Below are 57,671 nucleotides of genomic sequence, written 5' to 3' on the forward strand. Positions count from 1 at the left end.
CCCACAGATGCTCAATCACCTGCCGATGACCCGCTGTCAACACATGCGCCCGCGCCATCCCCACTCCTTCGACCGATCCATACCGTGATCAACGATCACTTGCACAGACCGGTCGAACCCGCCCGACCGGCGTGACGCGAACCTCTTGATCACCGAGCCGGAGTGGCGGGTGGTGGGGCGGTGGGTGGGTGGGGGAGGGGGGCGGTGAGGTAGCGGTGGATGGTGGGGCCGAGGGTTGCGGCCAGGGTGTCGGGGGTGGCGGAGGCGACCGGTTCGAGGCGGATGACGTAGCGCATCATGGCCAGCCCGATCATCTGGGTGGCCACCAGGGCGCCGCGCAGCGGCCGTTCCGCCGGGTCGAGGTCGAGCTGGTCGAGCACCCGGCGCAGCACCTGGGTGGTCAGGAACTCGCGCATCAGCCGGGCCGTCCACTCGCTGTTGGCCGCCGAACGCAGCAGCGCCGCCGCCGCCCCACCGGCCGGCGAGTCCCACACCCCGAGGAACGTGCGGACGAGCCGCTCGCCGATCCCGTCCGGGTCGCCGGCCAGCACGGCGGGCAGCAGCGCGGCCGGGTCGACGGGGATGTCGACGGTGGCCCGGAACAGCTCCTCCTTGCTGCCGAAGTAGTGGTGCACCAGGGCCGGATCGACCCCGGCGGCGGTGGCGATCTGCCGGATCGGGGCCGCGTCGAAGCCGCGTTCGGCGAACGCCGACCGGGCGGCGGCGAGGATCGCCTCCCGGGTGTCCTGGTTGCCGGGGCGGCGGCCGGTGCGTCGGGCCACCGGGCTCACCCGCTGCGCCGGCGCAGGGTCGCCGCCGCCAGCACCAGGGCCAGCACCGCCGCGCCGGCCACGATCGACACGTCCCGCCACATCAGGCCGGTCGGTGCGGAGTGCGCGCCGACCTCCTGGAGGGCCTCCACCGCGTACGACAGGGGCAGCGCGTCGCTGACCGCCTGGAGCCAGCCGGCCATCTGGTCGCGGGGCACGAACAACCCGCACAGCAGCAGTTGCGGGGCGACCACGACCGGCATGAACTGCACCGCCTGGAACTCGGTGCGGGCGAAGGCGCTGCAGAACAGCCCCAGCGCGACGGCCAGCACCGCGTTGACCGCGGCGATCAGCACGACCAGCCCGGCGGACCCGGCGGTGGTCAACCCGAGCAGCCGGTACGCCGCCGCGGCGGCGACGGTCGACTGCACCACCCCGGCCAGCCCGAACGCGATGCCGTAGCCGAACAGCAGGTCGAGCTTGCCCAGCGGGGTGGTGAGCAGCCGCTCCAGCGTCCCGCTGGTGCGTTCCCGCAGCATCGCGATGCTCGTCACCAGGAACATGATGATGAACGGGAAGAAGCCCAGCATCACCAGGGCCACCCGGTCGAAGGGGGACGGCGCACCGGGCGGGGCCGGCTGGTCGGCGTACATGAAGTAGACCAGGGTGAGCAGCACCGTCGGCACCACCACCAGCAGCGCCACCGTACGCCGGTCGTGCCGTAGCTGACGCAGGATGCGCCCGGTGGTGGCGGCCAGGATCGTCGGGTTCACGCCGCCTCCCCGGTGCCCGTCGGCTCCGCCCCGGCGGCCCGGATCAGCCGCAGGAACGCCTCCTCCAGGTCGTCCACCCCGGTGGCGGCGCGGACCGCGTCGGGGGTGTCGTCGGCGATCAGCCGGCCGTGGCGGATCAGCAGCAGCCGGTCGCAGCGGGCCGCCTCGTCCATCACGTGGCTGGACACCAGCAGGGTGGTGCCGGCGGCGGCCAGGGCGTGGAACCGGGCCCACAGGTCGGCCCGCAGCACCGGGTCCTGCCCGACGGTGGGTTCGTCGAGGACGACCAGTTCCGGCTCGCCGACCAGCGCGCAGGCCAGCGAGGCCCGGCTGCGTTGCCCGCCGGAGAGGGTGCCGACCAGTTGGCCGGCGGCGGCGGACAGGCCGACGTCGGTGACCGCCGCGTCGGCGTCGGCGGCGCTGCGCCCCTGGAGGGTGGCGAAGTAGCGGGCGTTCTCCCGGACGGTCAGGTCGGCGTAGACGCTGGGCGCCTGGGTCAGGTAGCCGACCCGGTGGCGCAGCTCGGCCGCGCCGGCCGGATGGCCGAGCACGGTGACCGTGCCGGAGCTGATCGTCTGCACCCCGACGACGGCCCGCATCAGGGTGGTCTTGCCGCTGCCGCTCGGGCCGAGCAGCCCGGTGACCGTGCCGCGCGGCACCGTGCAACCGATGCCGTCCAGCACCCGTCGTCGACCCCGGTCGACGACGAGGTCGCGGACGGCGATGGCGTCGTCCATCGCACCTCCCAAAAACTCATCGCTTGTTGAAATCAACGCTAGTTGAATTACCCGGTGGTGCGCAACGGTTGACTTCGAGCGCGCTCGAACTGAGAACCTGGGGCACGTGGACATCAGCACGCGGGAGAGAGGCCTGTCGGTCGGCGAGGCGGCGGCCCGGGTCGGCCTGACCACCTACACGCTGCGCTGGTACGAACAGGAGGGGCTGGTCGCTCCGGTCGGCCGCGACTCGGCCGGCCGCCGCCGCTACACCGAGGCCGACCTGAACTGGCTGGTGCTGATCACCCGGCTGCGCCGCACCGGGATGCCGGTGCGCGACATGCGCCGGTACGCCGAACTGGCCCGCCAGGGCGACCGGACGCGGGCCGCCCGACGGGCGCTGTTCGAGGCCCACCGGGTCCGGGTACTGACCCGGATGGCCGAACTGGAGGAGGACCTCAAGGTGCTCAACTACAAGATCGAAACCTACGGCTGCACGGAGGAGGGACGATGATCCGTCGACGGATCGGGGTGGACGGTCCGGAGGTCTCCGCCATCGGACTGGGCTGCATGGGCATGAGCTTCGCCTACGGCGGGCAGGACGACGCCGAGTCGACGCGTACCCTGCACCGCGCCCTCGACCTGGGCGTCAACCACCTCGACACCGCCGACATGTACGGCTTCGGCGCCAACGAGCGGCTGCTCGCCCCGGTGGTACGGGCCCGCCGCGACGAGGTCTTCCTGGCCACCAAGTTCGGCAACCGGCCCCACGCCGACGGCTCCGGGGCGTACGTCGACAGCAGCGCCGCCTGGGCCCGCGAGGCCTGCGACGCCTCCCTCGGCCGGCTCGGCGTGGACACCGTCGACCTGTACTACCTGCACCGCCGCGACCCGGGCACCCCGATCGAGGAGACCGTCACGGCGATGGCCGACCTGGTCGCGGCGGGCAAGGTACGCCTGCTCGGCCTGTCGGAGGTCAGCCCGGCGACACTGCGCGCGGCCCACGCGGTGCACCCGATCGCGGCCGTCCAGATGGAGTACTCCCTGTTCACCCGGGACGTCGAGGGGGAGATGCTGGACACCTGCCGGGAGCTTCAGGTGGCGCTGGTGGCGTACTCGCCGGTCGGGCGGGGGTTGCTCACCGGGGCGATCACCGGCCGGGACCAGCTCACCGAGGGTGACTGGCGGGCGGCGGCACCCCGCTTCGCGGCGGACAGCCTCGACGCCAACCTGCGGCTGGTGGCCGCCGTGCGGGCGGTGGCCGAGGAGATCGGCTGCACGCCGGCCCAGGCCGCCCTGGCCTGGCTGCTCGCCCAGGGCGAGGACGTGCTGCCGATCCCCGGCACCAAGCGGGTCCGCTACCTGGAGGAGAACGCCGCCGCCGCCGACCTGCGGCTCACCGCCGACCAGCAGGCCCGGCTGCGGGAGGCGGTCCCCGTCGACGCGGTGGCCGGCGAACGGTATCCGGCGGCCGGGATGCGGACGGTCGGGCACTAGCCGATCGATCGACATCTTCGGACACTTGGCTTCGGACCGGGCGCTAGCCTTCGGACCGGACAGGAAGTCCGCCTTCGGGCATTGCGCCCCGATCGGACCTACGGCACGATGGCGCGGTGGATCACGCTCCGTTGCCGGAGGCCGCTTTCCTGGCCGACTGGACCGACCGGCTGCGCGCGTCCGCCGAGCACCCGGTGGTCGGGATCCTGCTGCGTGGCAGCCACGCCCGGCGGGCCGCCACCGCGTACAGCGACGTCGACCTCGACGTCCTGGTGAGCACGACCGGGCCCACCCCGGCGACACCGCCGGACGGGCCCGGTCCGGGCTGCACGTCGACCGCGCCCGTCGCACCCGGGCAGCCCGGTGCGGCGGGCCGGTCCGCGCCGGCCGACCCACCGGGCCGGGCGGGTGGCACGCGGCGCGGCGCGGCGACCGACCCGGTCGACCCACCGGGCGGGTCCGCGCGTGGCCGGTGGCCAACCGGGAAGCCGTACGACGCCCGCCGGGCCTACCTCGCCGAGGTCGACGGGCGGATCGTGCACGTGTCGGTGGCCGCCCGGGACGTCCGCACCTGGGTCGACCGGCTCGGCGAACCCGCCGACTGGGCGTTCGGGCTGCCGGTGACCACCCCCACCCGGCTGCTCTGGGCCGACCCCACCTGGCGTCGCCGCATCGACCTGCCGGTGCTCTGCCAGCCCGCCGACCAGCCCCGCCTGGAGGAGCTGGTGGCCACCCTCGGCAAGGTGGCGGGGGCGCTGGCTGCCGACGACCCGCCCGGCGTCCGGCTGGCCGCCGCCGACCTGGCCCGGCTCTGCCCGTCCGTGCTGCGCCCGGCCAACCCGGGGGTTCGGGTTGCGTCCCGCCGGGCCGCCTTCGCCGCCGCCCTGGACCTGCCGGTCGCACCGCCCGGCTACCGCGACGACATGCTGCTCTGCCTGGGGGTACGCCCCGCCGGCACCGTCGAGGTCGGTGTCGCCGCCGCCCGCCTGGTCAGCGGGGTGCTCCCGCTGGTGCGCCCGTACGCGGAACGGGTCGCCGAGACCGCCGGCCCGGACCTCGCCCGCGCCCTGTGCGACGGCCGGCTGGAGCGGTACGTCGCCCAGCTGTCCCGGGCGGTCGGGGACGGCCCGCAGGTGCCCGCACCGCGTGCGGGACAATCGGTAACTGTGCCCGTACCTGACTCTTCCCCCCGCGACGGCGGACCCGGTGGCGCGGTCCGCCCCTCCCGTCTCGACCCGGCCGTCGCCGCCCGGCTGCGCCGCACCCCGGACGGCCTGGTCGCCGCGGTCGTGCGCCAGCACGACACCGGCGAGGTGCTGATGGTCGCCTGGATGGACGACGAGGCGCTGCACCGCACCCTCACCACCGGCCGGGCCACCTACTGGTCGCGCAGCCGGCAGGAGTACTGGGTCAAGGGCGCCACCTCCGGCCACCACCAGTACGTCCGCTCGGTGGCGCTGGACTGCGACGGCGACGCGCTGCTGGTCGGCGTGGACCAGGTCGGCGCGGCCTGCCACACCGGTGAGCGCACCTGCTTCTTCACCGAACTCCCGGTCACCTCCGAGCGGGGAGCGTCCTGATGACCGACGGCGCGCTCAGCCCCGACCTGGCGGGCTTCGTCGAGGCGGCGGCCCGGTGGCGGGTGGTGCCGGTGACCCGTCGGCTGCTGGCCGACGCGGAGACCCCGGTGGGGGTCTACCGCAAGCTGGCCGGCGGGCCGGGCACCTTCCTGCTGGAGTCCGCCGAGCAGGGCGTCGGCTCGGCCGGCATGGCCTGGTCGCGCTACTCGTTCATCGGGGTGCGCAGCAGCGCCACCCTGGTCGAACGGGACGGCGTCGCGCAGTGGACCGGCACCCCGCCGCCCGGCGTGCCGGTCTCCGGCGACCCGGTGCACGTGCTGCGGGAGACCGTCGCGGCGCTCGCCGGTGGGACCCCGGACCCGGCCGCCGGTCTGCCGCCGCTGACCGGCGGCATGGTGGGCTACCTGGGGTACGACCTGATCCGCCGGTTCGAGCGGCTGCCCGAGCTGACCGAGGACGACCTCGGCCTGCCGGAGCTGGGCATGATGCTCGCCACCGATCTGGTGGTGCTGGACCACTACGACGGGTCGGCGATCCTGGTCGCCAACGCGGTGCTGCCGCCGCTGGATGACCCGGACCGGGTCGAGCGGGTCACCGCCGCCTACCACCACGCGGTGGGACGGCTCGACGCGATGACCACCGCGCTGTCCCGACCGATTCCGCCCATGATCTCGACGGTGGGCCGGCCGCCGGCCGGTGACGTGGTCAGCCGGACCCCGGACGGCGGGTACCCGAAGGCGGTCGAGGCGGCGAAGGAGGCGATCCGGGCCGGCGAGTGCTTCCAGATCGTGCTGGCCCAGCGCTTCGAGCGGGCCACCGACGCCGACCCGCTGGACGTCTACCGGGTGCTGCGGACCACCAACCCGAGCCCGTACATGTACCTGCTGCGCTTCGACGGGTTCGACATCGTCGGCTCGTCCCCGGAGGCGCACCTCAAGGTCAACGCCGACACCGACGGGCAGCGCCGGGCGATGCTGCACCCGATCGCCGGGACCCGGCCGCGCGGGGCCACCCCGGTGGCCGACGCCCGGCTGGCCACCGAGCTGCTGGCCGACCCGAAGGAACGCGCCGAGCACGTGATGCTGGTCGACCTGGGCCGCAACGACCTGGGTCGAGTGTGCCGGCCGGGCACCGTGCAGGTGCCGGAGTTCGCCACCATCGAGCGGTACAGCCACGTGATGCACATCGTCTCGACGGTGGTGGGCACCCTGCGCGAGGACCGGACGGCGTTCGACGCGCTGGCCGCCACCTTCCCCGCCGGCACCCTGTCCGGGGCGCCGAAGGTGCGGGCCATGGAGATCATCGAAGGGTTGGAGCCGGTGCGCCGGGGCCTCTACGGCGGCACCGTGGGCTACTTCGGGTTCGGTGGCGACCTCGACATGGCGATCGCGATCCGGACCGCGCTGATCCGCGACGGCCGGGCGTACGTGCAGGCCGGGGCGGGGGTGGTGGCCGATTCCGATCCGGCCGCCGAGGACCAGGAGACCCGGAACAAGGCCGCCGCCGTGCTGGCCGCCATCGCCGCCGCCGAGACCCTGCGACCGGCGCGGTGAACGGCACCGGGGCCACCGCGACGACGACGGCCGACGGCCCGTCGACCGGCCGGCGTGAGCTGACGTACGCGGTGCTGCTCTGTCTGGCCGGCGCCGGTCTGGCGGCCTGGGCGGCGACCCGGACCTGGTCGGTGGAGGTGCTCGCCCGGGGGACGTTGCCGCCGAGCCGGCAGGAGCGGTCCGGGGCGGACCTGCTGCCGTGGCTGTCGGCGTTGGCGCTCGTCGCGTTGGCCGGCGGCGGCGCGGTGCTGGCCACCCGGGGGCGGGTGCGACGGCTGCTGGGTGGCCTGGTCGCCCTGCTCGGCCTGGCGGTGGCGGCCGGTGGCGGCTACGGGCTGGTCGCCACCGGCGGCGTCGAGGTGCACCGGCAGTGGCCGGCGCTCTGCCTGCTCGGCGGGCTGGTGGCGGCCGGCGGAGGGCTGCTCACCGCGCGGCGCGGCGCGGCCTGGCCGGCGATGGGCGCGCGTTACGAGCGGACGGTCCGCTCCGCCGGGCCGGCCCGGTCGGGTGGCCGGTCGATCGCCGAGGGCGGCAACCGGGAGGCGTGGGACGCGCTCGACCGGGGTGAGGACCCGACGGTCAGCTGACCGGCTGCGGCGCGCGGGCGGCCTGCCGGTCCCGGGTCGCGGCCCGGCTGGCGGCCAGCTCGGCGACCAGGCGGTCCAGGGCGGCGCGCTGGTCGGCGCGGGCCCGGTCGGCGCAGACCGCCTCCCAGGCGTTGCCCCGCGCGGTACGCACCCGCCCCTCGCCCACCACGACGCGTTCGACGGTGTGCACCACCTCGACGGCCAGCGAGGCGACGGTCCGGGAGATGGTGGTGAGTCCGATGCCGGCGTTCGGCCCCGCAGTGCTCATAGGTCACCCCGCACGATGAGATCCGATGGTGGGCAGGCGCATCGTCGAGTCTGCCCGACACCGATGCTGCCGGGCTCACGTTTCGCCCGGGTGACGGCCCGGTCAACGGCCCCCACCTGCGTTGCGGGGCCCTCCTTGAGCTTGGTCACAGCCGTCGGGCCGGACCGGTCGAGCTGCGCGCCGGGCCCGGACGTGATCTCATAGCGTATGGGCATCGATCGATGGTCCGGGGCGGCCCGGACGACGGGTGTCGATGACACCCACCGACGGGCCTGGTGGCGCTGCGTGACATTCCGTTCACCGGAGGTCCGGCATCATGCCACAGCCCATCTCGTGAGGAGCGCCATACCCCCGGCGTCTGTCGCCAGGTGGCGCCCCCTAGCATCGGCCCATGACACCCGGAGAGGGGAGTCCGTTGGTGACTGCTGAGCATGCGCACGCAGAGGGGGACGGGGCCGGTTCGGCGGCGTCCGCAAGCGTGCTCGACGAGATCCTGGCCGGCGTCCGCGAGGACGTGGCCCGGCGGCAGGAGCAGCTTCCGCTGGAGCGGCTGCGCGAACTGGCCGCCGCCGCGCCGCCACCGCTGGACGCGTACGCGGCCCTGCGCAAGCCGGGCGTGGCCGTGATCGCCGAGGTGAAGCGTTCCTCGCCGAGCCGGGGACGGCTGGCCGAGATCGCCGACCCGGCCGAGCTGGCCGGCGAGTACGCCTCCGGCGGCGCCCGGGCGATCAGTGTGCTGACCGAGGGGCGCTGGTTCGGCGGTTCCCTCGACGACCTGGCGGCCGTCCGGGCCGCCGTGCAGGTGCCGGTCCTGCGTAAGGACTTCGTGGTCTCCAGCTACCAGGTGCACGAGGCGCGCGCGCACGGTGCCGACCTGGTGCTGCTGATCGTCGCCGCGCTGGAGCAGAACGCCCTGGTCGGGCTGCTGGAGCGGATCGAGTCGCTGGGCATGTGCGCGCTGGTCGAGGTGCACACCGAGGAGGAGGCCGACCGGGCCCTGGAGGCCGGCGCGCAGGTGATCGGGGTCAACGCCCGCGACCTGCGTACCCTGGAGGTCGACCGGTCGGTGTTCGAGCGGATCGCCCCCGGCCTGCCCAGCAGCGTCGTCAAGATCGCCGAGTCGGGGGTGCGGGGCCCGCACGACCTGATCCGGTACGCCTCGGCCGGCGCCGACGCCGTGCTGGTGGGCGAGGGGCTGGTCACCCAGAAGAGCCCCCGCGAGGCGGTCGCCGAGCTGGTCAACGCCGGGAACCACCCGGCCACGCCCCGCCCGGCGCGCTGACCCCGACGGGCAGATCCGCGCAGCGAGAGGACATCGCGATGAGCGAGCGATTCGTCACCGGCGACGCGACGGTGCGTCGGCGCGCGACCGGCCGGGGAGCGGCGGCATGAGCGCCGACGAGGCGGTCGAGCGGTTCCCCGACTCCGCCGGTCACTTCGGCCGTTTCGGTGGCCGGTTCGTCCCCGAGGCGCTGGTCGCGGCGCTCGACGAGCTGGACGCCGCGTACCGCAAGGCGATGACCGACGAGGAGTTCCGCGCCGAGTTCGACGCCCTGCTGCGCGACTACGCCGGCACCCCCTCGCTGCTCTACCCCGCCGAGCGGTTCTCCGCCAAGGTCGGCGCCCGGGTGCTGCTCAAGCGGGAGGACCTCAACCACACCGGCGCGCACAAGGTGCGCAACGTGCTGGGCCAGGCGCTGCTCACCCGGCGGATGGGCAAGCGCCGGGTGATCGCCGAGACCGGCGCCGGCCAACACGGGGTGGCCACCGCCACCGCAGCAGCCCTGTTCGACCTCGAGTGCGTGGTCTACATGGGCGAGGTGGACACCGAGCGGCAGGCGCTCAACGTGGCCCGGATGCGGATGCTGGGGGCCACCGTGATCCCGGTGACCACCGGCTCGCGCACCCTCAAGGACGCGATGAACGAGGCGATGCGGGACTGGGTCGCCAACGTCGACGACACCCACTACCTGATCGGCACCGCCGCCGGGCCGCACCCGTTCCCGGAGCTGGTCCGGGACTTCGTGCGCGGCATCGGCGACGAGGCCCGCCGGCAGTGCCTCGACCTGACCGGCGCGCTGCCCGACGCGGTGCTGGCCTGCGTCGGCGGCGGCTCCAACGCGCTGGGCATCTTCCACGCGTTCGTCCCCGACACCGAGGTGCGGCTGTACGGCTTCGAGGCCGGCGGCGAGGGCGTGGAGACCGGCCGGCACGCGGCCAGCATCACCGGCGGCACCTCCGGGGTGCTGCACGGCACCCGCACCTACGTGCTCCAGAACGCCGACGGCCAGACCATCGAGTCGCACTCCATCTCCGCCGGCCTGGACTACCCCGGGGTCGGCCCGGAGCACGCCTGGCTGCACGACACCGGACGGGCCCGCTACCAGCCGGTGACCGACGCCGAGGCGATGGCCGCGTTCGAGCTGCTCTGCCGCACCGAGGGGATCATCCCGGCGATCGAGAGCGCGCACGCCCTGGCCGGCGCGGTGCAGATCGCCCCGCAGCTCGCCGCCGAACTGGGCCGGGAACCGGTCCTGGTGGTCAACCTCTCCGGCCGGGGCGACAAGGACGTGCACACCGCCGGTGAATACTTCGGCATCCTCGACAAGGAGCAGTGAGACCGTGAGCCGGATCGGGGTGGCCTTCGACAAGGCCCGCGCCGACGGGCGGGCCGTCCTGGTCGGCTGCATGCCGGCCGGGTTCCCCACCGTCGAGGGCAGCATCGCCGCGATGACCGCGATGGTCGAGGCCGGGGTGGACGTCATCGAGGTGGAGATCCCCTACTCCGACCCGGTGATGGACGGCCCGGTGATCCAGAAGGCCAGCGACATCGCCCTGGCCGGTGGCGTCCGTACCGCCGACACGCTGCGCATCATCGAGGCGGTCGCGGCCACCGGCGCCCCGGTGGTCACCATGACCTACTGGAACCCGATCGAGCAGTACGGGGTGGACGCGTTCGCCCGTGACCTGGCCGCCGCCGGGGGCACCGGCCTGATCACCCCGGACCTGATCCCCGAGGAGGCCGGCGAGTGGCTGGCCGCCTCGGACGCGTACGGCCTGGACCGGACGTTCCTGGTCTCCCCGTCGTCGACCGACGCGCGGCTGCGGATGACCGTCGAGCACTGCCGGGGCTTCGTCTACGCCACCGCCATCATGGGGGTCACCGGGGCCCGGTCGCAGACCTCCGACGCCGCACCGGTGCTGGTCTCCCGGGTGCGGGAGGCCAGCGAGCTGCCCGTCGGGGTGGGGCTCGGCGTCGGCACCGGCGCGCAGGCGGCCACCGTCGCCGGGTACGCCGACGGGGTGATCGTGGGCAGCGCGCTGATCCGCCGGCTGCTGGACGCGCCGGACCTCGACGCGGGGCTGGCCGCCCTGCGTACCCTCTCCGCCGAACTCGCCGAGGGCGTCCGCAACCCGGCCCGCTGACCCGCCCGCCCCCGGCCCGGGGGCGATCGCACGGGCGCGCCGGTGACCCGACCGGTCTCCCGACGACGGCGCACCGCCGTGCCACGGGCCGGGGCGACGCGCGCGGATCACCGGGCCGGACCGCCGCGCGGCCGGTCGGGCCGGGGCTCTGACCGGACCGGGGTGCCACGGCGGGCGTCCGCAGCGGTAGCCTGTGCACCCGTGACCCTCGTCTCGATGACGCCCCTGGCGGCGCTGCCCAGCCCGACCACCGCCGTCTGGCAGCTCGGGCCGGTCCCGCTGCGGGCGTACGCCCTCTGCATCGTCGCCGGCATCGTGGTCGCCTGCCTGGTGACCGAGCACCGGCTGCGCCAGCGGGGCGTCGCCCCCGGCGCGGTGCTCGACATCGCGGTGTGGGCGGTCCCGACCGGCATCATCGGCGCCCGGATCTACCACGTCGTCACCTCACCCGAGAAGTATTTCGGCACCGGCGGCGACCCGTGGAAGGCGTTCGCCATCTGGGAGGGCGGTCTCGGCATCTGGGGGGCCGTGGCCGGTGGCGCGGTCGGCGCCTGGATCGCCGCCCGGCAGCTCGGCATCCCGCTGACGGTGGTGGCCGACGCCCTGGCCCCGGGCCTGCCGTTGGCCCAGGCGGTGGGTCGGCTCGGCAACTGGTTCAACAACGAGCTGTACGGCGGGCGGACCACCCTGCCGTGGGGCCTGGAGATCCACCGGATGGACCCGGACAACCCCGGGCACGCGCTGCGCGACGACGCCAACCAGCCCATCCTGGAACCCGGCCTCTACCATCCGACGTTCGCCTACGAGGCGCTGTGGAACCTCGGTGTCGCCGGTCTGGTGTTCGCCCTGGACCGGCGGTTCAAGCTGGGACGCGGCCGGGCCTTCGCGCTCTACGTGATGGGTTACACCGCCGGCCGGTTCTGGATCGAGCTGATGCGCACCGACGAGGCGAACCGCATCCTCGGCCTGCGGCTCAACGTGTGGACCGCCGGGTTGGTCTTCGTCGGCGCGTTGATCTACTTCCTGCGGGTACGGGGGGCCCGCGAGTACCTGATCCCGCTCCCCACCCCCGCCTCCGGACCCGCCGGTGACGGTGGCGACGTCTCCCAGGTCGACCTCTCCGCCACCGGGAAGGGGTCCCCGACGGCTCCGCCGGCGGGGTACCGGGTGGTCGACGAGGAACAGTTCACCGCGTACCGGGAACGTGGGGTGCTGCCCGAGGCACCGGGCGATCCGGCAGCCGACGACCGGTCAGCCGGGTCGCGGGACGGTGACACCGACGACCGGCCCACCGACGCCGACGCCGACGACCGGCCTTCCGGGGCCGACAGCGGCGACGGGCCCGCCGGAGCCGACCGGTCCGCCGGTGCCGCCGGCCGGTCCACCGACCGGGACAGCTGAGCGGGCGCGGCGTGCGCAGCGCGGTGGTGGTCGGCGCGGGCCTCGGCGGTCTGGCGGTGGCCGGCGCGCTCGCCCGCTCCGGGTGGCGGGTAACCCTGCTGGAACGGGCCGACCGGGTGCGCCCCGAACCCACCGCCGTGGTGCTGTGGCCCAACGGGGTACGCGCGTTGCAGGTGCTCGGCGTCGGTGCCGGCCTGGACGCCATCGCGACCCCGCTGCCCGACGGCGGTATCCGCCGCCCCGACGGCCACTGGCTGGTGCAGCCCCGCCCCACCCCGGCCGACCGGATGCCGGTGGTGGTGCACCGGGAGGACCTGCACGACGCGCTGATCGCCGGCCTCGGTGACCGGGTCGAACTGCGTACCGGGGTCGCCGTGGACCACGTCCGGGCCGATGCCGCCGAGCGGCCCGGGGTGGGGTGCAACGGCCAGTTCGTCGAGGCGGACCTGGTGGTCGCCGCCGACGGCACGGACAGCGTGCTGCGTCGCCAGCTCGCCCCCGAGGCCGCCGTGGTCAGCTCCGGCTGTGCCTCCTGGCGGGCGGTGATCCCCTGGTACCGGGCACCCCTGCCGGCCGACCAGCCGGTCGGGGGTGAGGTGCTGGGCGCCGGCTACCGGTTCGTGGCCGCCTCGCTGGGGGAGCGCGGCTCCTCCGGGGCGTCCCGCCGGGGTGGCGTCTACTGGGTGGCCACCGCCGCCGGTGCGCCCCGGCCGGAGCCACCGCAGACCCAGCTCGCCCTGCTGCAACGCTGGTACGCCGGCTGGCCCGCGCCGATCGGTGAGCTGCTGGCCGCCACCGAACCCGCCGACCTGGTGCAGCAGGAGATCCGGGAGCTGCGTCCGCTGCCCCGGGCGTACGGCTTCCCGGCCGGGCCGGGCGGGGTGGTGCTGCTCGGCGACGCCGCCCACGCCATGCCGCCGCACCTGGGGCAGGGCGCCTGCCTGGCGTTCGAGGACGCGGCCACCCTGTCGTCGTTGCTGCGCGAGTCCCGGCTCCCCGACGCCGTGCTGGCGTACGACCGGGTGCGGCGTCCCCGCGCGGCCACCGTGGTCCGGCAGACCCGGCGGATGTCGGCGGTGCTCCAGACCCGGGGTCGGCTGGCCCTGCGCGCCCGTGACGCGGCCCTCGGCACGATCACCCCCCGCCTGCTCTCCGGCGCCGCCGCCACCGCCGCCACCTGGCGTCCCCCCACCCTCTGAACCGCTGCCTCCCGCGCCCGCCCCGCCGCCTTCGGGCGGTGGCCGCCCTGCGGCGGTGGCCGCCTTCGGGCGGTGATCAAGAGGTTTGCGTCACGGTGAGCGCGCGAGGTGACGCAAACCTCTTGATCAACCCGCAAACCTCTTGATCACCGGGGGCAGTGCGGGGGTGGGGGTCAGATGAGGGCGGTGGGTTCGGCTATGCAGGCGGTGCCGATACGGCGGAAGCCGACGCGCAGGTAGATCCGGGCGACGTCCTCGCTGCCGGCGGAGAGGAAGACCAGGTCGGTGCCGGCGGCCCGCAGGGTGCGGGCCAGGGTGGCGGTGACCGCGGCGGCGAGCCCCCGGCGGCGGGCGGCCGGCAGGGTGGCCACCCCGGCGATCTCGGCGACGTCGTCGACCCGCATCGCCATCCCGCTGGCCAGCGCGCCGTCGTCCGGCGTCCCGGCTACCGCCGACAGCCGGCGGCCGGCGGCGATCGCGGCCCGCTCCTCGTCCAGCGCGGCCACGTCCAGTTCGGTCATCGCGGCGTCCCGTTCGGCCGGGCCGGCGTCGCCGGGGACGGTGCCGGCGGCGGAGAACCCGACCGCGGCGACCGCGCGCCGGGCCGCCACGTCGAGCGCGAAGCCGGGCGCGTCCGGGTCCAGCACCCGCACCGGTACGTCGGTGAGCGTCGCCGGGTCGGACGGTTCGGCCTGTGGGTCGAGGACCATCAGCGGGGCCTGCAGCACGCTCAGGCCGGCGGCCCGGGCGGTGGCGAGCAGGTCCGGGGTGGTCTCGTGCACCCACTCGAACGCCTCGGGCAGGCCCAGCTCACGCTGGCGTTCCCGGACGGTGTGCAGGTCGGCCAGCGACGGTGGCGTGTCGGCGTCGAGGCGGGGGCGGGCATAGAACGGCCAACCGGCCCCTTCCCGCGCGAACAGCACCAGACCACCGTGTTCCTCGGCGCGGGCGGCGTCCCGGGGCACCGCGTCGTAGAAGCGTTCCAACCGGTCGAACAGGTCGCGGTGCGCAGGATCCACCGCGCGAGACTACACGTCCCAGAGTCTGGAAGGTGTGATCAATCCGCACTGGCCCTGCCCGGGTCGCCCTAACGTAGACTCAACAGACCGCCCAGGGCCGACGTCGTCCCGACCATGAAACAACCTGAGTGACGACAGGAGACCCGGTGGCCCTTCCGTACCCGCACAGCCCGCAGCCGGTCCCTTCCGCGACCGGTCTGTACGACCCGGCGCACGAGCACGACGCGTGCGGGGTGGCCTTCGTGGCCGACCTCTACGGGCGGCGCTCCCACGCGGTGGTGGCGAACGGCCTCGGCGCTCTCTGCCGGCTCGACCATCGCGGCGCCCGGGGCGCCGAGCAGAACACCGGCGACGGCGCGGGCATCATGATCCAGGTGCCGGACGCGTTCCTGCGCGCGGTGGTGGACTTCCCGCTGCCCCCGGCCGGCCAGTACGCCACCGGCCTGGTCTTCCTGCCCGACGACGACGGCGGTGAGGCCCGCGCCCGTCAGGTGGTGGAGAAGTACGCCCTCGTCGAGGGGGCCGAGGTGCTCGGCTGGCGCGACGTGCCGACCGACCCGAGCGGGCTGGGTGAGACCGCGCTGGCGGCGATGCCCCGTATCCGGCAGCTCTTCCTGGCCGCGCACCGGCTCACCGACACCCCGGCCGGCCCGGCCGGCTCCCCGCTGTCCGGCATCGACCTGGACCGGGTGGCGTTCTGCGTGCGCAAGCAGGCCGAGCGGGAGACCGCCGAGCGGGGGGTGACCGCCTACTTCCCGTCGCTGTCGGCGCGGACGATGACCTGGAAGGGCATGCTCACCCCCGACCAGCTGCCGGAGTACTTCCCGGAGCTGACCGACGAGCGGGTCGACAGCGCGATCGCGCTGGTGCACTCCCGGTTCTCCACCAACACGTTCCCGTCCTGGCCGCTGGCACACCCGTACCGGTTCATCGCGCACAACGGCGAGATCAACACGATCCGCGGCAACCGGAACTGGATGCAGGCCCGCGAGGCGCTGCTGCGCAGCCCGCACCTGCCCGGCAACATCCGCCGGGTGTTCCCGGTCTGCACCCCGGCCGCCTCCGACTCGGCCAACTTCGACGAGGTGTTGGAGCTGCTGCACCTGGCCGGCCGGAGCCTGCCGCACGCGGTGCTGATGATGATCCCGGAGGCCTGGGAGAACGACCCGGCGATGCGCCCGGACAAGCGCGCGTTCTACCGGTTCCACGCCAGCCTGATGGAGCCGTGGGACGGACCGGCGTCGGTCGCCTTCACCGACGGCGAGATCGTCGGGGCGGTGCTGGACCGCAACGGCCTGCGGCCGGGCCGCTGGTGGCGGACCTCCGACGGGCTGGTGGTGCTGGGCAGCGAGGCGGGCGTGCTCGACCTCGACCCGGCCACGGTGGTCGCCAAGGGCCGCCTCCAGCCGGGCCGGATGTTCCTGGTCGACACGGTCAACGGCCGGATCGTCTCGGACGACGAGATCAAGACCGAGTTGGCAGCCGCCCAGCCGTACGACGAGTGGCTGCACGCCGGCCTGATCGACCTCGGTGACCTGCCCGCCCGGGAGCACGTGGTCTACACCCACGACTCGGTGCGTCGCCGGCAGCAGACCTTCGGCTACACCGAGGAGGAGCTGAAGATCCTGCTCGCCCCGATGGCCCGTACCGGGGCGGAGCCACTGGGCTCGATGGGCACCGACACCCCGATCGCGCCGCTGTCGACCCGGCCCCGGCTGCTCTACGACTACTTCCACCAGCTTTTCGCCCAGGTCACCAACCCGCCGCTGGACGCGATCCGGGAGGAGTTGGTGACCAGTCTGGCGTCGACCATCGGCCCGGAGGGCAACCTGCTGGACCCGGGTGCGGCGAGCTGCCGGCAGATCGTGCTGCCCTACCCGGTGATCGACAACGACGAGCTGGCGAAGATCCTCTCCGTCGACGAGGACGGCGACCTGCCCGGCTTCAAGGCGGTCCGGGTCTCCGGCCTCTACCGCCTCCGCGACGGCGGGGCCGGCATCAAGGCCCGGCTGACCGAGATCTGCCGGCACGTCTCCGAGGCGATCGAGGACGGCGTACGCATCCTGGTGCTGTCCGACCGGGACTCCAACGCCGACCTGGCGCCGATCCCGTCGCTGCTGCTGACCGCGGCGGTGCACCAGCACCTGGTGCGGGAGCAGACCCGGACCCAGGTCGCGCTGGTCGTGGAGTCCGGTGACTGCCGCGAGGTGCACCACGCGGCGGTGCTCATCGGGTACGGCGCGGCGGCGGTCAACCCCTACCTGGCCTTCGAGTCGGTGGAGGACATGATCGCCACCGGGGCGCTGGTCGGGGTGGAGCCGGGCAAGGCGGTCCGCAACTACGTCAAGGCGCTCGGCAAGGGCGTCCTCAAGATCATGTCCAAGATGGGCATCTCGACGGTGTCGTCGTACTGTGGCGCGCAGGTCTTCGAGGCCGTCGGCCTGGACACCCGGCTGGTCGACCGCTACTTCCGGGGCACCCCCAGCACCATCGGCGGGATCGGGCTGGCCGGGATCCACACCGAGGTCGCCGCCCGGCACGCGCAGGCCTGGCCGACGCCCGGCACCGTCGGCTCCACCCGGCTGGAGGTGGGCGGCGAGTACCAGTGGCGGCGCGAGGGTGAGCTGCACCTGTTCAACCCGGAGACGGTCTTCCTGCTCCAGCACGCCACCCGCAGCCGGCAGTACGACGTGTTCCGCCAGTACACCGCCAAGGTCGACGAGCTGGCCGCGCAGGCCGGTTCCCTGCGCGGGCTGTTCACCCTGCGGACCGGGCTGCGCCCGGCGGTGCCGATCGAGGAGGTCGAGCCGGCCACCGAGATCGTCAAGCGGTTCGCCACCGGCGCCATGTCGTACGGGTCGATCTCGGCGGAGGCGCACGAGACCCTGGCCATCGCGATGAACCGCCTCGGCGGCAAGTCCAACACCGGCGAGGGCGGCGAGGACGTCGACCGGCTGCACGACCCGGCCCGCCGCTCGGCGGTCAAGCAGATCGCCAGCGGACGCTTCGGGGTGACCAGCGAATACCTGGTCAACGCCGACGACCTCCAGATCAAGATGGCGCAGGGCGCGAAGCCCGGCGAGGGTGGGCAGCTGCCCGGCAACAAGGTGTGGCCGTGGATCGCCCGCACCCGGCACGCCACCCCCGGCGTCGGCCTGATCTCCCCGCCGCCGCACCACGACATCTACTCCATCGAGGACCTCGCCCAGCTCGTGCACGACCTCAAGTGCGTCAACCCGGCCGCCCGGGTGCACGTCAAGCTGGTCAGCGAGGTCGGTGTGGGCACCGTCGCGGCCGGGGTCGCCAAACTCAAGGCCGACGTCATCCTGATCTCCGGGCACGACGGCGGCACCGGCGCGTCCCCGCTCAACTCGCTCAAGCACGCCGGCACCCCGTGGGAGCTGGGCCTGGCCGAGGCGCAGCAGACGCTGCTGCTCAACAAGCTGCGCGACCGGGTCACCGTGCAGGTCGACGGGCAGCTCAAGACCGGCCGGGACGTCCTGGTCGCGGCGCTGCTCGGCGCGGAGGAGTTCGGCTTCGCCACCGCCCCGCTGATCGTCGAGGGCTGCGTGATGATGCGGGTCTGCCACCTCGACACCTGTCCGGTCGGCATCGCCACCCAGAACCCGGTGCTGCGCGAGCGCTTCACCGGCCGGCCGGAGTTCGTGGAGAACTTCTTCCTCTTCCTCGCCGAGGAGGTCCGCGGCTACCTGGCCGAGTTGGGCTTCCGCAGCATCGAAGAGGCGATCGGGCAGACCGAGGTGCTCGACGTCGTACCGGCGATCGACCACTGGAAGGGCCACGGCCTCGACCTGGCCCGCGTGCTGCACACCCCCCAGTTGCCGGAGGGAGCTGCCCGGCGGGGCATCCGCGCCCAGGACCACGGTCTGGCGCAGGCCCTGGACAACGAGCTGATCGCGCTGGCCGAGCCGGCGCTGCGCGACGGCAGCCCGGTCCGGGTGGAGGTGGCGGTGCGCAACGAGCACCGCAGCGTCGGCGCGATGCTCGGCGGCGAGGTGACCCGCCGGCACGGCGGCGCCGGCCTGCCCGACGACACCGTCGAGTTCGTGCTGCGCGGCACCGCCGGGCAGTCCTTCGGCGCGTTCCTGCCGCGCGGGGTGACACTGCGGCTGCACGGCGACGCCAACGACTACGTCGGCAAGGGGCTCTCCGGCGGCCGGATCGTGGTCCGCCCGGACGCCGCCGCGCCGTTCGTCGACCCCGAGGCCGCCACCGGGCAGCGCGCCGAGGACCAGATCATCGCGGGCAACACCATCCTGTACGGGGCCACCGGCGGCGAGCTGTTCCTGCGCGGCCGGGTGGGGGAGCGGTTCGCGGTCCGCAACTCCGGCGCGGTGACCGTCGTCGAGGGCGTCGGCGACCACGGCTGCGAGTACATGACCGGTGGCACGGTGGTGGTGCTCGGCGAGACCGGTCGCAACTTCGCCGCCGGCATGTCCGGCGGTACGGCGTACGTGCACCGGCTCGACACCGGGCGGGTCAACACGGAGCTGGTCGACCTGTCCCCGCTGCGTGACGCCGAGCGGGAGCTGCTGCACGACCTGGTGCAGCGGCACGTCGCCGAGACCGACTCGGCGATCGGCGCGGAGCTGCTCAAGCGCTGGCCGGATGCGGTACAGGAGTTCACGGCCGTGGTCCCGAGGGACTACCGCCGGGTGATGGAGATCATGAAGGCCGCCGAAGCCGCCGGCCGCGACGTCGACGACGCGGTCATGTCTGCGCTGACCGCGTCGGTGCCGCCCGTCCCGCGGGTGGTCGCCCAGGAGGTGGCTCGTGCCTGACCCGAACGGTTTCCTGCGCTACGAGCGGCGGCTGCCGGCCCGTCGACCGGTGGCGGTGCGGATCACCGACTGGCGGGAGGTCTATCCGCCCGCCGGGGAGGAGCTGATCCGCGAGCAGGCCACCCGGTGCATGGACTGCGGCATCCCGTTCTGCCACGACGGCTGTCCGTTGGGCAACCGCATCCCGGACTGGAACGACCTGGTCCGCACCGGCAGTTGGGACGCCGCGGTCGATTCGCTGCACGCCACCAACAACTTCCCCGAGTTCACCGGCCGGCTCTGCCCGGCTCCGTGCGAGGCGGCCTGCGTGCTGGGCCTGGGCGGCCAGCAGCCGGTCACCATCAAGCAGGTCGAGGTGGAGATCGCCGACGCGGCGGTGGCCCGGGGCGGGCTGAATCCCCGCCCGGTGCCGGCGTCGACCGGGCGGTCGGTCGCCGTGGTCGGCTCCGGGCCCGCCGGGCTCGCCGCCGCCCAGCAACTCGCCCGCGCCGGTCACGCCGTCACCGTGTACGAGCGGGACGACGCGATCGGTGGTCTGCTCCGCTACGGCATCCCCGACTTCAAGCTGGAGAAGCAGCACATCGACAGGCGGCTGGCCCAACTCGCCGCCGAGGGCGTGCAGTTCCGCACCGGGGTGAACGTCGGTGTCGACGTGACCGCCGAGGAGCTGCGGGCCCGGCACGACGCGGTGCTGCTGGCGTGTGGCGCACTCCAGGGGCGGGACACCCCGGAGACGCCCGGTCGGCCGCTGCGCGGCGTGCACCAGGCGATGACCCACCTGGTCGCCGCCAACCGGGTGGTCGCGGCGGCCGGGGACGGCCGGCCCGCCCCGGCGGTGCTGCCCGACGGCGCGCCGATCGACGCGGCCGGCAAGCACGTGGTGATCATCGGTGGTGGCGACACCGCCGCCGACTGCCTGGGCGTGGCCCACCGGCAGGGCGCGGCCGGTGTCCACCAGCTCGACCTCTACCCCGAGCCGCCGCACGGCCGCGACGCCGAGCGGGACCCGTGGCCGACCTGGCCGTGGGTGCTGCGCAACTACCCGGCGCACGAGGAGGGCGGTGAGCGGGTCTTCGCGGTGGCGGTGCAGGAGTTCGTGGACGACGGCACCGGCCAGGTCAAGGGCGTCCGGATCGCCGAGGTGACGGTGGAGCGGCGGGACGGCCGACGGATCGTCACCGCGCTGCCCGGCTCCGAGCGGGAACTCCCGGCCGACCTGGTGCTGCTGGCCATCGGCTTCGAGGGCACCGAGGAGCAGCCGCTGCTGGCCCAGTTCGGGGTGACCCGCAACGCCCGGGGCGCGGTCGACGCCCGCCCCGACTGGCAGACCGACGCCGACGGCGTCTTCGTTGCCGGGGACATGCACCGGGGCGCGTCGCTCATCGTGTGGGCGATCGCCGAGGGGCGGGCCGCCGCCGCGGCGATCCACTCCTACCTGGGTGGGGTGGGTGACCTGCCGGCCCCGGTCGACCCGGCCCGCCAGCCCCTCGCCGCCCGCTGACCCGCCCGCTGACCTTCGCCAGGCCCTGACCCTTCCCACTGGCTGGTTCGTCCGGCCTGCTGGTCTGTCGGGCCTGCCGGCAGACGGTGTCGGGCAGGCTGATCGGTGGTCGTCAGCCGACCTGGTTCCAGGTCGGCTGACGACCCGGCCCGGCGAGCCCGCCGCCGTTTCGCCCCCCGTGCCCAGCCGGCCCGCGGCCGCTTCTGCGGCACGACCTGTCCGGGCGCTGCCGTGTTGTGCCCCAGGGGTGTCGGAGCCTGCCCTCCACGGGGCACATGTCCCCACGGAGCGTGTTATGCCTGACAGGCATGTTTATGACTCTGAGGAACACTGCTCTGCGGAACCACCGTTTCCGGCCGGCCTCGACGCAGCCCCCGAGCGGCATCGACTCCCGGGCCGGGCTGGTTGCGGGCCGAGTCGGAGTCGAACCGGAACCAGCCCGGGGCCGGGGTCACGGGTCTGGCCGGCCTGCGCGGTCTGGGCCGGTCCGGGCTGCCCGCGCCGGTGCCGGGGGCGGGCAGCCCGAACCGGGGTCGGTCAGCGCGCCAGCAACTGGTGCGCCGCCCGGATCTGGGTCCACGACTTCGGCTGGGCCGGGGCGGTCGTGGTGCGGGTGGCGGCGGCCGGAGCCGGCCGGCCGGGGGTGAACAGCCAGGTGGTGAAGACCGGGTCCAGGTCGAGGCCGGAGATCTGCTCGGCGAGGGCCTGGAACTCGGCGATGGTGCCGTTGCCGTACCGGTGGGCGGCGGTCCAGGCGGGCAGGATGCGGAAGAACGCGTCGTCGCCGACGGCCAGCCGGAGCTGGTGCAGCGCCATCGCGCCCCGGTCGTAGACCGCGCCGTCGAACACCGCGCCGGCACCCGGGTCGCCGGGCAGCACCTGCCAGAACGGGTCGTCGGCCGGGTAGTCGGCGTAGGTGAAGTCGAACAGTTCCTGCGCGGTGCCCTCACCCTGCGCCTCCGACCAGAGCCACTCGGCGTACGAGGCGAAGCCCTCGTTAAGCCAGATGTTGCTCCAGTTCGCCACCGAGACCGAGTCGCCGAACCACTGGTGGGCGTTCTCGTGCACCACCACGTACGGGTTGCTGCCGCGTCGCCAGAAGCCGGGCCCGTACACCGGGCGGGTCTGCGTCTCCAAGGCGAAGCCGAGGCTGTCGAGCGGCGCGGCCACGCCCCCCTGCGCCTCGAACGGGTACGGCCCGAAGATGCCGCTGGCCCAGTCGACGATCTCGGCGGTGCGTTCGATGCTGGCCCGGGCGGCCGGCTTCCGGTCGCCCAGGGTGGTGCTGTAGGCGTTGATCACCGGCTGCCCGTTCGGGGCGGTGTCGGTGACGATGTCGTACTGGCCGATGGCCAGGAACGCCAGGTAGGTGGCGCCGGGCTTGGTGCTGCGCCAACCCCACCGCATCCGGTTGCCGGCCTCGGCCAGCGGGGGTCGGGGCTGCACACCGTTGCTGATCACCTCGACGCCGTCGGGCACCGACACCGAGATGTCCCAGGTGGCCTTGTCCAGCGGGTGGTCGTTGGAGGGGAACCACCACCAGGCCGACTCGGGCTCGTTGACGGCGAGCGCGCCGTCGGCGGTGCGGGTCCACCCGGAGTAACCGTTCACCAGGGTCTCCGACGGCACACCGGCGTAGGTGACCACGACGGTCATCGCCTGACCGGTGGTGAGGCCACGCGGCGCGGTCACCACCAGCTCGTGGTCGCCCTCCCGGGCGAACCGGGCGGTCCACCCGTTGACCCGCACCGACTCCACGTCGAGCAGGAAGTCGAGGTTGAACCGGGAGAGCTCCTGGGTGGCCGTGGCCAGGATGGTGGTGGTGCCGCTGAGCCGGTCGGTGGCCGGCTCGTAGCGCAGCCGGACGTCGTAGTGGTCGACGTCGTAGCCGCCGTTGCCGTAGTCGGGGAAGTAGGGGTCGCCGAGGCCGGGGCTGCCGGGTTTCGGGGCGGCCGAGACCGCGACCGACCGGCTCTTGCCCGGTCGGGCGTCGGCCTGGCCGGGGGCACCGGTCACCAGGGTGCCGGCGGTGGTGACGGTCAGGGCGGCGATGGCCGCCGTGAAAACACGTCGCACGGGGTGGACTCCCTCCATCGGGGTGTTCGCACCGACAACCTAATCGACGACGGTGGAAACGTGCGCCCCGGATGGCAGGGATCGGCTGTTCTCATCCTGTCGATGTTTCGCTAGCATTACCGACTAGTAACAACGCCTCACCCCCCTGGCCACGCGCGCGGTCCAGAGGCTTCCCCCGTTGCTGCCCCTGGAGGATCCGTCATGCCCCACCGCGCCCTGCCCCGCCGCGCTCTGGCCCGGGCCGTCACCGCCCTGGCCGCCGTCCTCGCCACCGTCACCGGTGTCCTGCTCGTCCCGACCGCCGCCCAGGCCGCCACCGTCCACTACGTCGCGTTGGGCGACTCGTACTCCTCCGGTGTCGGCGCCGGCCCGTACGACCTGTCCACCTGCCTGCGCAGCCAGAAGTCGTACGCCCCACTGTGGGCCGCCGCCAACGCGGTGAGCAGCTTCGCCTTCCCCGCCTGCGGCGGCGCGGTCACCGCCGACGTGATCAACAAGCAGGTCGGCTCGCTGAGCGCCACCACCACCCTGGTCACCATCACCATCGGCGGCAACGACGCCGGCTTCGCCGACGTCATCACCAGCTGCCGGTTCGGCAGCACGGCGACCTGCACCGCCGCCGTGGACAAGGCCAAGAGCTTCGCCACCGCGACGCTGCCCGGCCGGCTCGACGCCACCTACGCCGCGATCCGTGACCGGGCCCCGAACGCCCGGCTGGTGGTGCTCGGCTACCCCCGGCTCTTCGAGACCGGCTCCTGCGGGGTGCTGGCGATGAGCAGCTACAAGCGGACCATCCTCAACGAGGCCGCCGACGTGCTCGCCACGGTCACCGCCGCCCGGGCCGCCGCGGCCGGGGCCACCTTCGCCGACGCCCGCCCGTTCTTCACCGGGCACGGCGTCTGCGCCGCCGCCCCGTGGATCCGCGACGTCAGCGGCGTCATCGAGGCGTACCACCCGAACGCCGACGGCTACCGGTACGGCTACCTGCCGACGCTGACCGCCGCGCTGCGCTGACCGGCCCGGCCTGGTGACCGGCAGCAGCCCACCGGACACCCTCGGTTGCCTCCGTCGTCGACAATGGGAGCCCTTCCTGGTTCCCTGTCGGCGGCGGAGGTGCCCGTATGCGTGAACCGGTGACCCCGCCGCTGCCCCGGCCACCCACCGTGGACGGCCCCCCGGTCGGCGGCACCGAACTGCTCGCCCTGCTCACCCGGCTGCTGCGCCGGCCGCGTCGGGGCGACCGACGGCTGCCGGTGCTCTGGCTGGTCCGGGCCGCCACCGGCGGCGATCCGGCGGCCCTGTTGCGCCGCTTCGTCGGGCGGGGCGCGGGGCGTCGGGTCCCGCACGCCGTGCTCGACCTGGCCGCCCGCCCCGACCTCGTCGACGTCCCGGCGGTGCTGCGGGAACTGCACCGGCAGTTGTCGCTGGAGGCGTTCGGGGCGGCCCGGCTGCGGTTCCGCCACCACCCGCTGGCCGACTGGTTGATGCAGCAGACCCTCGACGTGGGCGTCGACGCCGCCGACAGCGGACGGGCCACCCTGGTCCGTCGGCTGCGCGACTGGCGGGGCCGGCGTCCCGTCGAGGAGCCGCAGGTCAGCGGGGAGTCGGGGGTCGGCACGGCGCTGCAGGTGCTGCTCTGGCTGCTGCGCCGGGCGGTGCCCAGCGCGGTGTTCCGGATCGCCGTCTCCGGCCGGGTGCCGGGCGTCGGTGGCCACTACCGGTGGTTCATGCGGCAGCAGTACCTGGCCCCCCGCCAGTCGGTGACCTTCCTCGGGTTCGCCGAACGGCTCACCGCCGGCTGGCGCGACGGCGAACAACCCGCCCAGGTGGACAAGCTGCTGCTGCACGCGTTCCTGGAGGACCTGCGGCAGGCGTACCGGCGACGGGTGTGGCGGCCCGGGGACTGGCGGCGCACCGCGTACCCGGTGCTGCTGCTCGACGGCGTGGAGGTCGACGGCGTCGGGCACACCCTGGTCCGGCTGCTCACCGACGTGCGCAACGAGACCGGCCGCAACGACCCGCTGCTGGTGGTGGCCCTGGCCACCGCGCCACCGCCCGAACTGCCCGGCACCCGACCGTTGCGCGAGGCGGACGACGCCTACGACGAGTGGGCCGAGGCGCTGCCCGAAACCCGGCGGCTGCGGCGCTCCGCCGCCTGGCTGGTGGCGCTGCGCCCCGACGACGAGGACGCCACCCCGCCACCGGGGGTCGTCCCGCCCGCGCTGGTCGCCCCGGACCCGCCGTGGTGGGCACGGCGGTTCCTGCCGGCGGCGGTGGCGGTGGTCCTGCTGGCCGGGATGCTCGTGTGGGCGGACAGCCGGTGGACGCTGGACTGCCATCCGACGCCGACCGGTCAGGTGCGGGTGCAGGTGCTCGCCGGGGAGTGCGTCGGCTACAGCGACACCGCCGCGCAGGTGTTCAACAGCGAACCCGGCCAGGAACGGCTGCGCGCGGTGCAGCGGCGGATCTTCGCGCAGAACCGGGCCGCCGAGGAGGTGTGGCGGCGCAGCGACCAGCGCCGGCCCTACCTCACCCTGGTCTACCTGGGCACCCTCACCGGCAACCGGACCCGGGTCGACGAGGAGCCCTACGTCTCCGAACGCGAGGAACTGGAGGGCCTGGCCACCGCCCAGTACGCCCTGCTCAAGGAGTCCGCGGCGGCCGACGGCGCGGCCCTGCTGCACGTGGTGGTCGCCAACGGGGGCCGGCAGATGCGCCACGCCGGGCCGGCGGTGGCCATGCTGGAGCGGTTGGCCCACGACGACCCGACCGTGCTCGGGGTGGTCGGGCTGGTGGAGAGCCGCACCAGCACCGCCGCGGCGTTGCGGGAACTCAACCGGGTCGGCCTGCCGGTGCTCGCCCCCACCCTGTCGGCCGACCGGATGGACGGGAACTCCAGCCTCTACCTGCAGATCTCCGCACCGAACTCGGCGCAGGCCGCGATGATCGAGACGTATGCCCGCCAGGTGTTGCGGGTGACCGAGGCGCACGCCTACTTCACCACCGGCGAGGGCAGCTCGCTCACCGAGGATCTCTACGTCGGCACGCTGGTCGACGGGCTGCGCCAGCGGTTCGGCAGCCGGCTCACCCGGCTCGACGAGTGGAATACCGGGCGTCGGTTGACCGCCGAGTGCGGCTACCGGGGGGTGCTGGTGTTCGCCGGGCGCTGGTCGGAGTTCGACGGGTTCCTGCGGGCGTTGAAGGAGTGCGGCAACGATCCGCCCCGGCACCTCGTCGCCGACGACTCGGTCAACCGCTACATGGCCAACCCGGGGCTGCGGGCCAGCGCCCCGGGCAACCTGCCGGTGACGTACGTGTCGAAGGCGGCGCTGGCCACCTGCGCCGCGCTACGGGCCGCGCAGGCCGCCCGGGACGACGCCCGGGGCAGCTTCCTGACCTGGGTCGGCGCCGACGACCTGCTCGACCCGCCGCGCTGCCGCGACGGTGCCGGCGCGCCCGTCGGTGAGCGGGTCAGCCTCGCCTACGACGCGGCGATGATGATGGTGCGGGCGCTGGAGAGCCTCGCCGCCCGGCTGCGCCACGCCGACACCGGCCGGCGCTGGGAGCCCCGCTCGGTCAACCCGGTCGGCGTGCACGCCGAGGTGCTGCGGCAGAACGCCGCTGCCGGCTACCCGGGGGTCGCCGGGGTGGTCCGGTACGCCCCCGACTCGGGCGAGCCGGTCGCCAAGCGACTGGCGTTGCTGCGGGTGGCGCGGGTGCCGGACGTGGCCGCCGAGCCGGTCGAGGTGTTCCACTGTGGGGCGGCCGACAGCGGACCGGACCCGGGCTGCCGACCTGCCTGACCCGTGGGCGGGTCGTGCGTCCCGACCCGCCGGGGCGCTAGGGTTCCCTCGATTCGTCCGCACGTGGGTGGGGAGCAGTGGGTGGGCAGGCTCGCATCGGCGTACGGGCAGGCGGTCGCCGCGCACCGGCAGGCCCGGCAGCGGTGGTCGGCGGCCCGTGCCCTGCTGGACCGGTTGGCCGGGCAGCCCGTCCCGGAGCGCACCGCCGACCTGGTGGCCCGGCTGGCTCGGCTGGCCGACGCGCTGGCCGCGCCGCCGCCGGGCAGCACCGACCGGACCGACCCGACCGCCCCCGCCGGCCCGCCCCCCGGCCCCGCCGCCGGGGTGCCCGCCGGCCCGCCGCCGGGGCACGTCGTCGTGTCGCCGGGCGGCCCGGCCCGTGGTCACCGGGCGACGCCCTCCGGCGACGAACCGGCGGCGGTGCGCATCGGCGAGGCGTCCACGGCGGACGGCCGGTTTCCGCTGCTGCTGCCGCTGGGCGCCGGCCGGCACCTGGCGGTCGACGGCGACGCCCGCGATCCCCGGGTGGCGGTGCTGCTGCGGGTGCTGGTGCTGCGGCTGCTCACCACGGCCGCCCCGGGCAGCGTGCGGGTAGTCGGCATCGACCCGGCCGCCTGGGGGGCGACCTTCATCCCGCTGCGTGCGCTGCGCGACGCCGGGGTGCTCGGTGGGGTCGCCACCACCGAGGCCGAGATCGGCGCGCTGCTGGACGCCGCCGAGGCGCACGCCCGCGCGGGGGAGGCCGAACTGCTGCTGGTGGTGGCCGCGTCCGCGCCCGGCCCGCGCGAACTGGCCCGGCTCGCCGCGCTCACCCACGCCGGGCCGTCCGCCGGGGTGTGCGTGCTGTTCGCCGGACGCGCGGTGACCACGCCCGGCCAGGCCCCACCCGTGCTGGGCGGCACCACCGAGGTACGTCTCGACGAACGGTACGCCCGGGTCGGCGATCCGCCGGGGTACCCGTTCAGCGCCGACGGCACCGGCCTGCCCGTGCCGGTGCTGCTCGACGGTGACCCGCCCGCCGCAGCCGTCCAGGCGCTGGCCGACCGGCTGGGCGCCCAGGTGCGCCGGGACACCGCCCTGCACCTGGCCGACCTGCTGCCCGAGCGACGCTGGACCGGCTCCGCCCGGGGCGGCCTGACGACGGTGGTCGGCCGCTGCGGGCGTACCCCGGTCAGTCTGGCCTTCGACGACGCGACGCCGCACTGGCTGGTCGGTGGCCGCACCGGCGCGGGCAAGACGGTCTTCCTGCTCGACGTGCTCTACGGCCTGGCGGCCCGCTACTCCCCGGCCGAGCTGCACCTGTGGCTGCTCGACTTCAAGGAGGGGGTGAGCTTCACCGAGTTCGTCCCCACCGACCGGGACCCGTCGTTCCTGCCGCACGCGCGGGCCGTCGGCGTCGAGTCCGACCGGGAGTACGGCCTGGCCGTGCTCCGTGAACTGCGCCGGGAGCTGGGCCGGCGGGCCGGGCTGTTCAAGCGGCACGGGGTGAGCAAACTCGCCGACCTGCCGGACACCGAACCGGTGCCCCGCACGGTCGCCGTGATCGACGAGTTCCACGTGCTGTTCGCCGGCAACGACCGGCTGGCCCGGGAGGCCGTCGACCTGCTGGAGGAGCTGGCCCGCAAGGGCCGCTCGTACGGTGTGCACCTGGTGCTGGCCAGCCAGAGCACCAGCGGCGTGGAAGCCCTGTACGGCCGGGCCGAGTCGCTGTTCGGGCAGTTCGCGTTGCGGGTGGCGCTGCCCGGCGGTGAGGCGGTGCTCGGCCCCCGGGCGACCGTCGCCGGCCCGACCCGGATCGGCACGGCGCTGGTCAACACCGAGGCCGGGGCGGCCGGCGCGGACACCCTGCTGCGGTTCCCCGACGCCCACGCCGACACCCGCCAGCTCGCCCGGCTGCGCTACGAGCTGTGGGACGCCCGCCCCGACGACACCGGCCCGCCCGAGGTCTTCCGGGGGTACGCCACCGCCCATTTGGAGGACGAGCCGTCCCCTGCCGCCACCCGCCGCCCGGCGGTGCTGGTGGGCCGGACGGTCGACGTGGTCGGCAGCACCGCGCAGTTCGACCTGGACGCCTCCCCGGGCCGGCACCTGGCCGTGGTGGGCACCTCGACCACCGGCGCGCACGTGCTGCGGGCCGCCGCGCTGAGCCTGGCCGGGCAGCACCGGCCCGGGGAGGCCGAGTTCGTGCTGGCCGCGCTGGTGGCCACCGCCGACGAGCTGGCCGACGACACGGCCGCCGGGCTGAAGGCCGCCGGGCACCCGGTGACCCAGGTCGACGCGGCCGGGCTGCGGGCCCGCATCGCCGGGCTGGCCGCCGGCCCCGGGGAGCGCGGCCGGACGTACCTGGTGGTCTTCGGGGTGGACGCGGCCCACGCGGTGCTGGCCGCCACCGACCCCGACACCTACCGCACCGGCCACGACGACCTGCGGGCGCTGCTGCGGGCGGGGCCGGGGCACGGGGTGCACCTGCTCGGCTGGTGGCGGGGCCTGCGCCGGCTCGCCGACGATCTCGGCGGCAGCCAGAACCGCGACGACGTGGCCTGCCTGGTGGCGCTGAACGTGCCCGCCGACGATCTCGGGCTGCACCTCGGGGTGACCGACCTGGTGTGGACCCCCCGCCCCAACCGGGCCGTGCTCGTCGACCGGCACGTCCCGCGCACCGCGCTGATCGTGCCGTTCGTCCGCCCCGGGTACCACCCCGATGAGGAGCACTGAGTGGCCGGCTACGACGAGTACGCGGCGGTCGTCCGGCAGCTCTCCGCCCGGATCAGGGAGGGGGAGCGGGGTGCCGTCGCCGAGGCGGAACGCCGCCGTACCCTGCACGCCGGGGTGACCCAGCTCGGTCAGCGGCTGGCCGCCCAGGAACAGCGCCTCGCCCAGCTCGCCGCAGCCGCCGGCCTACCTGCCGTGGCCGACCCGGCCCTCGGCCCGCCCGCCGTGCCCGAGCTGGCTCCCGGCCCGGGGCCCGCGCCGGGGTCGGTCACGGGTCCCGGGCCGGGGGCCTTGCCGGGGTCGGTCACGGGTCCCGGCGGGTCCGGGGTGGACGGCGATCCGGCGGTGGTGCTGGCGGAGACCGGGCGGCTGGTCGACGAGGTCGACCGGCTGGGCCAGCAGGCCGAGGCCCTGGCCCAGCGGCCCACCCTGCTGCCCACCTGGTCGCCGACCGCCCGCGCGGTCGCCGTCTACGCCGGCTGCGCCGCCGTCGGGGCGCTGGTCATGCTGGTGCTGGTGGTCGCCAACGGCATCGGCGTGGTCGACGGCGTCACGCTGGGCGCGCTGACCTGCGCCGGGCTGCCGCTGATCTCCTTCGTGGCCGGTTGGCTGGTTCTCGGCCGGTGGGGGCGGCCGGCCCTGGCCACCACCGACCCGCCCCGCTACGCCCCGCTCGGCTTCTTCATCTGCGCCCTGCTGGTGCCCATCGCGTACTGCGTCACCCTGGTGGTGTTCCGGCTCGTCCGCTGACCGTGATCGACCCGCATGATCGACCCGTTCGCTTGATCGACTCATGTGGGTCGATAATGCGGGGTCCGGCCCGTCCCGATGCCGCTACGTCGGCCCACATGATGCGGACGCGGGGTGGCTGCGTCTGGTGGTCGCCTCGTAGGCTCGCGGTGACCGTGGGAGGGCGACAGGGGCGGGGGAGTGCGGGTGAGTGCGGCGGAGATGATCGCCAAGCTGGCGGTGGCCGCGCAGAAGCTGGACGAGGCACGGGCCAAGACGGCGTCGGCCGCCCAGGACGCCGCCGAGGCGAGGGCCCTGGTCGCCGGGGCGTTGCAGGGCATCGCCGCCGGCCCGCTGATCGGCATGATCGACAACTACCGGCAGGCGCTCGACCAGGCCGTCCAGGGTGGCCAGCCGGCCCGGCAGCAGGTCGAGGAGACGATCGCCAAGGTACGCGCGCTGGGCAATTGAGCTGCGGAGTGACGATGCGGCTCCATCAGGCGGAATCGTGGTCACGGCCCCTTCGCGTGCCGACCCTTTCCGATGCGGACGGTCTGATGCACAAGCGGGAATCGACGATCGAGATGATGGGGTGATGGCGGTGGGCGGGCGCGACGGCGGCGAGCTAAACGGGTTCCATGTCGGGCGGGTGCCGGAGGGGGCCGGGGAACTGGTGTCGGACTTCACCTCCGAGTGGGAGGACGTCAGCTTCGCCACCCGGGTCTGGGAACGGGCCGTCGACGACGGCTACCGGGTGGACCTGCGGGTGCACGTGTTGCGTGGCGACCGGTTGACCGGTCCTGCGGAGCTGCGCGAATTCCTGACCGAATACCACGAGCGTGATCCCGAGGGTTGGTCCCTGACGGGGTTCGACCATGGCGAAGGTGCCGGGTTCGTCGGTGAGGGCGAGGCATTCTGGCTGGTCCAGCCAGGCATCGCCGTCGACGTGCTGGTCGACGTGGAGCGGTTCGGTGGTGAACTCCTCCCGATCGCAGAATCGATCATCACTGTCCGCTAGTTTGCGATGACGTGGGGTGGAGATTTGGTCGTCGCGTCGATAGCATGAGGGCGTCCAGCAGGCTCGATTCGTGCTTGGGAGGCCCCGGTGACCACCGCCCCGACGCAGATGCCCGGCCCTGTCGTCGTCGAGCTCAGTCAGGCGGAATGGCAGGCAGCGGTGAGTCGGGCGCTGGACAAGCTGCATCTCACCTATCAGCAACTCGCAGAGATGGCCCGCACCAGGGATTTCAGCTCCCTTGAGGCGCAGAAGCTGTGGATGTCCATCGGTGACTCGCAGCCGTAACGGCCTTACGCCCCAGGCCAGGCAATTCGCGGACACTTTGCAGGCGTTGCTCAACAGGACGGTCTGTGACCATGCGCGGATCGGGGCCAAGATCACGCCTGAGCAGGCGGTCGTCGGCACCCGGTTGGAGGCGTTGACGTCCACGCCGGTGCGGATGCGCTCGGCCGGCGACACGAACATCTGGATCGATGTGCAGTGCTACCTGTCCTTGGATGGCGACGAGGGCAGGTTTCTCACTGTTCAAGGGTCCGTCTGTGGCCTCTATCTCGGTGACGATCCGCCGGATCTGCTGCTGCATTACGACTTCGAGCGCGAGAAGGACCGCTACACCGAAGCCCATATCCAGGTGTGCGCCGCGCATCCGACGCTCGAACGCCTCCTAGCTGAGCTGGGGCGCAAGCCCACGAACGGGCTTCAAAAGATCCATCTACCGGTGGGCGGCCGACGTTTCCGCCCTGCGCTCGAAGACCTGCTCGAATGCCTGATCGTCGAAGGCCTGGTCAGGCCCAAGCCTGGCTGGCAGGAGGTGCTCGACAGGACCCGCATCGACTACCGGCGCAAACAGATTGCTGCCGTGGTGCGGCGGAACACCGGCACTGCCCAGGCCGAGTTGGAGCGGCTCGGCTACCAGGTCGTTCCGCCCGACGACCAACGCCTCAGGGCGCAGATCGCCCGCCTGATCGCGCGTAAGCCCCGCCGCGATGACAACTGACGTCCGTCCGGCGTTGTCGGATACCCGATAACGCTTCGGGTTCCGAAGATGTACGCCCGTTCATATCCTGACGTGTTCACCGTCGGCTATGGACGTGGAGAGTCGTGGACCATCGACAGGTACGCCGCCTCGCGGAGCAGTCTGCCAACTTCGGGTTCCTGGTGGAGCATCCGTTGCTGGTCTGGTACGGCGCGGGGGCGGAACTGCTCGTCTACGTCGACGCCCAGGCGGCCATGTTCAAGGCCCGCGCGTTCGGCGACGTCCTGGCGCGTGACCTGGTCCGGCGCACCCAGGTCACGCCGGCGAAGGACACGTTCTTCCACCAGGTGCAGGCGCTGCACGCCTCCGGTGCCGTCACCGCCAAGGTCTACGCCGCCTTCGACCGTCTGCGCGACACCGGCAACCGGGCCGTCCACGACCACCTCGGTGAGGTCCGCGCGGCGCTGGATCTGCTGCGGACCTGCTTCGAGCTGGGAGTCTGGTATCACCGGGCGTTGACCGACGACCGGTCGCCGATCGGGTTCGTGCCGCCCACCCCGCCACCGGCCCAGGTGCCGGCGTCGATCGCCGAGGGGCTGCGGGCCGAGATCGAACGGTACAAGCAGGAGCTTGCCGAGACGAAGCTGCTGCTGGACGGGCAACCCTCGCTGGCGGTGGCCCAGGCCGCCGCGACCGTCGCCGCCGAGCAGGCTGTGCGGGACGCCGACGCCCGACGTCCGCAGGCCGCCGCGTTGGTCGCCAGTCTCGAACCGGCGGCGGAGGCGGCGCAGCAGGCGTTCGACAGTGCGCAGCCGGTGAAGGTGTCCGCCGCGAAGCGCGAGGACTTCATCGCCCGCGCCCGCCGTGCCTCCCACGAGCCGCTGAACGAGGTGCAGACCCGGGTCGAGATCGACCGGCAGCTCACCGCCGCCGGGTGGCAGGTCCAGGACCAGAACCAGCTCAACCTCTACGCGGGCAGCGGCGTCGCGGTGCGCGAGGTGACCCTGGCGACGGGTCGGGCCGACTACCTGCTCTACGTCGACCAGCGCCTCGTCGGGGTGATCGAGGCCAAGCGGGAGGGCACCGCCCCGCGCGGGGTGGAGGCGCAGCTCGACCGCTACCTCAACGGGCTGACCGCCGAGCAGCGGCTCAGCGCCTGGCGGCGGGAGGCGGCGCTGCCGTTCGGGTACGTCGCCACCGGCACCGAAACCGCGTTCGTCAACCAACTCGACCCGTTTCCGCGTACCCGGGAGGTGTTCGCGTTCCATCGGCCGGAGACGCTCGCCCGGTGGATGCGGGAGGCCGACGACGAGCCGGCCGCGCCGACGTTACGGGCCCGGCTGCGCCGGATGCCGGCGCTGGACCGGCTGGGCCTGCGCCCAGCGCAGATCGACGCGGTCGAGGGCCTGGAACGCTCACTGGCCGACGCCCGGCCCCGGGCGTTGATCCAGATGGCCACCGGGGCGGGCAAGACGTTCACGGCGGTCACCAGCAGCTACCGGCTGCTCAAGTACGCCCGCGCCCGCCGCATCCTGTTCCTGGTCGACCGGAACAACCTCGGCAAGCAGACCCTACGGGAGTACGCCGGCTACCAGACCCCCGACGACGGGCGGAAGTTCACCGAGCTGTACACGGTGGACCGGCTCTCCGGCGGCGGCCTGCTCGACTCGTCGACCGTGGTGATCTCCACGATCCAGCGCCTGTACGGGGCGTTGCGCGGCGACGAGCTGCCCGACGTCGACCTGGACGACCAGGCGTACGACAGCTACGACCTGGGCTCCCCGGCCGAGGTGGGCTACAACCCGCAGTTGCCGCCGGAGACGTTCGACCTGATCGTGGTCGACGAGTGCCACCGCTCGATCTACGGCAAGTGGCGGGCGGTCATCGAGTACTTCGACGCCTTCGTGGTGGGGCTGACCGCAACGCCGGTGAAGCAGACCCTCGGCTTCTTCCAGCAGAACCTCGTCTCGGAATACACCTACGAGCAGGCCGTCGCCGACGGGGTGAACGTCAACTTCGACGTCTACCGGATCAGGACCGAGATCACCGAAGGCGGGCAGAAGATCGAGGCCGGCACCGTCGTGCCGCTGCGCGACCGCCGCACCCGCGCCGAGCGCTACCAGGAGCTTGAGGACGACTTCACGTACGCGGGCCGCCAGGTCGGCCGGTCGGTGATCTCGAAGGGGCAGTTACGGCTGGTGCTGGAGACGTTCCGCGAGCGGCTGTTCACCGAGATCTTCCCCGGCCGTTCCACGGTGCCCAAGACGCTGATCTTCGCGTGCGACGACAACCACGCCGAGGAGATCGTCACCATGGTCCGGGAGGTGTTCGGGCGCGGCAACCAGTTCGCCAGGAAGATCACCTATTCCTCCCGGCGCGACGGCGACAACCCAGACACCCTCATCCAGGCGTTCCGCAACAGCCCGGAGATGCGGGTCGCGGTCACCGTCGACATGATCGCCACCGGCACCGACGTACGGCCGCTGGAGTGTGTGTTCTTCCTCCGGCCGGTGCGTAGCGCCACCTACTTCGAGCAGATGAAGGGGCGTGGGGCGCGCACCATCGACCCGGCCGACTTCCAGTCCGTCACCCCCGACGCCCAGGTGAAGGACCGGTTCGTCATCGTCGACGCGGTAGGCGTCACCGAAGCCGACCTGGACGAGGCGGTGCCGCTGCAACGGCACAGCGAACAGCAGATCTCGTTGCGCGACCTGCTGCGCAAGGCCGGCACGCTGACGGCCGACGCCAACGAGGTGGCCACCCTCGCGTCCCGGCTGTCCCGCCTCGACCGGCAGCTCACCGACGACGAACGCGCCGAGCTGGCCGAGCTGGGCGGGCAGGAACTCCGGAGCATCGTCCGGGGCCTGGTCGACGCCGTCGCCCCCGAACAACTCAACCCGGCCACCCAGGCCGGGCCGGAGGCCGTCCGCGACCTGCTGGCCGGGGCGCTGCGCCCGCTCGCCGCGAATCCGCAGCTCCGCGACCGCATCCTGGAGATCCGCCGCGCCCACGACATCACCATCGACGAGGTCAACGTCGACACACTGCTGTCGGCGGCCGGGGTGCCCGCCGCCGAACGCGCCCAGGTGACCGTGCGGAGCTGGCACGACTACCTGGACCAGCACCGCGACGAGATCACCGCCTTGCAGGTGTTCTATGAGGGTAGGGGCCGGGTCAGCTACGACCAGCTCAAGGAGCTGGCGGCGCGGATCGCCAGGCCCCCGCAGGCGTGGACGCCGGATTCGCTGTGGCAGGCGTACGTGCAGCTCGGCCGCACCGTCGAGCAGGCCGGGCCGCGCGGGGTGACCGACCTGGTCGCCCTGATCCGCTACGAACTGGGCCACGACCAGGAACTACGTCCATTTCGTACGACCACAGAGGAGCGTTTCCGTGGGTGGCTGCTGCGGCAACGGCAGGCGGGCGCTACCTTCACTGCCGATCAGGTGTGGTGGCTGGAGAGGATCAGGGACGTGATAGCGGTCAGCGTGGAGATCACCCCCGACGACCTGGAAGGGGCACCCTTCACCGAACGCGGCGGCATCGACGGCTACGCGGGCGCCTTCGGCAACCGCGCCGAACCCCTCCTCACCGAACTCAACCAGGAGCTGTCCGCGTGACCGACTTGCCACCTGGTTGGGAATGGTGCACGCTCGGCGATCTGGTGACGCGCATCGAAGCCGGAAAATCGTTCACGTGTCATCCGCGTCCGGCCCGCGATGATGAGTGGGGTGTACTCAAGGTCAGCGCGATGACCTGGGGTGAGTTCCGGGAGCAGGAGAACAAAGCGGTTCCCGAAGGTCGGGAGTTCGATCCGAGGTATGAGGTTCGGCCGGGGGACATCCTCGTGAGCCGCGCGAACACGGAACAGTATGTGGGCGCTCCGGTCCTGGTCCGAAAATGCCGTCCCCGGTTGCTGCTCAGCGACAAGAGTCTACGGTTGATTCCGTCTCCCGAGATCGATTCGGCCTGGCTGCTTCGGGTTCTTTCCTCGCCGTCGATCAGGCGTCAGATCTCCACCCGGGCCAGTGGTCAGCAGGACTCGATGCGGAACATCTCCCAACAAGCGCTCCTTTCGTTGGAGTTGCCGGTCCCACCCCGCGCCGAGCAGTGCCGCATCGTCGCTGCCCTCGACGAACACATGCTGCATTTGCGGGCTGCGGAGGTCAGTCTGGTTCAGGGGGTGGGGCGATCTGTTCAGCTCAAGGCTGCTGTTCTGGGAAGTGCTATCGCCGGCCGGCTCTCGGATTTCGAAGAGACTGCACATGTGGTTGAGTATCAGCGGGGGCAGATGCTGGAATTGCGGCGTGAGATCTTCCGGGGTGCCCGGCGCGGCAGGCCCGATCCGTCGCCAGTTGCTGCCGGTCACGGCCTCGATCTCCCAGAGCGCTGGGCCATCATGTCAATGGAGGAGTTGACCCACCCGGTCAGAACTATCTCTTACGGGATATTGAAGCCTGGCCCCAATATCCCCGACGGTGTTCCTTATGTACGTGTCGTCAACATGAGGAATGATGAAATTTCGTCGGAAGATCTACACAGGACGTCGGTGGATATCGACAGGCAGTATTCAAGGGCCCGGCTCGCTGCTGATGATGTGTTGATATCTATCCGGGGCACTTATGGTCGCATCGTAAAAGTGACCCCAGGTTTGGCTGGTGCGAACATCACCCAGGATTCGGCTCGCCTGAGTTTTTTGGAGGGTGTGGATCCGGACTTCGCATGCATTTATCTGCGGAGTCCTCAGGTGCAACGATACTTGAAGAAAATCGCTAGGGGTGTTGCGGTCAAGGGTGTCAATATAGGTGATTTGCGGCAGATGCCGTTTCCGCTGCCGAACCTTTCTGAGCAAATCGCCATCGTGCAGAGGGTTGATGAGTTGCTGGCGATGCAGAAGATAGCGGAAGAGACTGTTCGATCTGGCCTGGTGAAGGCTAAGAGTCTGCATCGCTCGCTGTTGGCGGAGGCATTTGCGGGGCGACTCGTGCCGCAGGACCCGAACGACGAGCCGGCCTCCGAACTGCTCGCCCGGATCAGGGCCGAGCGGGCGGCCACCATCCCGAAGCAGCGGACGCGCGCCCGGCGTACCCCGAAGGAGTTGGCGGCACCGCCGACCAGGGTGACCGGCGACGACTACCAGCAGGAGACCTTGCCACTGTGAGCACTGTGGATTCGCGCCGTCTGGTGCAGAAGCTCTGGAACTACTGCGACGTGCTGCGCGACGACGGCGTGTCGACCATCGACTACGTCGAACAGTTGACGTACCTGCTGTTCCTCAAGATGGCCGACGAGCGGGCCAGGCGGACGTTCCGGCCGGAGCAGATCGTGCCCGCCGAGCTGAGCTGGCAGACCCTGCTGGACGCCGAGGGCGACGACCTGGAGGTGCAGTACCGGCACATCCTCACCGGGTTGGCCCGGGAGGGCGGCACCCTCGGCACGATCTTCCGCAAGGCGCAGAACAAGATCCAGGACCCGGCGAAGCTCAAGCGGCTGATCGTCGACCTGATCGACAAGCAGGAGTGGTCGGGCACCGGGGTCGACGTCAAGGGCGACGCCTACGAGGAGTTGCTGGCCAAGGGCGCGGAGGACGCGAAATCCGGCGCCGGGCAGTACTTCACCCCGCGTGCGTTGACCGTCGCGATGGTCGACTGCATGCTGCCCACCCCCGACGACACGATCACCGACCCGGCCTGCGGCACCGGCGGTTTCCTGCTCGCCGCCTATGACCACATCCAGCGTCACCACGGCAGCACCCTCACCCCCGACCAGCGGCGACGGCTCGCGGGCGGCGCGATCACCGGCACCGAGCTGGTCGACGGCACCGCCCGCCTGGCCGCGATGAACATGCTGCTGCACGGCATCGGCACCCCCAACGGCCCGTCGCTGATTGCCGTGCGCGACGCCCTCGGCCGGGAGCCTGACCAGCGGGTCAGCCTGGTACTCGCCAACCCGCCGTTCGGGCGCAGCTCGTCGATCCGGATGGTGGGGGAGGACGGCCGGTCCTCCCGCGAGGAACGCGAGATCGAACGCAACGACTTCTGGGCCACCACCGCCAACAAGCAGCTCAACTTCGTCCAGCACATCGCCGCACTGCTGGAGATCGACGGCCGGGCGGCCGTCGTCCTGCCCGACAACGTGCTGTTCGAGGGCGGCGCGGGGGAAACCATCCGCCGCCGGCTGCTCAAGCAGTACGACCTGCACACCATGCTGCGCCTGCCCACCGGCATCTTCTACGCCGGTGGCGTCAAGGCCAACGTGCTGTTCTTCGAGCGTAAGCGTGCCCGCGAGGAACCCTGGACCCAGAACCTCTGGGTGTACGACTTCCGCACCAACCAGCACTTCACCCTCAAGCAGAACCCGCTGCGCCGCGAACACCTCCAGGACTTCGTCGACTGCTATCTGCCCGGCAAGGACCGCGCCGAGCGGGTGGAGACCGAATGTTTCCGCCCCTTCCCGTACGACGAGTTGATCGCCCGCGACAAGGTGAACCTGGACATCACCTGGCTCAAGGACGCCTCCCTGGAGGACGCCGACGCGCTGCTGCCACCCGAGGTGATCGCCCAGGAGATCGTCGAGGACCTCCAGGCGGCCCTACGCGAGTTCGCCGCCATCGCCGAAGCCCTAGGTGCGACAGGCTCCCGGGTCGACACCGACTGAGCAGTGGAGGCACATCGCTGGGGAAAAGTGCAGGCGTGCCGGCGGCCATCCCGGTAGGGTCGCCAGCGCGTGCCGTACCGGCCGGTCGGGTGGCGGGGCGTCCCGTGACCTACCCGTCTTCCTTCCGGTCACCGCCAGCCCGCCGTTCCGATGTCGTCGTGCTCAGCCGGAGCCGGAGGTCCCCACCATGGCCGAAAAGACCTATCAAGTCATCGTGCGCGGTAGGTTCGCGCCGCTCGGCGACGCGCAGCGTGCCGCGCTGCTCGCCAGGGCGGACGAGCACGATGTGTTCCAGGCGAAGTTCACCGAAGAGGGCACCGTGACCTATGAGCGTTCCCTGCTCGGGTTCACCTTCCGCTGCCTGGTCCCGGCCACCCGGGAGGAGGCGGAAGCGGTGGTGATCGGTAGGGCGGAAGCGCTGGCCGCCACCGCCGTCGCGGAACTCGGTGCCGGCCACCGGGACCTCACGTCGGTCGCCACCGACCTCGACGACATCAAGATTCGCCACCGCACACGGTCGTAACGGCCGGCCAGCCCTCAACGGCGTCGCCACGCGGCGAGCTGCTGTCTCCTTCGTGGAGACTTGTTGCGCCCAGGGCGACAACAACTCTCCACAAACCTGGGCTGGTTGTCGGTGTGGGCTCCGGTGACCCCACCCAGGAGCAGATTGCCGACCGCCGGGGGTGGCAGAGGTGCGCGTCTCGTACGCGCTCCAGCAGGGCGGCCGGTTTCTCCGGGGTGTCGTCCTCAGTGGGGCGCGGGGGCCGGTGCTTCGTGATCCACTCTTCGACGTCCACGGCCAGCCACACCTTCATGCCGCGCAGCTCCTGGTAGGGGCGCGGGAAGGTGGGATGCCGGGTGAGCTGCTGGAACCGCTGCCGCGAGACACCCATCCGCCGGGCGATCTCGTAGGGACCCATCAGCATCGCCGGGTCACGATTCATGTGGCTGACGGTAGCGACGTGCTGACTTTCCGATCGGCTATTGCCATCTGACTAAATCTCCACCAGGGACCGTGTCGGTATGTCACGACGAGTGTCCTACCACGAGTATCTGCTTGCTACGGCGATGACGTTGGCGCGGCGGCACCGGCCGGCGTGGTCGTGGCGGCGGTGGCGGTTCGTCTGCCGCTGCGGCAGCGAGATGCCCTGCCGCTACCGGCACCGCATCCCGATCAACCAGCGGCACTGGCCGAGCCAGGACGGGCCGCGATGATCGAGCTACGGGCCGGGGTGCTCATCCAGGTGACGCGGAAGGCGAGCCCGCAGTTCGTCAGGCCGATCCTGTTCCGCCTGATCCGGGTCCGCACCGAGTGGATCACGTACGACGGGTGGGCCTGGCTCGACGGCTACCAGATCGACGCCAAGGGCGACGCGGTGGCCCGCCGCTCGATCTACGTCCAGCCCGCCGGACTCCTGCCACCCGAGCCCACCCCGACCCGCCGTCCCGCCCCCGCTTCCCGTCCCGCTCCCGCCTCCCGGCGTGTTCCTCCGACCCGACCGCACGCCCGTGACATCCTGGGTGACAAGGCTGTCGACGAGCTGCCGTGATCATTCCTCCGCATCGGGGAGAGGTGCGTTCCCATCGGGTCCGGCAGCCGCACGGTACAACCGGTCAAGGGTGCGTCTGGCTGATTGACGGCGTCCCTCGAACGTCGTCGGCGCCGCAGCCGCGAGTTCGTCGAAGTAGCGGACCCCTTCGGCGGTCAAGGCGATGACCTCGTCGGTCACGGTGCCAGCCATGAGCCCGATGTAGCCGACATTCCAGAGTGATGTCGCGAGGGCGGGGAGGTGGGCGTCGCGGTTGGTGGTGGTGAGTTCGTGGAAGAGGTTGACGGCTTCGTGGCTGGTGGTGAGTGCGTCGGTGTGTTGTCCGGCTTGGGCGAGTCGGAGGGCATGGTTGTTGAGGGATGCGGCGAGGGCGGGGAGGTGGGCGTCGCGGTTGGTGGTGGTGAGTTCGTGATAGAGGTTGACGGCTTCGTGGCTGGTGGTGAGTGCGTCGGTGTGTTGTCCGGCTTGGGTGAGTAGGAGGGCGTGGTTGTAGAGCGAAAGCGCGAGGCCGGGCAGGTAGGCGTCGCGGTTGGTGGTGGTGAGTTCGCGGTGGAGGTTGACGGCTTCGTGGCTGGTGGTGAGTGCGTCGGTGTGTTGTGCGGCTTGGGCCAGTCGGAGGGCATGGTTGTTGAGGGATACGGCGAGGCCGGGCAGGTAGGCGTCGCGGTTGGTGGTGGTGAGTTCGCGGTGGAGGTTGACGGCTTCGTGGCTGGTGGTGAGTGCGTCGGTGTGTCGTCCGGCGTCGGCGAGTCGGATCGCGTGATTGCTGAGCGACATGGCGAGGTCGGGGAGGTGGGCGTCGCGGTTGGTGGTGGTGAGTTCGCGGTGGAGGTTGACGGCTTCGTGGCTGGTGGTGAGTGCTTCGGTGTGTTGTGCGGCTTCGGCGAGTCGGATTGCGTGGTTGTTGAGCGATATGGCGAGGGCGGGGAGGTGGGCGTCGCGGTTGGTGGTGGTGAGCTGTTGGTAGAGGTTGATGGTTTCCCGGCTGGTGGTGAGTGCTTCGGATCGTCGCCCGACGTCGGCTAGGCGTAGGGCGTGTTCGCCCATCCAGCGAGCCTGATCCCCGGGCGGGGTGTCCGGGGTGAAACCGGCGACGATGCGGGTCGTCAGCGCCACCGCCAGCCGCCCCAACTCCGTCGACGGGTACGGCACGAGCTTGGCGACCCGCCGTGCCCACCCGAGATCGATCTCCGCGTCCGCCAGCAGCCGCACCGCACCCGGCGTGAACACCCCCGGGAACTGCACCCCGACCTGGATCACCGCCTCGACCATCCGGGGCACGTCCACCCCCAACGCCACCTCGATCAGCGCCCCCGCGTCGGCCTGGTGCGTCCTCGCCCGGCCGAGCACGGTCAGCGCCCGTACCGCTTGCGCCACCGTCAGGCCGGTGAAAACCCGCACCCGCTCGGCGGCCGGGTAGTCGATCAGCACCCGCACCGCCAGCGTCTCCGCCAGCAGGTCGGGCTGCACCACGCCGAGCCCGGTGCCGTCGGCGGCCGGATAGAGGTCGGCCAGCCACGCCGCGTACCGGTCCACCCGTTCCGGCCCGGCGTCCACCAGCGCGGGCACCCGCCGGACCAGGCCGGCGACCTCGTCCGGGCCGTCCGCGCCGAGCAGCGCCGCCACCCCGACCACCTGCCGCAGCAGCGCGTCGGACGCCGGGTCGTCGGCGGTCAGCAGGCCCGCCCGGCGGGCCGCGAACCGCCAGTAGCGGGCCTCGTGCCCCAGCACCTCGGTCAGCACGTCGTACCGGCCGTGCCGGGGTTGCCCGTCCAGGACGGTCAGCAGCGCCTCGGCGTGCAGGCGCAGCACCGGCGTGTCCGCCGGGCGGTGCCGCGCCTCGACCGCCGGCACCGGCCACCCCAGGTGGGCGGCGAAGTCCCGCGCCGCGAGGGCGACGATCTCGTCGGGTGTGCTCTCCTCGATCCGGGCCGGCAGCTCCACCACCTGCGACCGGCCGGTCAGCGCGTCGAGCAGTTGCGCCTGCTGCGGGTACGCCGCCGACAGCGTCTCCCACCACAGCCCGGCCCCCCGGGCGATGAGCAGCACCCGCACCCCGGTGGCCCGCTGCGCCGCGCAGACCAGCGCTGCCACGCCGGCCCGGTCCCGCGTCTCGGCGTAGTCGACCACCACGAGCAACCGCGACGGTACGCCGCCCGAGGCGATCAGGGCGGCCGTCTGCTCCTCCGCCCCGGCATGGATCCACTCGCACCGCCAACCGGGCAGCCGGCCGGCGAACTCCCGGGCCAGCCGGGTCTTGCCCACCCCTCCCGCGCCGGTCAGCAGCCGTACCGCCACCGCGTCGGGGTCGGTCGCCCAGGATTCCAGCTGGCGCAGCACCCAGCCGCGACCGAGGAAGTCGACCACCTCCCGGCCGGGGTGCAGCAGCCAGGCCACCGACGCCGGCAGTTCGGCCGACGTCACCACGCGTAGCGCGTCCTCGCCGCGCCGCCGGGCCTCCCGCTTCGCCGCCAGTCGGTCGGCCACCGTCGGCCCGAAGCCACCGACCACCCCGGCGGCGGCAGCGGAGACGACCGTCCAGCCGGTCTTGTCGTCGGCGACCGCCGCCCAGGCCCCGAACCCGGCGACCACGCTCGGGATGCCCGCCCACCACGCATGCCGACGCCAGGCACCCCGATCCATGCGCGACACCCTACCGAGGGTCACCGACAGGACACGAAACGATCTTCACGGGTGCCGGGGCGGGCGCATTGCCGGCGGGGAGTCGACGACAAGCAATCGAGAAGCATCGATTGACAGAAGTTTGTCCGATCGGGACACTCGATGAAACATAACCGTGCGTGCAAGGCGTGGCGCTGCCGCTCCGGGAGGACCAGATGAGGCTCGTACACCGGCGGCCCCTGTTCGCGGGAGCGCTCGCCGCCGCCACCCTGGTCGGCGTCGTCGGGGTCGCGACGGCGGCCTCCGCCGCCACCGGCTGCCGGGTGACCTACACCGTCACCAGCCAGTGGACCGGCGGCTTCGGGGCCAACGTCGCGATCACCAACCTCGGCGACCCGATCAACGGCTGGCAGCTCACCTGGTCGTTCACCGCCGGCCAGCAGGTCACCCAGTACTGGAACGGCACCGCCAGTCAGAACGGCGGCCGGGTCACCGTCGGCAACACCACCTGGAACGCGGCGCTCGGCACCGGGGCGAGCACGTCGTTCGGGTTCAACGGCTCGTGGAACAACGTCAGCAACCCGGCACCTACCGACTTCGCGCTCAACGGCACCCCCTGCACCGGCAGCACCACGCCCACGACACCGACCACGCCCACCCCGGGCACCCCGCCCCCGACCACGCCGCCACCCACCCCGACCACCCCGCCGCCGACCACCCCGGCACCGACCACCCCACCACCACCCACCCCGAGCACCACCCCGAGCGGCGCGGAGGCGACCATCGTGCCCGACCCGTCCTGGACCTGCGGCCGGTCCACCGGCCTCGTGCCCCCGACCCGTGGCCGGCTGGTGTTCCGGGCGACCGCCCAACTCGGCGCGATCCGCGACGTCGGCGTCACCCAGTACGGCCACCGCCGCATCCTCGACATCCGGGGCGGCACGGTCACCGGCGACCGGATCAATGGCAGCATCCTCACCGGTGGCCTCGACCTCGAACTCACCCTCGGCACCGGCGCGACCGAGCTGGAACAGGTCGCCATCCTGCGCACCGGCGACGGCACCCCGATCTACCTGCGCACCTGCGGGGTCGCGCCGGCCGGCGACTCCACCGTGCGGATCGTGCCCGACTTCGAGGCCCCGAACTCCAGCGCGTACGCCTGGTTGAACACCGGCACCTACGTCGGCACCCGGACCGTCGACACCGCGACCAACATCCTGAACCTGGCCGTGTACGACGTCGCCGGAGTGTCCCCGGCCGACCCGCGCGTGCAGCTACGGGACCCGGCCGGGACGGCCAACCAGTCGTGGGACTGCCTGACCGGCAGCGGCACCCGGGGCGCGGCGGTGTTCACCGAGACCGTCACGCTCGGGGCCAGCGTCTCGGTCGGGGCCAGCAAGCGCGGCACCCGCAACATCATCCCCATCACCGGCGGCACCGTGACCGGCCGGGTGACCGGGACCGTCCTGCCCGGCGGGGCTGACTACCAGCTCATCGGCGCGACCAGCACGCTGGACGCCCGGTACGTGCTGTCCACCAACGACCGGGAGCTGATCCTGGTCCGCAACTGCGGGGCGTTCGGTCGCCTGGTGCCGACGTTCGAGGCCCGCGCCGCTGGCCCGTACGCCTTCCTCAACGCCAACACCTGGCTCAGTTCCGACCCGGGTTCCGCCCCGGGCGGCGTGAGCATCACCTTCTACGAACGCCGATGACGTGGGGGAGGGGGCCCGCCCTCCACCCCGGCACCCGGCCCCGCCCCACGGTCCCGAGGGGCGGGGCCGGGGTGCGTCCGGCCCGGCCGGTCAGCCGGACAGTGCCAGCCCGGCCACCTCGTCGGCGCAGCCCCAGGACAGGGTCACCCCGGCGCCCCCGTGGCCGTAGGCGTGCACCAGTCGCTGCCCCGGGGCCGGCCCGGCCTGCACCGCCACCCGGGGGCCGCCGTGCCGGGCCGGCCGCAACCCGACCCGTACCCCGAGCACGGGTGCGTCGGCCAACTCCGGCACCAGCGCCACGCACCGGGCCCGGACCGCCGTCGCGGTGGCCGGGTCGGGGCCGGTGTCCCACCGGTCCGGTTCGGCGGTGCCGCCGAGCACCACGTCGTGCCGGCGCGGGTGCACGTAGGTGATGCCGGCCGGGTTCTCCTCGTCGCGTACCGAGGTGGTCAGGCCCGGGTTCGCCACCAGCACCAGCAGCCCGCGTACCGGGTGCACCGCCGGGTCGCGGGCGAGCCGCCCGGCGGCCAGTCCGGTGGCGTTGACCACCGTCGGGGCCAGCGCGAAGCCGTCGTCGAGCCGCGCCAGCCGCCCGGTCACGATCCGGCCGCCGGCCGCCGTGAACCGGGCGACCAGCCAGTCCAGGTACGGCGACATCTCCACCGTCGGCGCGGTGAACCGCAACTCGGTGGCGTACGGTCCGGAGCCGGGGTGGGCGGCCAGGTCACCGGCCGCCGCCGCCCACCACGGCGGGCCGGTCCACGGACGGCGTAGCAGCATCCGCGTCGGCCGGGCCACCACCCCGGGCACCCCGGCCTCGGCCTGCCGGCCCAGTTCCGTGTACGTCCCGGCGGCCCAGCGCAGCACCCGGGGGTCGGCGTCGGTGTGGCTGGGGTACCAGACGGCGGCGGCGACCGCCGACACCGTGTCGCCGGGCGGGTCGGCGGTCAGCAGGGTCACCCGCGCGCCGCGCTCCCGCAGCCGTACCGCCGCCGTCAGCCCGATGATCCCGCCCCCGACCACCAGCACGTCCGTGTCCATCGTCGACCTCCCCGCCGGTGCCGCCCGTAGGTAGGGGTGGCCGGACCCGGATCGTCTCTCCGACCGGCCCGACGGGTCCACGACGGAAATGGCACCGGAGCCGTCGGCGGACAGATATCCGACAGTTATTCGGAAAGCCGATCTCCGGTGGGAAATGGGATCGCGGACGGTATTCGTCATCGGTAATGTCCAGCGGCGTCGAATTCCGCCACCTGCGGAGTCGACCGACAGCATTGGTGTCATTCGTCGCTGGTGGCGACCGGTCAGGCGGTCCTGTCGATCTGCCGACCCGCTCGGCCTGCGGGCCGTCGGGTCCGCCGACCGACCGGTCCGCCGGTGGCCCGGTCCGCCGGGCCCGCGCCACGGCCGGCGACATCCGTAGTCGAGGAGCCTCCCGTGCCCGACCTGGACCCCCAGCCGCAGCCCGATCCCCGCGCGGCCCAGCCCGGCCCGACCACCGACCGGCAACCCGACCCGCCGGCCGGCACACCCCTGCGACCTGCGGGCGACCCGGCGTCGCCCGGCGGACCGGCGTCGCCCGGCGGCGACCCGCCGGCCGGGGCGACGGCGTCGTTCGGGGCGACGGCGTCGGGCGGTGCCGCGCAGGCGCAGGACTCCCCGGCCGCCGGGGACCGGTTCGCCCACCGCCCGCCCGGCTACCCGAGCGCCCTGGTCTGGCTGCGCGCCGGCATCGTGCGGGACTGGCGGGGCGTGCTCGGCGCCTTCCTCGCCACCTGGTTCTACGTGCCGTTGGCGCTGGTCGCGGCGGTCTGGGGTGGCCTCGCCCTCGGCCTGTACGGGCTGGTCGCCGGGGGCACCCAGTCCGACGAGTCGGTGCCGGCGCTGCTGCGGGACGCCCCGCTGGTCGGGCCGCTGCTGGAGGCCTTCGTGGCGCGTTCCGGCGGGGTGGTCGGCGGGTTCGCCGGGTTCGCGCTCGGCGCGCTGGTCGGTTTCCTGGCCGTGCTGGTGCTGCCCTGGCGCAACGCCTTCGACGAACCGGCGAACCTGTTCACCGGCCTGGCCGGCATGGTGGTCGCCGCCGGCCTCGTCGGGCTGTTCTACACCGTCGGGCGGGTGCTGCTGGAGCCGTGGCTGCTGGGCGTCTCGGGCGCACGGCCGCTCAGCCGGCGGGAGGCCGAACGGCTGCGTCCGCTACTGAGCGACTGCGCGGCCCGGCTCGGCCTGCCCGGGGAACCCCGGCTGCTGATCGAGGACGACCCGGTGCTCGCCAACGCCCGCGCGTACGCCCGGCACGTCGTGGTGAGCACCGCCGTGCTCGACTGCACCGACGAGGAGATCGCCGCGCTGCTCAGCCACGAACTGGTGCACTGGCGCACCGGCGACGAGGTGACCAGCGCGTTCATCCGGGGTGTCGGCCTGCCGTTGGTGCTGGTGCACGCCCTGCCGGCCTGGCTGATGCGCCGGTTCCCGCACCCGGCCACCGACTTCGTGGTGTTCCTGTTCTTCTGGCCGGTGCTGCTCACCATGCGGTACGTGGTCCTGCCCTGCCACCGCCGGGACGTCCGGGCCGCCGAGTACCGGGCCGACGCGGGTGCGGTGCTCGCCGGGCACCGGGAGGGGATGCGGTCCATGTTGGAGCGGCGACGCTCCTTCGAGACCGGGCGTAGCGGCTGGGACGAGGCGGTCTGCGCCACCCACCCCCCGTCCGAGCTGCGCCTGGACCGGCTGGACCGGCCCGTTCCCGATCCGATGACCGACCGTGCGGCCACCGCACGCGGCCTCGACGAGCTGTTCGGCGGTACGACGACGGCGGCGGCGGTCGGCTCCCGTCGCGCCCTGCTGCTGGTCGGCGCGCTGGTACTGGTGAGCTGCCTGGGCGGTGGGCTGACCACGGCCCAGTGGGCGTTCTTCCGCCCCCAGGCGGCCGTCGGCGACTACTTCGCGGCCCTGGCCGACCACGACGGCCCGGAGGCGCTCGACCAGCTCACCCCCGACGTGCGGGCGGCGCTGGGCGACAGCGGGCAACTCGCCCGGATGGTGGCGGCGAAGGACTACCGCCCGCCCACCGACGTGTCCGTGACGGGGGTGGAACGCGACGGCGACGAGGCGGTCGCCACGGTCGCCTACACCCTCGCCGGGCGGAAGCTGACCGCCGAGCTGCCGTTGCGCCGCGACGACTCCGCCGTGCTCGGGCTGTTCCACCGCTGGCACATCGCCGCCGCCCCGGCGACCCTGACCCTGCCCGGCGGCCCGGCCCCGCTGACCGTCAACGGGGTGCCCGCACCGACCGGCGCGGAGGAGACGGGGGTGGCGGTGCCGCTGCTGCCGGGGGCGTACACGGTGGCGGGGGAGAGCACCGCGCTCAGCGAGACGGCGCCCCGGGTGGTCTACGTCGTACCCGGGCAGCAGAGCGTGAGCGGCGCGGAGCTGACGCCCACCCTGCGGCCCGAGGCGCAGGCGGCGGCGGAACAGAGCGTACGGTCCTATCTGGACGGCTGCGCGGCGCAGGCGGTGGCCACCCCGCAGGGGTGCCCGTTCCGCTACTACACCGGCGGCTCGCCGGTGAAGAAGATCGCCTGGAAGATCACCCGGTACCCGACCATCGAACTGACCCTGACCGGCCCGGCCACCGCACGGGTCTCCACCTCGTACGAGTCGCAGGGGTCGGCGCAGGCCACCGGCAGCACCGTCGGCTACTTCGGGACCACCCCGTTCACCGAGAACGAGACGTTCGGGGTCAGCGGCGTGCTGTCGGTGGTCGACGGCACGCTGACCTTCCAACCCGGTGACGACTGAGCCGCCGTCGGCCGGACCGCATGACTGAGAGGCAGACCGAGATGACCGCGCCCCCCTCCACCGCACCGGCCCGGCTGGTGCTGGCCCCCCGTGCCGCCGGCCCGCAGCGCACGACGCTGCTGGCCTGGCTGCACCGCGACCCGCGGTACCGGGCCCTGGTCCGCGACGCCGGGCCGGGGGGCGGGGCCGGTGGCCGGGCCGGCTTCAGCGACGCGGTGATCATCGCGGTGGTCGCCCAGGGGCTGCTGCCCGGTCTGTTCAACCTGGTGCAGAGCTGGGTGGACCAGCAGCGGACCGAGGTGAGCATCCGGCTGCAGGTCGGCGACTCCGAGGTGGAGATCCAGGTCAACGGCCGCACCGACGCGGCGAAGCTGTTCGACGAGGCCCAGCGGGCGCTGCGCCCGACCGACCCCGGCAACGAGATCACCCCCGACGGCTGACCCACCGCCGCCGGCGCTCGGCCCGGCGGCACTCAGCAACGGGGGTGATGTAGCGGTATCCGCAGCTTGGGATGGCGCTACATCGCCCCCGTTGTGTGCCGGGCGCCCGGGGCGGCACGGTGGGACGGTCAGGCGGCCTTGGCCAGGGAGTCGTACTCCTCGTCGGTGAGCTGCACCTCGGCGGCGGCGACGTTCTCCTCCAGGTGACCGACCGAGGACGTGCCCGGGATGGGCAGCATGACCGGCGAGCGGCGCAGCAGCCAGGCGAGCGCGAGCTGGGCGGGGGTCGCGTCGTGGCCGGTGGCGATGGCGTCCAACGGGCCGCCCGGCTTGGCCAGGTTGCCGGTGGCGATCGGGAACCACGGGATGAACGCCAGGTCGTTGCGCTCGCAGTGCTCCAGGACGTCCTCGGCGCTGCGGTCGGCCAGGTTGTAGAGGTTCTGCACCGACACGATCGGGGTGATCTTCTGGGCCGCCTCGATCTGCGCGACGGTCACCTCGGACAACCCGATGTGCCGGATCTTGCCCTCCTGCTTGAGCAGGGCCAGCTCGCCGAGCTGGTCTTCCAGCGGCACCTTCGCGTCGATCCGGTGCAGCTGGTAGAGGCCGATCGACTCCAGGCCCAGGTGCCGCAGGCTCAGCTCGCACTGCTGGCGCAGGTATTCCGGCCGCCCCACCGGCCGCCAGTCACCCGGCCCGGAGCGGGTCAGGCCGGCCTTCGTCGCGATGACCAGGTCGTCGGCGTACGGGTGCAGCGCCTCCCTGATCAGCAGCTCCGAGACGAACGGCCCGTACGAGTCGGCGGTGTCGATGAACGTGACGCCCAGCTCGTACGCCCGGCGCAGCACCCGGACCGCCTCGGCCGGGTCCTTCGGGTCGCCCCACACCCCCGGCCCGGTGATCTGCATGGCCCCGTAACCGAGCCGGTCGACCTGCAGGTCGCCGCCGATCCGGTAGGTGCCTGACGCCTTCGCGGGCTGACTGCTGGACCCCATGTGCCGTACCCCGATCCTGTCGTTGTCGTCGGTGGCAAATCTAGCCACCCACCCCGACGGCTTTCCCGAAGATCGCGGTCGGCAACACCCCCGGACCGAATGTGGGCACCGACACTCAGCCGGCGTGCCGGATGATCACCAGCGCCTGGTCGTCGTCGGAGCCGGAGAGCTTGGTCAGCAGGGTGTCCGCGATGACCTCCACGGGCTGGTCCCGCACCGGCACGAGCACCTCGTGCAGGGCCGTCACCCCGGCGTCGTACGCCTGGTCGCGCCGCTCCACCAGCCCGTCGGTGTACGCCACCAGCAGGTCACCCGGGCCGAACGCCACGGTGGTCACCGGCACCGGGTCACGGACCAGCCCGAGCGGCAGCGAGTGCCCCGTCCAGACCGTCTCCGGCGGCCGACCCGGCCGCAGCAGCACCGGATGCGGATGCCCCACCCGGGCGACCTGTGCCTGCCCGGCCACCGGGTCGACCACCATCGCCAGGCAGGTGCCGAGGAACCCGACCCCGAGCAGCCCGGTCAACCGGGGGAACACCTCGGCCAGCGGCACCCCGGAGCGGATCAGCGTGTTCACCACCGTCCGCAGCTGCGCCATGTCGGCCGCCGCCTCGACCTGGTGGCCCACCACGTCCCCGACGACCACGGCCAGCCGGCCGTCGTCCAGGTCGACCAGGTCGTACCAGTCGCCGCCCAGGTGCAGGCCGCTCATCGCCGGTTGGTAGCGGGTCGCCAGCTCCAGGCCGGGTGGCCCGATCGTCGCCGAGGTGCGCAGCCGGCCCGCCAGCCGGGTCACCAGGTTGTGTTCGGCGGCGGCCAGCCGGACCCGCTCCAGGGTCTGCTCGCACAGGTCGGCGACGGTGTCCAACAGGGCCAGGTCGTCGTCGTGCAGCGCCCGTTCCCGGGGCCAGCCGAAACCCAGCGCGGCGATGGGCCGCCGGGAGGCGTCCAGCAGCGGGAGCACGACCGTGGTCACCATCCCGTACTCGCCGGCCGGGTCCGGCAGGCCGGGATGCCGGGCGGCGAACTCGGCCCGGTTGCGCAGGATGATCCGTTCCCCGGTGCGCAGCGCGTGGGCGATCGGCCGGGGGTCGTCGATGGTCAGGTCGTCGAAGGTGGCGACCAGCCCGCTGGGCAGCTCCGCGTGCCACAGCCGGACCCGCCGGCCCTCGTCGCGCATCGCCAGGCCGGGCAGCGCCGCGCCGAGCGCCGTCGGGGCGGCGTCCAGGATCACCTCGATCGCCTCACCGGTGGAGCGGGTGACGCTGAGCCGGGCGGCGAACTCCGCCATCGCCCGCGCCGACGCGGTCAGCTCGGCCCGCCGCAACGCCTGGCTGCACAGCCCCGCCACCGCGTCGAGCAGGATGCGGCGGGCCTCCTCGTCGGCGGCCGGCCCGTCCCAGCGCACCTCCAGCGCTCCGAGCACCGCGCCGCCACCGTCGCGCAGCGGCAGGCAGAGCCCGTCCGGCAGCGGCACGGTGGTCTCCTCGCGTACCGCGCGGGCCAGCGGCTCGTCGTCGGTGACCCGTAGTTCGCCGGTGCCGGTGTCGTCGGTCACCGTCAGCTCCCAGGCGCCCGCCGTGGCCGCCGCGACCCGGACCCCGTCCGCGCCGACCAGACCGGGGGTGACCGCGCCGACCACGTCCATCACCGCCTCCCGGCTGCCGGCGGCGCTGAGCGCCCCGGCGAGCCGGGCCAACCCCTTGGCCTGCCGCAACGCCCGCCGCCGGTCCCCGTCGGCGGCGACGACCGGGCCGCCGTGCGTGGCGGCGTCGGCGGTGCCGCCGGGCGCGGCGGTGACGGTGGTGAGGACGCCCTGCGGATGGCCGGCGGCGTCGACCACCGGGCCCGACGAGAAGACCGGCCCGGCTCCGTCGTCGCCGTGCCGGCTGGTGACCCGGGTGGCGGTCAGCACCCCGGTCAGCGCGGGCACCGCGTCGGGCCAGACCGCCGAGGCGGGCCGACCCAGCGCCCGGGTGCCGGCCGGGCCCAACAGGGCCAGGTAGCCGTCGTTGGCGAGCAGCACCAGCTCCGGCCCCCACCACAGGGCCGCCGGCGTCGGGCTGTGCAGGCAGAGGACCAGGGCGGTACGCAGGCTCGGTGGCCAGTCCGCCGGCGGGCCGAGCGGGGTGCCGGCCCAGTCGTGGTCGACGATCCACCGGCCGGCCGGGCCGGCGTGGGAGAGCAGTTCGCGCCAGCGGGAGTCGTCCGGCGGCCGGGGGGCGTCGGACGAGCGAGCCATGTCGGGACCTCCGCTCCGCGGATCGAGCGCCTTCCCCATCAGTCGGACCGTACCAGCGTCGGCTGACGGGCACGTCTGCCGATCTGTCGGCGTGGGCCGACCGAAAGGCCGGCCGCGCCGCCCGCCGCACCCGGTGTCCGACCGGGGACGGCCCCGTCCGGCGCGCAGTTGTCCCGACCGGCGGTCAGGGGCGTCCCCACCGTGGGACGCTGGCCGGGTCCGGGGGACACCACCGGCGCGGTGTGGCGCCGACGCGGGGAAGGGGCGCGATGACGGGTACGCCGCAGCTGGACTTCGCACTCGACACGTACGAGTGCATCGTGCTCTATCCGGGTCCGGCCGGTCGGGTGCTGCCGAAGGAGACCGTGCAGCGCCTCCAGGCCGAGCACGCGGCGCACATGCGGGCCCTGCAACGGCGGGGTCTGGTGCTGGTGGCCGGCTCGATCGACGGCCCGGCCCGGGAGCCCGCCCCGCCGATCGGCATCGGCCTGGCCCGTACCGGTTCGGTCGAGGACGTACGCAGCGTGATGGAGGCGGACCCGGCGGTGCAGGCCGGCCTCTACATGGTCGACGTGCTGACGTTCCTCTGCCCGGCGGGCTCGCTGGAGTTTCCGCTGGTCAAGACCGACAGCTGAGCGCCGGGTCGACGGGCGTGGCGCGGCGGTGACCGACGGTGGCGGCGTCGGCGTACGGGAGCACGGGAGCGCGCGGACGGCGATTGCCCTCGGGCGGTACGATTCCCGGCGCGCGGTCGCCGATGCCCGCCGCTTTCCGACGTGCCTCCGGCGTGGCCCGCGTCCCGCCGGCCACGCGCCCACCCCGCGCGTCGTCGGACCCTGTTCCTCAGTCCGCAAGGGGTCGGCCCGTAGGCCGACCCGGAGGAGAGACTAGCCTGATGGGCGTGAACCGCCGCGCGAAGATCGTCTGCACTCTTGGCCCCGCCACCTCGTCCCCGGAGCGGCTCCGGGGCCTCATCGAGGCGGGCATGAACGTGGCCAGGCTGAACTTCAGCCACGGTAGTCACGCCGACCACGAGTCGGTGTACCGGATGGTCCGCGAAGCAGCCGAGGCGGTCGGCGTGCCGGTCGCCATCCTGGCCGACCTCCAGGGCCCGAAGATCCGGCTCGGCAAGTTCGCCGACGGGCCGCACGAGTGGCGCACCGGCGACTCGGTGGTGATCACCAGTGACGACATCCTCGGCACCCGGGACCGGGTCTCCTGCACCTACCGCAAGCTGCCCCAGGAGGTGAAGCCGGGCGACCGGCTGCTGATCGACGACGGCCGGGTCGCCGTCGAGGTCAGCGACGTCACCGGTAACGACATCCGGTGCCTGGTCACCGAGGGTGGCCCGGTCTCCAACAACAAGGGCGTCTCGCTGCCGAACGTGGCGGTCAGCGTCCCGGCGATGTCGGACAAGGACGCCGAGGACCTGCGCTTCGCCCTCGGCCTGGGTGTCGACCTGATCGCGCTCTCCTTCGTCCGCACGGCGGAGGACATCAAGCTCGTCCACAGCATCATGGACGAGGAGGGTGTGCGCCGTCCGGTGCTGGCCAAGGTCGAGAAGCCGGAGGCGGTCGACCACCTGGAGGCGATCGTGCTCGCCTTCGACGGCGTCATGGTGGCCCGGGGCGACCTCGGCGTCGAGATGCCGCTGGACCAGGTGCCACTGGTGCAGAAGCGGGCCGTGCAGCTGTGCCGGGAGAACGCCAAGCCGGTCATCGTGGCCACCCAGATGCTCGACTCCATGATCGAGAACTCCCGCCCCACCCGCGCGGAGGCCTCTGACGTGGCCAACGCGGTGCTCGACGGCGCGGACGCGGTGATGCTCTCCGGCGAGACCAGCGTCGGCAAGTACCCAGTGCTCACCGTCAGCACCATGGCAAAGATCATCACCACCACCGAGGCCGGTTCGATCGGGGTGCCCCGGCTCCAGCACGACCCGCGTACCCACGGCGGCGCGCTGACCGTGGCCGCGTCCTCGATCGCCCGCGCCATCGGGGCGAAGGCGCTGGTGGCCTTCTCGCAGACCGGTGACACCGTCAAGCGGCTCAGCCGGCTGCACTGCGACCTGCCGCTGCTGGCGTTCACCCCGGTCCCCGAGGTGCGCAGCCAGCTCGCGCTGTGCTGGGGCGTGGAGACCTTCCTGATGCCGTTCGTGCAGCACACCGACGACATGTTCCGCCAGGTCGACCAGGCGTTGCTGGGCCTCAACCAGGCCACCCCCGGCGACTACGTGGTGATCGTCGCGGGCAGCCCGCCCGGCACCCCCGGCTCCACCAACACGCTGCGCGTGCACCAGCTCGGCTCCCTGGTCGACGCCGCCAGCGCCCGGGCGCTCCAGTGAGCACAGCGGCAGTTCCGGTGAGCGCGAGGAGTGCGCCGGGTTTGCGCGCCCCGCAGTCGCGAACAGAGCAAGCCCGGGTGAGCGCGAGGAGCGCGCCGGGTTTGCGCGCCCCGCAGTCGCGAACAGAGCAAGCTCGGTGAACGGGCGTCCGGCGGCGACCGGCCAGGCCGCGGTCGACCAGCTCCTCGAGGTCCTCGACCTCGACCACACCGGCGCGACGTCCTTCCGTGGGGTCAGCCCCTCGGTCGGCCCGCAGCGGGTGTTCGGGGGGCAGGTCGCCGGGCAGGCTCTGGTCGCCGCCGGGCGCACGGTCGACCCGGAGCGGTTCGTGCACTCGCTGCACGGCTACTTCGTCCGGCCCGGCGATCCGGCCGAGCCGATCGACTACCAGGTGGAGAACGTCCGGGACGGACGCTCCTTCTCGGTCCGCCGCTCGGTGGCGTTGCAGCACGACAAGCCGATCTTCTTCATGTCGGCGTCCTTCCAGCGGCAGGAACAGGCCCTGGAACACCAGGCTCCGACCCCGCCGGACGTGCCCGGTCCGGACGACGTCCCGACGATGTCCGACCGGCTGGCCCGCTATCCGGAGCGGCTGGGCATCTGGGGGCAGATCCCCCGTCCGATCGACGTCCGCTACGTCGGCGAGCCCGGCTGGGTACGCCCCGGCGACCGGCCCGCCGACCCGTACCAGCGGGTCTGGATGCGCATCGACGGCAAGCTGCCCGACGATCCGCTGCTGCACGCCTGCGCGCTGACGTACGCCTCGGATCTGACCCTGCTGGATTCGGTCCTGTCGGTGCACGGCGAGGTCTGGGGGCCGGGCGGCCTGGTCGGGGCGAGCCTGGACCACGCCCTGTGGTTCCACAGGTCGTTCCGGGCCGACGAGTGGTTCCTCTACGACTGCTGGAGCCCGTCGGCCTCGGGCGCGCGGGGGCTGGCCACCGGCCGGATGTTCACCCTCGACGGTCGGCACATCGCCAGCGCCGTCCAGGAGGGCCTGCTGCGTCGCGTCGGCGACTGAACACCCCCGCCGCCGGGAAGTGCGGCGGGGGCCGGCCGGGCTCAGAAGCTGCTGACCACCTTCACCAACGCCTCGTCGACGGTGGTCGGGTTCTTGGCGTCGAACGCCTTGCCGGCCGACGCCTTGGCGATCCGGTCCAGCGCGGCCAGGTCGGAGTCCTGGTCGAAGGCCACGCAGAAGACCTTCACCGGCTTGTTCGGGTCCAGCGCGATGTCGCGCAGCAGCCGGTCGAGGTCGCTGTCCTTCTGGTATTCGTTCTTGCCGTCGGTGAGCACCACCACCGCGTTGATCCGGTTCGGGTCGTACCTGTCGAGCAGCGTGCGGTGTGCCGCGCGGACGGTGGCGTACAGGGCGGTGTTGCCGCCGATGCGCAGCCCGGCGAGTTTCCGGTTGAACGCGTCCCGGTTCAGCGGCGCGAGCCGTACCTCCTCGCTGTACGGCCGCTTCGGTCGTTGCGGGGTCTCGCTGGAGAACGACCAGAGCGCCACCTGGTCGGCGGCGTTGAGCAGCCCGATCGCCTTGCTGGCGGCGTCGGTGGCCACCTGGAACCGGGTCCGGTCGCCGACGCTTGCCTTCATCGAGCCGGAGGTGTCCACGGCGAGCAGGATGTTGGCCTTCTTGCGCAGGGTGTCCCAGCTGCCGAGGATCGCGCCGACCACCTCCGGGGTGGGCGGGTCGAAGTAGGTGAGCCGGTCGCCACCCGGCCCGGCGACCGTGGCCAACAGCGTCTCGGCGGGCCGGCGTTCGTCGTCGCGGAAGCCGAGGGCGGCGAAGCTGCGCTGTTGCGGGCCGTCGCGGAGGAAGGTGAGGAAGTCCTCGGCGGCCTCGCGTTGCGTCGGGTCGGCCGACGGCAGCACCACGTACGGGTGGTCGAGGTTGAAGGTGCCCTCCTTGGGGTGCACCGCCACCAGCGGCACCCGGGGCTTGCTGCCGGTGGGGCTGAGCTGGCCCTGGTTGTAGAGGTAGACCAGCTCCTCCTGGAGGACGATCGCGCTCATGTCGGTCGCCGGGGCGTCCCCGGTGGCGGCGGCGTCGGCCTCGGCGAGACCGCGCAGCAGGTCCACCGAGTCGTCGCTGTAGTGCGAGACGTTGGCCTCGATCCGCCTGACGAACTGGGTCACCGCCGGCTGGGCGAGGTCCTCGCTGGTCAGGTCGCTGGCCCGGTTGACCGCCGCGTAGTAGGTGGCGATGGTGGCGGCCAGACCGGAGGTGGACAGGTGCGGGTTGTCCTTGCCGAAGGTGAACCGGCCCCACTCGGGCTTGCCGAACGCCGCCCAGCCGGTGCCGCCGGAGAGGCCGAGCACGTCGGCCCAGCCGAGCGGGCCGCGCTGCTGCACCAGCTCGCCCCGGTCCTTCGGCATCGCGATGACCAGCGGACTGTTGGCGATCGACGGGTACTGCCCGGGGGTCTGCGCGGGCCGGCCCGCCGCCTTGTCGAGCAGCCGGAGCTGCCCGGTCCACAGTGACGAGGTGGGCAGCCACACCTGTGGCTCGGCGACCTTCGGCTGGGTGAGCGCCCACCCGCCGGCCAGCGCCTCCATCGCCTCGCCCGAGTTGAGGCCGTGCACGGTCACCTGCGCGCACCGCCCACCGAAGCGCCGGTCGGCGGTGTTGTACCGCTCGGCGAGCTGGGCGACCAGCGCGCTCTTCTCGGTGGAGGAGCTGACCTCCAGCGGTACGCAGTCGGCCCGGTCGGTGCCGGGCGTCGGCCGGACGTACAGGTACGCACCGGCGATCACCGCGAGCCCCGCGACGACGGCCACCGCGTGCGGCAGCCACGGTCGGGCGGGACGCTGACCGGCGGCCATCGGCTCCTCCAGGGGTTCGTTCGGTGGGTCAGGCGTCGGTGCGGGGTGCCGGCGCTGGCCGGGTGCCGGGCTGCGCCAC

At 73.1% G+C, this 57,671-nt stretch carries 45 protein-coding genes and 1 pseudogene (1 of these 46 running past the window's edge); 33 read left to right on the top strand and 13 right to left on the bottom strand.

What is annotated here, in order from left to right; genetic code table 11:
- Positions 1–149: 149 nt before the first annotated feature.
- From JQX11_RS17265 to JQX11_RS17275, 3 genes are read right to left on the bottom strand one after another with little or no spacing between them, the layout of a single operon-like run.
- A complete protein-coding gene (locus tag JQX11_RS17265; protein ID WP_204925999.1) occupies positions 150–782 on the bottom strand; it encodes a TetR/AcrR family transcriptional regulator in 633 nt (210 codons plus the stop codon).
- Between the two features lie 5 nt (positions 783–787).
- Positions 788–1,543, bottom strand: a complete 756-nt coding sequence (locus tag JQX11_RS17270; protein ID WP_088643074.1) for an ABC transporter permease — start codon at positions 1,541–1,543, stop codon at positions 788–790.
- A complete protein-coding gene (locus tag JQX11_RS17275) occupies positions 1,540–2,280 on the bottom strand; it encodes an ABC transporter ATP-binding protein (RefSeq protein WP_204926000.1) in 741 nt (246 codons plus the stop codon). The genes JQX11_RS17270 and JQX11_RS17275 overlap by 4 nt, the downstream gene beginning before the upstream one ends.
- Positions 2,281–2,386: 106 nt before the next feature.
- Here JQX11_RS17275 and JQX11_RS17280 point away from each other — a divergent pair, with 106 nt between their 5' ends.
- From JQX11_RS17280 to JQX11_RS17300, 6 genes and pseudogenes are all read left to right on the top strand, one after another.
- Entirely contained in the window at positions 2,387–2,773 is a 387-nt protein-coding gene (locus tag JQX11_RS17280) for a MerR family transcriptional regulator (RefSeq protein WP_204926001.1), read from the top strand.
- A complete protein-coding gene (locus tag JQX11_RS17285) occupies positions 2,770–3,756 on the top strand; it encodes an aldo/keto reductase (RefSeq protein ID WP_204926002.1) in 987 nt (328 codons plus the stop codon). Before JQX11_RS17280 ends, JQX11_RS17285 begins: the two co-directional genes overlap by 4 nt.
- A gap of 725 nt (positions 3,757–4,481) precedes the next feature.
- A pseudogene (locus tag JQX11_RS33605) lies at positions 4,482–4,745 on the top strand (phosphoribosyl-AMP cyclohydrolase); the annotation flags it as partial.
- A gap of 144 nt (positions 4,746–4,889) precedes the next feature.
- Positions 4,890–5,336: a phosphoribosyl-AMP cyclohydrolase gene (gene hisI, locus JQX11_RS33610; RefSeq protein WP_372444609.1), complete on the top strand. Its 447-nt coding sequence runs from the start codon at positions 4,890–4,892 to the stop codon at positions 5,334–5,336.
- Positions 5,336–6,889 (top strand): anthranilate synthase component I, encoded by a 1,554-nt coding sequence (locus JQX11_RS17295; RefSeq protein ID WP_204926004.1) that lies wholly within the window; start codon positions 5,336–5,338, stop codon positions 6,887–6,889. Before hisI ends, JQX11_RS17295 begins: the two co-directional genes overlap by 1 nt.
- Positions 6,886–7,476: a Trp biosynthesis-associated membrane protein gene (locus tag JQX11_RS17300; RefSeq protein WP_204926005.1), complete on the top strand. Its 591-nt coding sequence runs from the start codon at positions 6,886–6,888 to the stop codon at positions 7,474–7,476. The genes JQX11_RS17295 and JQX11_RS17300 overlap by 4 nt, the downstream gene beginning before the upstream one ends.
- Here the strand turns inward: JQX11_RS17300 and JQX11_RS17305 are convergent.
- On the bottom strand, positions 7,469–7,744 hold the full coding sequence (locus JQX11_RS17305) for a hypothetical protein (protein WP_088643080.1): 276 nt from the start codon (positions 7,742–7,744) through the stop codon (positions 7,469–7,471). The genes JQX11_RS17300 and JQX11_RS17305 overlap by 8 nt on opposite strands.
- A 478-nt stretch (positions 7,745–8,222) precedes the next feature.
- Between JQX11_RS17305 and trpC the strand changes: the two genes are divergently transcribed.
- From trpC to JQX11_RS17330, 5 genes are all read left to right on the top strand, one after another.
- Entirely contained in the window at positions 8,223–9,026 is an 804-nt protein-coding gene (gene trpC / locus JQX11_RS17310; protein ID WP_176738808.1) for an indole-3-glycerol phosphate synthase TrpC, read from the top strand.
- Between the two features lie 106 nt (positions 9,027–9,132).
- A complete protein-coding gene (gene trpB / locus JQX11_RS17315) occupies positions 9,133–10,362 on the top strand; it encodes a tryptophan synthase subunit beta (RefSeq protein WP_204926006.1) in 1,230 nt (409 codons plus the stop codon).
- 4 nt (positions 10,363–10,366) lie between these two features.
- Positions 10,367–11,170 (top strand): tryptophan synthase subunit alpha, encoded by an 804-nt coding sequence (gene trpA, locus JQX11_RS17320; RefSeq protein WP_204926007.1) that lies wholly within the window; start codon positions 10,367–10,369, stop codon positions 11,168–11,170.
- A gap of 201 nt (positions 11,171–11,371) precedes the next feature.
- Positions 11,372–12,571, top strand: coding sequence for a prolipoprotein diacylglyceryl transferase (lgt, locus tag JQX11_RS17325; protein WP_204926008.1), 1,200 nt, complete (start codon positions 11,372–11,374; stop codon positions 12,569–12,571).
- Between the two features lie 11 nt (positions 12,572–12,582).
- On the top strand, positions 12,583–13,770 hold the full coding sequence (locus tag JQX11_RS17330; RefSeq protein ID WP_204926009.1) for an FAD-dependent oxidoreductase: 1,188 nt from the start codon (positions 12,583–12,585) through the stop codon (positions 13,768–13,770).
- A 173-nt stretch (positions 13,771–13,943) separates the two neighbouring features.
- Here the strand turns inward: JQX11_RS17330 and JQX11_RS17335 are convergent, their stop codons facing one another.
- Positions 13,944–14,789 (bottom strand): GNAT family N-acetyltransferase, encoded by an 846-nt coding sequence (locus JQX11_RS17335; RefSeq protein ID WP_204926010.1) that lies wholly within the window; start codon positions 14,787–14,789, stop codon positions 13,944–13,946.
- Between the two features lie 146 nt (positions 14,790–14,935).
- Between JQX11_RS17335 and gltB the strand changes: the two genes are divergently transcribed.
- Together gltB and JQX11_RS17345 are read left to right on the top strand one after the other, a co-directional pair.
- The gene (gltB, locus tag JQX11_RS17340) at positions 14,936–19,591 is read left to right on the top strand and encodes a glutamate synthase large subunit (protein ID WP_204926011.1); all 4,656 of its coding nucleotides are present in this window, start codon (positions 14,936–14,938) and stop codon (positions 19,589–19,591) included.
- Entirely contained in the window at positions 19,584–21,092 is a 1,509-nt protein-coding gene (locus tag JQX11_RS17345; protein ID WP_204926012.1) for a glutamate synthase subunit beta, read from the top strand. Before gltB ends, JQX11_RS17345 begins: the two co-directional genes overlap by 8 nt.
- Positions 21,093–21,629: 537 nt before the next feature.
- Here the strand turns inward: JQX11_RS17345 and JQX11_RS17350 are convergent.
- A complete protein-coding gene (locus tag JQX11_RS17350; protein WP_204926013.1) occupies positions 21,630–23,168 on the bottom strand; it encodes a M1 family metallopeptidase in 1,539 nt (512 codons plus the stop codon).
- 216 nt (positions 23,169–23,384) lie between these two features.
- Between JQX11_RS17350 and JQX11_RS17355 the strand changes: the two genes are divergently transcribed.
- From JQX11_RS17355 to JQX11_RS17410, 12 genes are all read left to right on the top strand, one after another.
- Positions 23,385–24,182, top strand: a complete 798-nt coding sequence (locus JQX11_RS17355) for an SGNH/GDSL hydrolase family protein (RefSeq protein WP_204926224.1) — start codon at positions 23,385–23,387, stop codon at positions 24,180–24,182.
- A gap of 107 nt (positions 24,183–24,289) precedes the next feature.
- Complete coding sequence (locus tag JQX11_RS17360; RefSeq protein ID WP_204926014.1) at positions 24,290–26,971, top strand: hypothetical protein; 2,682 nt, start codon at positions 24,290–24,292, stop codon at positions 26,969–26,971.
- A gap of 81 nt (positions 26,972–27,052) precedes the next feature.
- Positions 27,053–29,686 (top strand): FtsK/SpoIIIE domain-containing protein, encoded by a 2,634-nt coding sequence (locus JQX11_RS17365; RefSeq protein ID WP_204926015.1) that lies wholly within the window; start codon positions 27,053–27,055, stop codon positions 29,684–29,686.
- Complete coding sequence (locus tag JQX11_RS33110; protein ID WP_204926016.1) at positions 29,687–30,433, top strand: hypothetical protein; 747 nt, start codon at positions 29,687–29,689, stop codon at positions 30,431–30,433.
- A gap of 186 nt (positions 30,434–30,619) precedes the next feature.
- The gene (locus tag JQX11_RS17375) at positions 30,620–30,883 is read left to right on the top strand and encodes a DUF6244 family protein (protein ID WP_204926017.1); all 264 of its coding nucleotides are present in this window, start codon (positions 30,620–30,622) and stop codon (positions 30,881–30,883) included.
- A 124-nt stretch (positions 30,884–31,007) separates the two neighbouring features.
- On the top strand, positions 31,008–31,430 hold the full coding sequence (locus JQX11_RS17380) for a hypothetical protein (RefSeq protein WP_204926018.1): 423 nt from the start codon (positions 31,008–31,010) through the stop codon (positions 31,428–31,430).
- Positions 31,431–31,517: 87 nt separating this feature from the next.
- A complete protein-coding gene (locus JQX11_RS17385) occupies positions 31,518–31,715 on the top strand; it encodes a hypothetical protein (protein ID WP_204926019.1) in 198 nt (65 codons plus the stop codon).
- Positions 31,699–32,427, top strand: coding sequence for a hypothetical protein (locus JQX11_RS17390; RefSeq protein WP_204926020.1), 729 nt, complete (start codon positions 31,699–31,701; stop codon positions 32,425–32,427). The genes JQX11_RS17385 and JQX11_RS17390 overlap by 17 nt, the downstream gene beginning before the upstream one ends.
- 104 nt (positions 32,428–32,531) lie before the next feature.
- Positions 32,532–36,023, top strand: a complete 3,492-nt coding sequence (locus tag JQX11_RS33455; RefSeq protein ID WP_307826224.1) for a DEAD/DEAH box helicase family protein — start codon at positions 32,532–32,534, stop codon at positions 36,021–36,023.
- A complete protein-coding gene (locus tag JQX11_RS17400; protein WP_204926021.1) occupies positions 36,020–37,564 on the top strand; it encodes a restriction endonuclease subunit S in 1,545 nt (514 codons plus the stop codon). Before JQX11_RS33455 ends, JQX11_RS17400 begins: the two co-directional genes overlap by 4 nt.
- Entirely contained in the window at positions 37,561–39,060 is a 1,500-nt protein-coding gene (locus JQX11_RS17405; RefSeq protein ID WP_307826225.1) for a type I restriction-modification system subunit M, read from the top strand. The genes JQX11_RS17400 and JQX11_RS17405 overlap by 4 nt, the downstream gene beginning before the upstream one ends.
- A gap of 187 nt (positions 39,061–39,247) precedes the next feature.
- A complete protein-coding gene (locus tag JQX11_RS17410) occupies positions 39,248–39,583 on the top strand; it encodes a DUF6204 family protein (RefSeq protein WP_204926022.1) in 336 nt (111 codons plus the stop codon).
- Here the strand turns inward: JQX11_RS17410 and JQX11_RS32560 are convergent.
- Positions 39,555–40,004 carry a helix-turn-helix transcriptional regulator gene (locus tag JQX11_RS32560; protein ID WP_232378077.1) on the bottom strand — a complete coding sequence of 150 codons (450 nt, stop codon included), beginning with the start codon at positions 40,002–40,004 and terminating at the stop codon, positions 39,555–39,557. The two genes, JQX11_RS17410 and JQX11_RS32560, sit on opposite strands and share 29 nt — an antisense overlap.
- Positions 40,005–40,083: 79 nt before the next feature.
- On the opposite strand from JQX11_RS32560, the gene JQX11_RS17420 reads away from it, so the two are divergent.
- Positions 40,084–40,275, top strand: coding sequence for a hypothetical protein (locus tag JQX11_RS17420; protein ID WP_204926023.1), 192 nt, complete (start codon positions 40,084–40,086; stop codon positions 40,273–40,275).
- Positions 40,272–40,610: a hypothetical protein gene (locus JQX11_RS17425; protein ID WP_232378078.1), complete on the top strand. Its 339-nt coding sequence runs from the start codon at positions 40,272–40,274 to the stop codon at positions 40,608–40,610. The genes JQX11_RS17420 and JQX11_RS17425 overlap by 4 nt, the downstream gene beginning before the upstream one ends.
- On the opposite strand, the gene JQX11_RS17430 is transcribed toward JQX11_RS17425, so the two are convergent.
- Positions 40,611–43,253, bottom strand: coding sequence for a hypothetical protein (locus JQX11_RS17430; protein ID WP_204926024.1), 2,643 nt, complete (start codon positions 43,251–43,253; stop codon positions 40,611–40,613). It lies immediately after the preceding gene.
- A 194-nt stretch (positions 43,254–43,447) separates the two neighbouring features.
- Between JQX11_RS17430 and JQX11_RS17435 the strand changes: the two genes are divergently transcribed.
- Positions 43,448–44,944, top strand: coding sequence for a DUF3237 family protein (locus JQX11_RS17435; protein WP_204926025.1), 1,497 nt, complete (start codon positions 43,448–43,450; stop codon positions 44,942–44,944).
- Positions 44,945–45,034: 90 nt separating this feature from the next.
- On the opposite strand, the gene JQX11_RS17440 is transcribed toward JQX11_RS17435, so the two are convergent.
- Positions 45,035–45,985, bottom strand: coding sequence for an FAD-dependent oxidoreductase (locus JQX11_RS17440; protein WP_204926026.1), 951 nt, complete (start codon positions 45,983–45,985; stop codon positions 45,035–45,037).
- A 396-nt stretch (positions 45,986–46,381) separates the two neighbouring features.
- On the opposite strand from JQX11_RS17440, the gene JQX11_RS17445 reads away from it, so the two are divergent.
- Both JQX11_RS17445 and JQX11_RS17450 read left to right on the top strand, forming a co-directional pair.
- A complete protein-coding gene (locus JQX11_RS17445) occupies positions 46,382–48,742 on the top strand; it encodes a M48 family metalloprotease (protein WP_204926027.1) in 2,361 nt (786 codons plus the stop codon).
- Between the two features lie 41 nt (positions 48,743–48,783).
- Positions 48,784–49,182: an effector-associated constant component EACC1 gene (locus JQX11_RS17450; protein WP_204926028.1), complete on the top strand. Its 399-nt coding sequence runs from the start codon at positions 48,784–48,786 to the stop codon at positions 49,180–49,182.
- Between the two features lie 128 nt (positions 49,183–49,310).
- On the opposite strand, the gene JQX11_RS17455 is transcribed toward JQX11_RS17450, so the two are convergent.
- Together JQX11_RS17455 and JQX11_RS17460 are read right to left on the bottom strand one after the other, a co-directional pair.
- The gene (locus JQX11_RS17455; protein WP_204926029.1) at positions 49,311–50,177 is read right to left on the bottom strand and encodes an aldo/keto reductase; all 867 of its coding nucleotides are present in this window, start codon (positions 50,175–50,177) and stop codon (positions 49,311–49,313) included.
- Between the two features lie 115 nt (positions 50,178–50,292).
- Positions 50,293–52,419 (bottom strand): PP2C family protein-serine/threonine phosphatase, encoded by a 2,127-nt coding sequence (locus JQX11_RS17460; RefSeq protein ID WP_204926030.1) that lies wholly within the window; start codon positions 52,417–52,419, stop codon positions 50,293–50,295.
- A gap of 269 nt (positions 52,420–52,688) precedes the next feature.
- Between JQX11_RS17460 and JQX11_RS17465 the strand changes: the two genes are divergently transcribed.
- The 3 genes from JQX11_RS17465 to JQX11_RS17475 all read left to right on the top strand — a co-directional run bounded on the left by JQX11_RS17465 (position 52,689) and on the right by JQX11_RS17475 (position 55,784).
- Positions 52,689–53,054: a YciI family protein gene (locus tag JQX11_RS17465; RefSeq protein ID WP_204926031.1), complete on the top strand. Its 366-nt coding sequence runs from the start codon at positions 52,689–52,691 to the stop codon at positions 53,052–53,054.
- A gap of 260 nt (positions 53,055–53,314) precedes the next feature.
- Entirely contained in the window at positions 53,315–54,763 is a 1,449-nt protein-coding gene (gene pyk, locus JQX11_RS17470) for a pyruvate kinase (protein ID WP_204926032.1), read from the top strand.
- Positions 54,764–54,899: 136 nt separating this feature from the next.
- Positions 54,900–55,784 carry an acyl-CoA thioesterase gene (locus JQX11_RS17475; protein ID WP_204926033.1) on the top strand — a complete coding sequence of 295 codons (885 nt, stop codon included), beginning with the start codon at positions 54,900–54,902 and terminating at the stop codon, positions 55,782–55,784.
- Positions 55,785–55,825: 41 nt separating this feature from the next.
- Here JQX11_RS17475 and JQX11_RS17480 read toward each other — a convergent pair whose 3' ends face one another.
- Together JQX11_RS17480 and JQX11_RS17485 are read right to left on the bottom strand one after the other, a co-directional pair.
- The gene (locus tag JQX11_RS17480; RefSeq protein WP_204926034.1) at positions 55,826–57,592 is read right to left on the bottom strand and encodes a vWA domain-containing protein; all 1,767 of its coding nucleotides are present in this window, start codon (positions 57,590–57,592) and stop codon (positions 55,826–55,828) included.
- Between the two features lie 28 nt (positions 57,593–57,620).
- Positions 57,621–57,671, bottom strand: partial view of a serine/threonine-protein kinase gene (locus JQX11_RS17485; RefSeq protein ID WP_204926035.1) — the 3' portion only. The gene runs 1,398 nt beyond the window's last position; only the last 51 of its 1,449 coding nucleotides appear in the window; the start codon falls outside the window, past its right edge; it ends in the stop codon at positions 57,621–57,623.

It is taken from the genome of Micromonospora humida (assembly GCF_016901255.1).
GTDB classification, from domain to species: domain Bacteria; phylum Actinomycetota; class Actinomycetes; order Mycobacteriales; family Micromonosporaceae; genus Micromonospora; species Micromonospora wenchangensis.

Coding starts and splice junctions, on each gene's coding strand:
- JQX11_RS17275 (WP_204926000.1), bottom strand. CDS start 2,280: ATGGACGACGCCATCGCCGTCCGCGACCTCGTCGTCGACCGGGGTCGA.
- JQX11_RS17285 (WP_204926002.1), top strand. CDS start 2,770: ATGATCCGTCGACGGATCGGGGTGGACGGTCCGGAGGTCTCCGCCATC.
- JQX11_RS17295 (WP_204926004.1), top strand. CDS start 5,336: ATGACCGACGGCGCGCTCAGCCCCGACCTGGCGGGCTTCGTCGAGGCG.
- JQX11_RS17305 (WP_088643080.1), bottom strand. CDS start 7,744: ATGAGCACTGCGGGGCCGAACGCCGGCATCGGACTCACCACCATCTCC.
- trpB (WP_204926006.1), top strand. CDS start 9,133: ATGAGCGCCGACGAGGCGGTCGAGCGGTTCCCCGACTCCGCCGGTCAC.
- JQX11_RS17360 (WP_204926014.1), top strand. CDS start 24,290: ATGCGTGAACCGGTGACCCCGCCGCTGCCCCGGCCACCCACCGTGGAC.
- JQX11_RS17380 (WP_204926018.1), top strand. CDS start 31,008: ATGGCGGTGGGCGGGCGCGACGGCGGCGAGCTAAACGGGTTCCATGTC.
- JQX11_RS17410 (WP_204926022.1), top strand. CDS start 39,248: ATGGCCGAAAAGACCTATCAAGTCATCGTGCGCGGTAGGTTCGCGCCG.
- JQX11_RS32560 (WP_232378077.1), bottom strand. CDS start 40,004: ATGAATCGTGACCCGGCGATGCTGATGGGTCCCTACGAGATCGCCCGG.
- JQX11_RS17420 (WP_204926023.1), top strand. CDS start 40,084: ATGTCACGACGAGTGTCCTACCACGAGTATCTGCTTGCTACGGCGATG.
- JQX11_RS17425 (WP_232378078.1), top strand. CDS start 40,272: ATGATCGAGCTACGGGCCGGGGTGCTCATCCAGGTGACGCGGAAGGCG.
- JQX11_RS17430 (WP_204926024.1), bottom strand. CDS start 43,253: ATGGATCGGGGTGCCTGGCGTCGGCATGCGTGGTGGGCGGGCATCCCG.
- JQX11_RS17435 (WP_204926025.1), top strand. CDS start 43,448: ATGAGGCTCGTACACCGGCGGCCCCTGTTCGCGGGAGCGCTCGCCGCC.
- JQX11_RS17440 (WP_204926026.1), bottom strand. CDS start 45,985: ATGGACACGGACGTGCTGGTGGTCGGGGGCGGGATCATCGGGCTGACG.
- JQX11_RS17450 (WP_204926028.1), top strand. CDS start 48,784: ATGACCGCGCCCCCCTCCACCGCACCGGCCCGGCTGGTGCTGGCCCCC.
- JQX11_RS17455 (WP_204926029.1), bottom strand. CDS start 50,177: ATGGGGTCCAGCAGTCAGCCCGCGAAGGCGTCAGGCACCTACCGGATC.
- JQX11_RS17460 (WP_204926030.1), bottom strand. CDS start 52,419: ATGGCTCGCTCGTCCGACGCCCCCCGGCCGCCGGACGACTCCCGCTGG.
- JQX11_RS17465 (WP_204926031.1), top strand. CDS start 52,689: ATGACGGGTACGCCGCAGCTGGACTTCGCACTCGACACGTACGAGTGC.
- pyk (WP_204926032.1), top strand. CDS start 53,315: ATGGGCGTGAACCGCCGCGCGAAGATCGTCTGCACTCTTGGCCCCGCC.
- JQX11_RS17480 (WP_204926034.1), bottom strand. CDS start 57,592: ATGGCCGCCGGTCAGCGTCCCGCCCGACCGTGGCTGCCGCACGCGGTG.